Raw genomic sequence first — 51,451 nt, 5'->3', positions numbered from 1 at the left:
CGATAACGCAGTAGAAATGACCAACAAACGCTGCCCAAAGGGTTCGGCTAAAATCGTTTTATGCTTTGTTAAGGAGTATTTGCTTAGAATGACTAGGCGGCACACTCCTTGCCGCGCCTAAAACGATTTTATCTCGAACAAAATTTAACCGCGAAAGATCAACAGACCCTAGTAACAATAGGATGGCGCGGATGAACAAAGGTACATTAGCACTACTCATTTCAGGCTTAAGCACAATTCCAACGGCAGCGATGGCGATGACTCCCAACACCGATCTTAACCTAATGCCTTACCCACAAAATGTAGAGTTGGGGCAGGGTAAAATCACACTGGATAAATCCTTCAGCATTTACATCAAAGGCTACGATTCCCCGCGCGTGCAGTTCAATGCTAAGCGCACCATGGATCGTCTATATCGCCAAACCGGCTTACCAATGTTGAACTGGCATGCTGAGTCGGAAAAAGACGCGACTCTGGTGATTGATATTCGTAATGCGCCTAAGTCCGAGGTGCAAGACATTCACAGTGATGAATCGTACCAACTTGAATCACGTAATGGACAAATCATCATTCGTTCCGAACGCCCTTACGGTGCTTTCCATGGTTTAGAAACCTTCTTGCAGCTAGTGACTACGGATGCAACTGGGTACTTTGTGCCTGCTGTGTCGATTCAAGATGAGCCACGTTTTCCTTGGCGCGGTGTTTCTTACGATACATCCCGTCATTTTATCGAACTCGATGTGATTCTTCGTCAACTCGATGCGATGGCATCAGCAAAAATGAACGTCTTCCATTGGCATATTTGGGATGACCAAGCGATTCGTATCCAGCTCGATAACTACCAAAAGCTTTGGCAAGACACCGCAGATGGTGATTACTACACCAAAGATGAAATCCGCCATGTGGTGAATTACGCGCGCAACCTTGGCATTCGAGTTATCCCTGAAATTTCTTTGCCGGGACATGCTTCGGCAGTGGCGCACGCTTACCCTGAATTAATGTCTGGTATGGGTGAGCAATCTTATCCGCACCAACGTGGCTGGGGTGTGTTTGAGCCGTTAATGGACCCGACCAATCCTGAACTCTACAAGATGCTGGCGAGCGTGTTTGACGAAGTGGTTGAGCTCTTCCCAGATGAGTACTTCCATATCGGCGGGGATGAACCAAATTACCAACAGTGGAAAGACAACCCGAAGATTCAGAAATTCATCAAAGACAACAATCTGGATGGAGAGCGTGGTCTGCAATCGTATCTGAACACCAAGGTTGAACAGATGCTGGAAGCACGTGGCAAGAAGATGACAGGTTGGGATGAAATCTGGCACAAAGACCTTCCAACCTCGATTGTGATTCAAAGTTGGCAAGGGCACGACAGTATCGGTAGAGCAGCAAAAGAGGGCTACCAAGGTATTCTCTCAACAGGCTATTACCTAGACCAGCCACAACCAACCAGTTACCACTACCGCAATGATCCAATGCCGAAAGGAATCACGGTTGATGATCAACTTCATCAAGGTGAGAAATTCGCGACTTATGACTGGGTGAAACCACGCAACAAAGGTGGTCCACGTACAGGTAATCTAACCATTATAGAAGCGACAGACGGTAGCTACCGTGCGTTTACCGATTACAACGGTAAGTCTCGCGAAGAGGTGTTCATCATCGAGTACGTGCCGGGTGTGAAGTTTAAAGGGCACTTCGATAACTTTATGTCTTACACCGAATTCAACTATGACTTCGCGGATGGCAAGTTGAAAGACACCAGTTACCAATTGATTGGCAATGTTCGTTGGCCTGCGACTGGAGAATTGGTCGCGAGCAGCGACATGGCAGGGAGTGTCATTCCTAAGCCGAATGGCGGCTATCCGGCTGAACTGACCGAGAAAGAACAACAGTTAATTTTAGGTGGAGAAATCACCATTTGGGGTGAGAACCTCGATTCAATGACCATCGAGCAACGTTTATGGCCCAGAAGCTACGCGATTGCTGAGCGCCTATGGTCGAGCCAAGACCTGACCGATGAGCGCAGCATGTACAAGCGCATGAAGGTGATGGATACATGGTCTGAGATCTCGCTTGGTCTACGCCATCACGCCGATGCCAATATGATGCTAAAACGTCTTGCCAATGGTGCGGGCGAAACGCCGCTACAAACGTTAGCGAAGTACATCGAGCCGGCTCAATATTACGCTCGTCATTGGGAGAAATGGATCTCTACGCCAATTGAAGGTGATTTATACAATCAGTATGAGCGACTAAACCGCTTTGCGGATGCATTGCCAGTAGAAAGCCTAGCAGTGTACGAGATGAAAGATTTGGTCGCAGCTTATGCTCTAGGTGATAAAACCGCGTTGGATGCGTTAGCGATGCATTATCAAAGCGTTAAGTTAGCGGCGCAGCAAGCCAAACCTATTTTCGCGGCCAACGTGGCGTCGGTAGAAACGGTGCCAGTTGCAGAAGCCGCAATCAAAGTTGCCGATTTAGGTTTAACCTTGATTGAGCTCGCCAAGCAGGGCAGTGACATTAGCCAATCTGACGCTGAAGCGTATCAACGCATCATCAATGAAAATGCGATTATTTTTGATGAAACGATTGTCGCCATCGTAGTACCAACCGAGCAGTTGCTTCACACTTTAACCGATTGATAACTAAAAGGGATTGCCGTCTGGTAACGCAGGCGGCATCTTATCGGTTAAGCACTCTTTTATCTCCTAAAGGTTTCCCATGATAGTAAATGGTCACTTACATTTTTATGTAGGCACCTATACCGATTCACCAAGCCAAAGTCAGGGCATTGTGTGTGTTTCTCTCGATACTGCTACTGGCGCATTAACGCTCACCAATGAACATGTTCCAGAAGCGGTGAAAACGGTTCGTAACCCTTCTTACCTTGCGCTCAAAGGAGAGGGTTTATATACCTTTAATGAAGTCAATCGCTTGGAAGGTGCAGAGCTGATATTTGCTGAAAAAACAGACAGCTATGGATTGCCAATTGAAGGTGACTACCCTTGCCATATCGACATTAAAGAACAGCTACTCGCTGTTGCAAACTACGGTTCCGGCAATGTAAGTGTTTACCAACTTGATGAGCAAGGTAAACCTTTGAAATCTATTGCAGAATTGTATGTAGAAGGCAATGGACCGAATATTGACCGTCAAACTTCGCCTCACGCCCACCAAGTCACTTTTCTAAAACACTCCGCTCAATTGGCTGCGGTCGATTTAGGTACAGACTGTGTTCATCTCTATGACTACGACAATTATGGTGAGACAGTTAAGTTTTCACTTTCTCAAAGTATCGCTGTGCCTGCTGGTTCTGGGCCTCGTCATTTGGTCTTCACTCGTGATGAGTCTGTCGCGTACGTTGTTTGCGAATTGTCTGAAACGCTGGTGGTACTCCGTAAGCAAAGCGGGCAGTGGAATCTGACTCAGCAAGTTAAACTGCTAGCCGATGAAGAGAACAAAGAAGCGGCGTCTGCTATTCGTCTCTCTGCGGATGAGCGCTTTGTCTATGTCTCATGCCGTGCGCAAAATCTGATCAGTACATTTGATGTAACGAGTGATATTCCGGTTCAAATTGCCGCGTCCGATTGTGGCGGTGCGTTTCCAAGAGATTTCGTTTTATCCCGTGACGGGCAGTGGATGCTCGTTGCTAATCAACATTCACATAATGTCGCTAGCTTTCATAGGAATCAGGAAACTGGCGTTATCACTCCAACCGGATACTCATGCGACATCGGTGCGCCTGTGTGTTTGGTTGAGAAGTCGTAATTAAGAGAAATAACATGACAATTCATCGTATTAATCCATGCAAACGTTGGTCTGATGTAACGGTGTTCAACGGTATTGCCAACTTTGTTGAGGTGGCAGAAGCTGACACTACTGCGGATATGAAAGGGCAAGTACAACAGATTTTCGACCAAGCCGAGCAAATGCTAGCCAGTGTTGATAGCGACAAGTCGCGCATTCTATCTGTGACGATTTACGTGACGGATTTTGCTAACTTCGATGCCCTTAACGAAGTATGGGATGCGTGGTTCCCTGAAGGCTGTGCACCAAGCCGTGCTTGCGTCAAAGTTGAATTGGCGAACCCTGAACTGTTGGTAGAAATGGCGTTTGTTGCTGCTGCGGGTGAGAAGTTCCAGTAGTTCGACATCTCTCTACTTAAACCATCAAGCCCAGCGTTATATAGCTCAATAACGCCGGGCTTTGTTCTATTGGCTAATGCTAAAGACAAGCTAAAGGGCTATACAAAAATCTTACCTTTCATGTAAAGCACGCCGTCGCCAGATACTCTTACTTGTTTGCCAGTAACTTCACAGTGCAAAATGCCTCCACGCTGAGAAGCTTGATAAGCAACCAGTGATGTTTTGCCTAATTCTTCTGCCCAGAATGGTGCTAATCCAGCGTGAATCGAGCCGGTTACCGGGTCTTCGTCACCACCATTTGCAGGCCAAAAGTAACGTGATACAAAGTCTTGTTGATTGCCTTTCGCAGTAACGACCACATCGTGAGGAGCGAGTGTCTTGAGGTGCTCAGAAAGGTACTGAACCTCAATTACCTCCTGCTGGCTGTCGACCACCACGAAGTAAGCTTGGGGGCTAAGCAGTACGTGTTCCACATCGCAACTTAAGCCTTCAATTAATGCCGAGGGAATATCAGAAACGGCTTTTGGAGGACGAGCAGGGAACGTCATTTCAATCTTACCTTGCGCATTCTTCTCTACGGTGAGGGTTCCTACTTCCAGAGTATGAAACTCAATCGTGCCACTAATGCCAAGCTCATCAAACAGCACTAACGACGAGGCCAGTGTGGCGTGTCCACAAAAGTCGATTTCAGTAATCGGAGAGAACCAACGAATCTCATATTGGTTTGTGCCAATGGATTTTAGAAAGGCTGTTTCCGACAAGTTGTTTTCTGCCGCGATATTTTGCATCAACTCTGGAGCAAGCCATTCCTCTAACGGTACCACTGCTGCAGAGTTGCCTTTGAATTGCGTATCGGTGAAGGCGTCCACCACGTAGATATCCAGTTCCATTTACGCTTCCTTGTTTGCTTTTGGGCTAATCAGCATAAACCAAATAAGTCGCTGATAAGCGCAAATTTAAAAATATCACGAAAAGTATCACCGATTGGCTTAAAATGAACGCTTTTGATACTTAATGATGGGTTGCTGTTTCTTTTGGGGCATACACTTATCCCGAACTTAAGAAATAGGAGCATCATCATGAAAGCAATCACTACATCGGTTTTGGCGTTAAGCTTATTGGCAGTGGGTTCAGCTCAAGCATTTGAGTTAACCAGTAAAGACATCCAAGAAGGTCATCCTATGGCGAAGACCTTCGAATACAACAGCTGGGGCTGTAATGGTGGCAACCAATCTCCACAATTGATGTGGAAGGATGCGCCGGCAGGAACTAAGAGCTTTGCAATCACGGCTTATGACCCTGATGCACCTACTGGCAGTGGTTTCTGGCACTGGGTTGCGTTTAATATTCCAGCTTCAGTTAGCGAACTGCCACGCGCAGTGAACATTGAAAAATTGGGCGGTAAAGAGTCGCGTATTGACTACGGAACAGTTGGTTTTGGTGGCGTTTGCCCACCAGAAGCAGACGGCATGCACCGCTACCAATTTACGGTTTGGGCATTGCCAACAGAGAAACTAAATCTAGATGAAAACACGCCGGCTGCTGTGGTTGGTTTTACCCTTAACAGCATGGCACTAGACAAAGCAAAACTTACGGCGACGTACACACGTTAAGCCGTAATGGGTAGATGATAGAAAACGAGGGGAATAGATGAGCCATCAATATCGAGTCACGTTGTTTCGTGCCGAGCAGTTACAGAAACTGCGTAATGTGAAGATCCATTCCCCAAGTATCATTCAGATCATCACGGGCAGTAAGCGTCTTTTCTGGAAAGAATCGGCGCTGGATCTTTCCCATTCTGAGTTGCTGCTTTGTGAGGCTTCCGCATCGCTGAGTTTTGAGAACTTACCGCAAAAAGGTAAGTTTCTCTCTAGAATGTTCAGCTTTCATTGTTTGCCGTCAGAAGCAATGCTTGAACTGAGTGTAAGCATTGACGGTGGTGAAGAAAAGCCGACATTAGCAGCCGATAAAGCCTTGGAAGACACGCTCAATGCTTTGTTCTCGTTTGACCAACAAACCATGAGCAAAGAGACCCAAACCTTCTGGGTAATGGGGTTGTATCAACAACTTGCTGAGCGTGGTGTGTTGCATCACTTGTTTGCGAGTGCGAACACAACATTCAGCCAGAAGCTGAGCCGTTATTTGTCGCATTCTCCGGGAGAGGAACACCTATTAGAGTTGGTGGCTGAACGTTTTGCCATGAGCCGTGCGACCATGATTCGCAAGCTCAAGCAAGAAGGCACTCAGTATCGGGAAGTGCTGGCGGAAGTACGCTTAAATCATGCCTTGTATTTGATGCAGAATGGCCATTACAACGTCGCGCTGTTGGCTCAGTCTTGCGGCTATCAATCCGAGGGGCGTTTTAGCCAGCGTTTTAAAGGTAAATTCGGCCTAACACCGAGTGATTACATCAAAACGGTGGTCGTCAATTAATGTGTCCTGAATAAAACTAAGCGCGTTTTACTGAGCTTAATGTGCTCGAAGACTTAGAATCCGCAATCGCAAGATCGGACAAGAGTTGTTGCAGTAGTTCTGCTGCATGAACGTTCGCGCGCACTTTGTCGACATCGGTCAAAGTTGTGCTGTCTTCCTCTTCTAGACACTTAATCGTCTGTTGTGAAAGCTTGAGAACAGCATGCCACTTCAGTTTTTTATATTCTAAATTCATTACTCAAACTCCTATATGAATTTCTAATTTAAAACATTGTTCAAAACTTTGGGTTAGCAAATTGGATTTTGTTGATCTCATCATGCCTAGCATGGAAAACAAAAAGCGCCCGTCGCTTTAACGACGGGCGCTTTCAAGTCACTATAACCTTTGGTTATTTGTAGTATTTCTTTTTCATTTTGAGCGCGACGTTCACCAAAGCAATCAATACAGGCACTTCGATCAGTGGACCAATGACACCAGCAAAAGCTTGGTCTGAATTTAGGCCAAACACCGCGATAGAAACCGCAATTGCCAATTCAAAGTTGTTGCCTGTTGCCGTGAAAGCAATCGATGCGTTTTTGTCGTAGTCGATGCCCATTTTCTTACCAACGAAGAAGCTGACAAAGAACATCAACACAAAGTAGATAGCCAGTGGAATTGCTACACGGAATACATCCATTGGCAGTTCAAGAATCATCTCACCTTTCAAGCTGAACATCAGTACGATGGTCGCAAGCAGGGCGATAAGCGTAATTGGTGAAATGCGTGGGATGAACACGTCGTTGTACCATTGCTCACCTTTCGCAGCAACCAGCCATTTGCGGCTCAGGAAGCCCGCTAGGAATGGAATACCAAGGTAAATAAGAACGCTTTCCGCGATGTCCATCATCGAGATATCAACCACGAAACCTTCGTAACCAAAGACTGGTGGCAATACAGTGATGAACAACCATGCCATCACACTGTAAGTCACGATTTGGAAAGCGCTGTTTAGTGCAACTAGGGCTGCGCCGTATTCTTTGTTACCGCCACCGATATCGTTCCATACCAATACCATCGCAATACAACGAGCAAGACCGATCAGAATGATACCAACCATGTAACCCGGATGATCACCTAGGAAAGTCAATGCAAGGATGAACATCAAAATAGGGCCGACAATCCAGTTCATGACCAAAGACAGCGTGATCGCTTTTCTGTCTTTAGTGACGGTACCTAATAGGTTGTAATTTACTTTTGCCAGAGGCGGGTACATCATTAAAATCAAACCAATCGCTAGTGGGATGTTTGTGCTGCCCACTGACATTGATTCATTCCATTCAGCAACCTGCGGAAAAGCAGCGCCAATACCTACACCGATTGCCATTGCAACAAAAATCCACACCGTTAGGTAACGGTCCAAGAAGCTCATTTTGTCGCTGGCACTATTTAAAACTTGAGTAGTCATAGTGGTCTCTTTATTCGTTTATCGTCGAAAGGCGATAGTTAAAGGTATAGTTTATCTCTGCACGCCTGACCAGCGTGCAAAGGGAATTAATCAAATAACTTGGAAAATCCTAGATTGAACTGATCAAACGCGTCGCGTTGAATGCGGTAACACACCTTAGGTGGGTTTGGCTCGGCGCTGATAAAGCCAGCTTGCTTTAGAATACGCAAGTGCTCGGAAACAGTAGATTGCGCAAGACCCAGTTCAGAAACCAAATCACTGTTCAAACAACCGCCCATGGTATCGAGCGTGTGCAGGATATGCAGAATGCGCAAACGTGCTGGATGTGACAAAGCTTTTGCTTGTGCTGCTAGAGTTTGTTCTTTCTCGAGCTGTTGTTGTGTTGTCTGAAAAACAACTTCGCACGTGTCGTTGCACTTATCACTCATTCGCTGGCCTTAATAGTTAATCGTCGAATTGCGATAAATTTTACGCCTGAAGAGCTAAGGATGCAACTACAGAATCGAAACTAAGTAAAAACGCAAGGCAAGTATGAATAATTTGCGGGGTTTAATTGCAAAGCTAGGTCATTGGCTTGAGGAAAAAGAAAAGCAGAACTTAAAGATACAACGAAGTGGGGGTGTAGTATCAGGAGCTAAGTTCTGCTTAAGGTTCGTTTACCAGTTGAAGAAATCGTTCATTGTTACCAGAGCCATTACCTCAAGCTTGTTGTCTGAATGCGCAACGCGCTCTCGGAAATAGGTTGCCATTGTAGGCATGTCTTTTGCTGATCGAATTTGGAATCGCATAGTGTTTCCTCCTTGTTGCTGACAGGGTCAGTATGCGAAGAAAAGAGGAGCTGAAAAAGAGAGTAGATTTCTGTGGTTTATTCCTAGTTAGCCCCAGAAGGTGCGCTAACTCACCGATTTTTGCATTAGTGAGGGTAAAAAGGGGAACAAAGTGTTTGGAAGTTTTCTTATTTTCTCTCGAATAAGTTGAGTAAAATAAACCTATATCCACTTTTTGAGGGCGCGCGGTGTCTGATCTCAACTTGTTCCGCTACTACCAACGACTCACACCATTTGGCGTGGGAAGTGAAGCCAAAACCACATTGCAGGAAGTCGCTGACTTGCTGTTCACTTCTCCTCGCCATGCACGCAGCTTACTGTCGCAAATGCAGGAGCAAGCATGGTTGAGTTGGCTACCAAAGGCGGGACGAAATCAACGTTCAACGTTATTGCTGAACATCGAGTTGAGTGCATTAAAAGAAAGCCTCGCACTGGAGCGAATCAAGCTGGGTAAATACGAAAAAGCGTTGGCGATTCTCGATGAAGATGAAGCGGCATTTGGACGTTTGCTCAAAACGACTTCGGGGGCATCTGTTCAAGAAGGTCGACTCAACATTCAGCTTACCTACAAACGTGTGTTTGAGCGTATTGTTCCTCATCAACTGCATCGCAGCAGTGAGCGCTTCTTCTTGCGTCAAATCTACTGTTGTTTGGTATCGAGTGACTACAACGGAGTGGTGAAGCCAGAGCTTGCTCATCATTGGCGTTATGACGAGAAAAGCTACGAATGGACCTTTTACCTGCGCCCGGGCTTAACCTTTCACAATGGTGCACCGATTGATGCCGATACCGTTGTTAGCCTGTTTGCCAAACTCAGTTCTCTTGAGTTGTATGAGAAAGAGTTAGCTCATGTCGATAACATTACCGCGCCAAATCCACTCAAGGTTGTGTTTACCCTCAGCAAGCCAGATTTGGGTTTTGCTGGGCTTATTTCTGGCGTGAAGTACGGCATCCAACCCGTTAGCCAAGTGAACGTCGCCAATAACAATTTGGTCGTTGGCAGTGGTCCTTTCTCTGTGATTGAACACAGTGCTCATCGATTAAAACTGCAAGCTTTTGATGGCTATTACGCCTGTCGAGTACTGACCGACATGGTGACAATCTGGATCGTCAATGATGAGAAAATGGAGAACCCATCCCTAGCCGCAAATATACCGCCGAAACAGATCGAGAAAGCGGACGACGAGCTTGCCGACAGCATGTGCGGGCACTACATGTCGACACAAGATGCCGAGCCTGCCCCGGCGAGTCAGCACAGTCGCACCGAGGACGGCTGCTTGTTCGCCTTGTTTAATCAACATGCCAAGTATCCTCTGTCTCAAGCGCAGCGTCGTTATATCGCCGAGTTGATTCAACCGGAGCGACTTGCCGATGTGATGCGCAAAGAAAAGATCGTGTTTGGCAGCGTACCTGCTTACAACATGTTGCCAACGTGGAAGCCCGTACTAAGACCGTTTGGTGAAGAAAGCAAACTGCCTAAACATATCACCATCGCGGGGTACAACTACACGGCATTGAGACGATGTGCGCGTGCAATTGCTAACCTACTTGAAGGGACAGGAAGCAAAGTCGGCATTGTGATGTATTCCTACCGAGAGCTAAGCGAAAAAGCCAAAAACGGCACGCTAGATGAAACCTTGGTGGTGACGAACATCAACTTGGATGACAACCGCCATGCATCGGCGTTTACCAACTTTTTTAGCAATACCGTGTTGCACCACACCTTGGGTGAAGAGAATGCGACTTGGTTGGATGAGCAACTAGAGAAAGTGCGCGCGTATACCTCGCTAGAAGGTTACCTCAGAGCGCTTGAACCTATTGCTTCCACACTCGTCAGCGAATACTGGATTGCACCTATGTTCCACCATACGCAAACTTTGCGCTTCCAAGGTGTGTTAGAAGACGTGGCTTTAACCAACTGGGGTTGGCCAGATATTCGCTCGGTGTGGTCAGCGGATTAACTGCCTTAGTTATTTAGCAAAGTGCTGCTTCACGAATTCAATGAAGGCTTTGGTTTTCGCCGATTGATAGATGAGTTGCGGATACACCAAGTAAACCGCGTTGTGCTGGTGGTCAGTTTCTTCAGATAGAACCTGCACTAGTCGGCCATTTTCAACGTCTTGCTCGACAAAGTAACTTGCTAATCGAGCGATGCCATTGCCAGACAGAGCTGATTCTTTGAGTAAGCGGTTTTCATTGCTAGAAAGCCAACCTTGGGTTTGAACCGTTCCCGTTCTTAAAGGCCATTCTTTTTGATGCAATGTGGTTAAGCATTGATGCTGTTTTAAATCCGCTAACGTCTCCGGCGTGCCTTTTTCTCGCAGATACTCAGGAGAAGTAACCAGCCAGTGGTAGTAGTCCAAAAGGTGATGCGCAATCATATTCTCGGGCGGGGTTCTTGTCGCTCGAAACGCAAAGTCGACGCTGGTTTCCGTCAGATTAAACGCTTGATAGCTAGAAAGGATCTCGAACTCTACGTTTGGATGTAGAGCGCGAAACGCCACACATAAATCATGCAGTACCGCTTCAGCAAACATCTTGGGAGCGGTAAGCCGAATCAGGCCGTCTATTTGCTCAGATTGCTGACTTAGACTCTTTTCCATTTCCATTACGCGGCGTTTGAGATCTTCTGCTTGTGCAAAGATCGACTCACCCTCTGCCGTCAATCTCACGCTGCGTGTGGTTCGAACAATCAAAGGCGTGGCGAGTTCCGATTCCAATCGCTTGATTTGTTCTGACAGGTAACTTTTAGAAATGCCAAGTTGCTCCGCTGCCCTAGAAAAGTTGAGTGTTTGAGCCACTTCGGCAAACAGCATCAGTTTTTCAATTCTTTTGTAATCTGTCATCTCGATTGTTCGCTAACGAGGATAATGAATTCGATTTTACGGTATTAAACTAATTTTTACGAACGGTAAGATGGTTCGAGTTAATTTCAGAAATTGAAAATGCAGAAATCGGAAAAGTGAGAACAACGATGAACAATCCAACACTACCGCTCGCCAAAACCTTACCTAACGTTAGCCGCTTGGTCTTCGGCTGCATGGGGCTTGGAGGGGAGTGGAATCGCAACCCATTAACCGCCCAAGATGAAAACCAAGCTTATGCCGCTGTAGAGGCAGCATTAGAGGTAGGCATTAATCTCTTTGATCATGCGGATATCTACAAATTCGGTAAGGCAGAAGAAGTATTTGGGCGCATCTTAGCCAATGACTCAACGTTACGAGAACGAATTTATCTGCAATCCAAGTGCGGCATCCGTCTAGGAGATGAGCAAGGTGTTAAGCAGTATGACTTCTCTGCTAAATGGGTGACGGCTTCTGTTGAGGGCATTCTTGAGCGCCTTGGCGTGGAGAATCTTGATGTTTTGATGCTGCATCGTCCTGATCCTTTGGTTGAGTTTGAAGAACTTGGCACAGCGTTACAAGCCCTGAAACAAGCTGGCAAAGTTAACCACTTCGGTGTCTCTAATATGAACAGTGCTCAAATTGATCTTCTCCAACAAGCAACGGGCGAAGTTATTGTGGCAAACCAGTTAGAAATGAGTCTGGCTAAGTCTGACTTCATCAAGCAAGGCATGGGGCTTCCTTCGTCGGCATCTGATTACGTTGCAGGAACACTGGAACATGCCCGTAAGCACAATATCCAACTGCAAGCGTGGGGCAGTATGGCGCAGGGAAGATTCTCAGAGCGTGGCTTACATTCTGATGATCACAACACCAGACAGACGGCGGAGATGGTGATGGCGCTAGCAGCTGAATATGGCGTGTCGTCCGAGGCGATTGTTTTAGCCTTCTTGACGCGTCATCCAAATCAAATACAGCCTGTTATTGGTACCGCAAACCCACAGCGTATTCGCGCTTGTGCTCAAGTAGAGAACGTCACGCTATCACGCAGCCATTGGTATGGATTGTTCGAGAAAACCCTTGGCCATGAGATTCCTTAGGAGAGAAAAATGAAATACGTACAAGTTCAAACTCTGATTCAAACGGCATTGGAAATTGCTGCTGCTCGTAAGCAAAACATTGCGGTTGCCGTGGTTGATACGCATGGCGAATTGCTCGGTTTTGCCCGAATGGATGATGTGAGCGTGCAAGCAGGTTTGTTGGCACAAAACAAAGCCTACACCTCGGCTAGAGACCGTCAGCATAGTGGCAATTTGGGCGCTTGGGCTCGTGAAACAGGTAAGCAGTTGAGTTATTGGACTGACCCAAAGATCACGGGCTTTATGGGCGGAGTACCAGTAGAACAAGAAGGGAAAGTCGTCGGTGCAATTGGTATCAGTGGTTTAGCAGAGCAAGACGATGAAGCGCTTGCGATGGAAGTATTAAAAGCGCTGTAAACAAAAAATCCCACCAATGCTCTTCGCTAGACATTGGTGGGGATGGTCAAAATGATGGAGTTGACCACGAATATCAACGGTAAATGCCTGCTCGCCTTCGAAAAGCGTCATCGAAGTGGAGCGTGACAAGGTGGTTATTGCTGACCACTGACAAAATCAGCGCAAACCTAGGTTAGGAGCGTGCTTACTGGATAACAGAAAGCCGCTATCCAATAAGCTGTCAGTTCATTTTGCCAATCAGTTAAAGGCGCGAGCAAAGGTTCCGTGACCTTGGCAAACGTACTTTACTGAGTTGCTGCAGACGAATACCGATTCACCCGCTTTCAAAGTGATGTGATCGTCTTGGCTAGAAACCGAGATTTCCCCTTCGGTACAAAACAAAATCTCTGCGCTGCGCACGAATTGAGTGGTTGCTGTACCTTCAACGACCATCACTTCAAAACCGAAATCATCCACCGGAATAGGGTAACTAAGCTTGCCTTGTTTATGTACTGGCGCGAGCTTTATCTGCTCTGGGTCAATTGCATTGAAGATGGTGTTGTCGATAAGCTCAGGAACGTCGATGTACTTAGGTGTTAAGCCAGCGCGCAACACGTTGTCTGAGTTCGCCATGATCTCCAAACCTGTCCCTTGAACGTATGCGTGTGGCGTTTCAGCATGGAGGAACATCGCTTCGCCCGGAGCCAGTTCAATCGTGTTCAACATCAATGGCGAAAACAGACCAATATCGTCCGCGTAATGCTGACGGAAGTCTTGAATATAGCCATAAGCTTCTCGTGCCATAGTGGTTTTTGCAGGGCGCTCTAGGCTTGCGTAAAGCTCATTCAAAGCCTGCTGTTTGCGCTCGTCTTCTAACGACATAATTGCAGAGAAGAACACTTTAAGACCTTCACTGTTTGGTGTGGCTTTCAGTGCGTTGATTTCTGTCTCTAGAGTAGAGATGTTCGCTTGCTCAAACAGAGATAAGATCTGTTCAATTGGGCGGAAGCCGTTCATCGCTTTGTAAAATGTCAGCGCGTAAACCAGCTCCGGTTTATGGTTTGGATCTTTGTAGTTACGGTTTGCAGCATTAAGCGGGATACCTTGTTCGTTTTCACGAGCAAAGCCAATTTCCGCTTTGTGCTTACTAGGGTGTACTTGGATAGACAGCGGTGTTTCAGCGGCAAGTACTTTAAATAGGAACGGCAGCTCACCAAAACGTGCAGCAGTGTAATCACCCAGCGATTGCGTTTTGTTTTGGTTGATGACTTCTGACAGCAGTTGTTTGGTGTCAGCAAGTTTTGAACAGCCGTTTGGATGAGCTCCCATCCAGATTTCTGCTTGTGGTTCGTTCGCTGGATTGTCGATGCCGAATAAATCATGGATCGAGGTGTGGCTGCCCCAAGCGTAGTTTTGAATCACATTGTCCAGTTTGAATAGAGCGTGTTGCATGGCGATATTCTCTTGATTGGAACGAAAGAAGAGGAGAGGCTTGCTCCACAATTAGAGCAAGCCTGAGTCGGTTTGGACGGGTTATCTAGTTGATGACCTTATCCTGATAACCGGATTAGAACTTCACTTGGAAAGACTTAACCTGACACGGTTTCAGCGTGCCGAACGATGCTGCGTCTACCTCATTTGGTAGCACTTTCTCGTCTAGCTGTGTTTCTTTCCATGACGTTACTTCTGAAGCAAACGTCACTGTGTCGTTAATCACTTCGCTCTCTGATGGGTTGTAGACGCGCAGGATGAGTGCATCCTCGTCTTCCGCCTTCTTCAGTACGCTCAGTACCGCGCCTTCAAGCGATTTGTTTAGCAAGCTGTGCGTTAACGGTAGGTTTTGCTCGCCTACGTTCAGCTTCATCGCGTTGTAAGGGATCTTGTTGTAGCACTGGATTGGAGTCACGTTGTCACGCGCCGCTGCCATTACGTTTGCTTCGATGTGGTTGCCCGCGAAACCGAATAGTGCGAACTCACAAACGATCTTGCCGCGTACTTGTGAATCTGGCGTCGGGATCTTGATACCAGATGGACGACCCGGACGAAGCAACAACTCTTCTTTACCCAATACGCCGATACCACGCAGAAGGGTTAGGGCGAATGTGTCACGCTCTTCATTGCCTTGGCTTGAAATCACTTCAAACTCACGCAGACCGTTGCTCATTAGCGCCATACCACCTTGTGCGTTCTCAACCGCAGCAAAGTTCATTAGCTGGTAAACCGGCACTGGTGCTTCTTTCCAGCCGTCTGCTTCCCAGTTCGCCATTTCTGGATCGTTCGTTGGACGAGTGATCAAACCGAACTGGTTGTCTGCTACTACGGTTTCAGACACAAACGGCGTTGGTACTAATACGCGAACGCGGTGGTCGTCTGCTTGGTTGTCCAGCTCCATGCGAACTTCAATACGGCGTGTACCTTGCTTTAGAACCACTTGGCAGTTCACGTCTAGGTAACCGTTTTGACCTGTGCGCTCTTCACGTTGTTGTAGGTTCTCTGGCAAGTTCATGCGCAGCTTGATGGTTGCCACAGATTGGAAACCTTCGTACTTCACATTCACTTCTGCGTCGAATTCGTCTGAGTACAGCAGCCACTCTTTACGAGAAGGTGAGTAGTCGTATTCGTCGCCATCGTCAGAGCCATCTTCAATGCGCAGCGCTTGCTCGTAAAGGTGCTCTGTCTCTTTGTCGAAGATGTTCAGAGTGCCGTTTGCGTTGACGTTGATGCGGTAGAATTCGTTCTCTAGCAGGCTATTTTCATATGAGAAAGCTTTCTGCTCTGCCACTTTTTGTGTGCGTTTCTCATTCGCTTGAATGTGTAGGGTAGTGAAGCCCATCGCTGGCACAGTATGCTTGATTTGAATGTCGTATTCGATGAACGGGTCGTAGTTACCGTAGTGAACGATTTGACGGTCAATCTTACCTGGGTCGATCACGCGTTGATCTTGGATGAAGTACTCAACTGGCGTGCCGTTTTCATCAAACAGGTTGAACTGTTCTGCACGGATAGTGATGGTGGTGTTTACCACTTCTTCACGAGCATATGGCGATAGGTTGAATAGTGCTAGCTTGTCACAACCTTCGCGCGCTGGCATGTGGTCAACAATCTTACGTTTGTAGAAGTTGATCAGGTTGGTCGCCATATCGTCCGCAAGGATGTAACGGTTCAAGATCTCTGCGTGTACCTTGTCTGAACAGCAGCAGCCAATCGAGTCGTGAGCGTGGTTCTTCATGCTCTCTTTCCACATCTTCTCGATTAGACCGTGGTGGTATTCAAAGCCCAGTGTCCATGCGATAGACGCTAATGGCTCAAGAATGTTTACGATCTTGTTTTCTACTTCGGCGTGGATAAGTTTGATGTCCATACGCGTTGAAGAAATAGTACGGTGAACACGCATGTATTTACCGTCGTTGAACTCGCCTTTGATGGTATCAAGCTGAACGCGCTCGGCTTCAATACGCTCGAACACTTCTTCAAAGCGGCTCATTTTGAATTCTTTGTCTGGGTAGATTTCACGTAGCTTATCCATCACCTCGAAGATGTCTTTTTGGATAGGCATTTGGTCGTGACCGTTTGGTAGCAGGATGTCTTTGGTTACCGACGGTTTTTCTAGCACTGGGAAGTACTTATCTAGACGTGCGCGCAGACCTTCTTCGTCTTGCGGTAGGTATTTACCAATCGCGTAGCCCAGTGGCAGTACTTGCGCAGAGACTTCACTGCCATCGTTTGATTGCCACAAGAATTCGGTTTTATCTGTGCCGTGACGCTCTGAACAACCGCGCCAGAACATGGCGCGATTGATGCCAAAACCGTTGTAGATAGCTGGCAGCTGAGAGCTCATAGAGAATGAATCTGGTAGGTAACCAATCTTCATTGGCTCGCCTAGCGCTAGACAGTCGCGCAATCCGTAAAGCATGTTACGTACGATAGATTCGCCAGATACTTGCATCGTATCCGTTTGAGAGTACCAAGGACCAACAATCAGTTTGCCAGCTTGTACTAGCTCACGTACGCGCTCTTTATTTTCTGGCTTGATTGCGAAGTAATCTTCCAGAACTGCGGTTTGACCGTCTAGAACGTAGTATTTGTAGTCTGGATCGTTTTCCAGACGAGTCATGATTTCTTCCATGTTGTTCACTAGCAGAATGCGAGACTCTTCTGTAGTGAAGTACCATTCACGATCCCAGTGCATGTGAGGAGTAATATGAACGCGAGATGTAGTCATAACTTTTACCGTCTTAGGCAATAATTGCCGTTAATTTGTTTTAAATTTGATTGTTTTCTATTCGTTTTTGCGGCGTTTATGCTTGCCGACGAATATTTAGGGCGCAGAAATCCCACGCCCAAAGTTTGTGTTGAGCGAATCTATGAGTGATTCGGGTTATGGCTGAGCAGCAGCCTCAGTGACAAATTTGCCCTTTTTTACTGCGTGTGCTCGCCACATGATGAGAGTGATGGTCGAGATAGTTGCACCAATCAGCGCAGCGCCAAACCAGATTGCCGCAGCAGTGAATGCGCCCAGACCTGCATCGTGTAGTAGGAAGATTGAGAAGATACCAGCCCCCGGAGTCGATAGACCTACGCCAGCAGCACCCACCATTGCGCCTGTTACGACAGAGCCAAGTAGGAATGAGCCAATAACTCGGATTGGGTCTTCGATAGCCATTGGAATCGCACCTTCAGTGATGCCCGCTAGACCAAGTAACCAAGTCGATTTACCCGTCTCGATTTCAAAATCTTTAAACAGGCGAGGTGCAAGCATGGTTGAAGCCGTTACCGTGAAAGCTGAGACCATTTTCACCGAACCGAAGATAGCGTATGGACCGTATACACCGTTTGCCATTGCGCCCAGACAGAATGCGTAAGCGGCTTTGTTAACTGGACCACCAAGGTCGAACGATACGAATAAACCAATTACTGCACCTAGAAGTAGGGCATTGGTGCCAGACATGCCGTTTAGCCAGTCAGTCAAACCTTGGTTTAGCCAAGCAACAGGTTTACCGATAACGAACAGCATCAATGAGCCAGCAACCAAAGTACCGATAACCGGGTATAGGTAGAAGGTTAGGAAGCCGTTGAACGCAGGGTTTAAACGTACGTTTTCTTTTACCCAACGCATGACGTAACCAGCAATCAAACCACCGACAACACCACCAAGGAAGCCAGAGCCGATAAGGTTCGCTGCAATACCTGCGGCAAAGCCTGGACCAAGCGCTGGTTTATCTGCCAATGAGTAAGCGGTGTATGCCGCCAGTACAGGAACCATCAATGTACCCAGTAGACCACCACCTAGCTTGCGGTACATCCACAACCAAGAGCCTTCTTCTGCATACAAATCTTGTAGGTTGAACATTTGTGCCAATAGCACGGCAACAGCAAGTACGGTACCGCCAGCAACGATAAGAGGAACTGCGTAGGAGATACCTGATAGCAGTGCTTGTTTTAGTTCAGTTTTAAGTGGTAGCTTCTTCGGTTTGTCGTTGGTTGCAACTGCAGCGTCTGCGCTTCTACCTGCTTTGCCTGCTTCAACTGCTTCGTTAAGAATGCGCTCAGAGTGTTTGATCGGCTCAGCAACTGGCACTTCTACACGAGGAATACCGTCAAAACGCTCTAACTCTTTGATTGCCACTTCAGCTGCGAAAACGACCGCTGTTGCACTGTTGAGCTGTTCAGCAGTCAGGCGATCTTCAATACCGTTTGCGCCTTGCTTTTCAACATGCACGTTGTAACCCAGCTTCTTACCTGTCTTCTCTAGGTATTCTGCTGCCATGTAAGTGTGCGCAATACCCGCAGGGCAAGCCGTCACACAAACGATGGTTGGTGCATTTGTATCTAATTGGTCTTGTTTTTCTTCTTGCTCTGCTTGACCATCAAGCAAAGCGAAAATTTGTTCTACATTTGTAGCATTTAACACTGCTTCACGAACATCGTCATCCACTAGCGTTGTGGTCAGTTCGGTCAGCAGGTGCATGTGTGTTGAACCTGCTTCCGCATTTGGAATTGCGATTAGGAAGATCAGGTTTACGTCTTCGTCTTCATCCAGACCTTGCCACTTTAAGTCTTGTTTTAGTGTGGCTACGGCAAATGCCGCCTCTTTTACTGCATCTGTCTTACCGTGCGGTACTGCCAAGCCTTCGCCTAGCGCCGTCGGGCCTTGCTCTTCACGAGCAAACACTGCTTGTAGGTATTCTTCCTTGTTATGCAGTTTGCCTTGCTGGTCTAGCTGGTCGGCAAGTGCACGAATCGCTGCGTCACGACTTTCGAACGTCGTTTGTAGGTTTATCAGCGATGGGTTTGTAAGAGAGGTTAATTTCATAACTTTTGTCCCATTGTCACATTCGACATTGTTGTGCATTCAACAATGATGTGAATAATACCTTTTAAATACAAATGATCCGTGATCAGGATCGCAGTTGAATTAAAATATGTATTACTGTTGTATTGTTTTGGCTTGTTTTTGTATGCCGATATGCGAACAAGTGCTTGTCATGTTGACCTGAATTCGTATTATAGAGCCCATAAACCAAGTCTTTCTTGCAATGATAGTTCACTCCAGTGTGCTCGGTTCTTGAGTTGTCTCAAACAAGTTCACTTGAATGGTCATTTGTATTGTTTTTATAGAGGTAAACATGGCAAGACTGCCAATGTATCGCCAGATTGCGGATGCGATTCGCGAGAAGATCAGCGATGGCGAATACAAAGTAGGAACCGCTCTTCCTACCGAAGCTCAGTTACGCGAAGAATTTTCTTGTAGCCGAGTCACGGTTCGCCAAGCGTTAAAATTGCTGATTGAAAATGGTGAACTGGAGAGTGTGCAAGGTAGTGGTACCTATGTGAAAGAGAACAAGGTTAACTACGATATTTACCAGCAGACCAGCTTTGCAGAGAAGTGGGCGCACCTAAATGCAGTGACGCACAGTGATGTGGTCGCGTTCGAGATTACCAAAGCATCGCTCACGATGGCTGATGCGCTGAACATTAATGAAGATGACAAAGTCTTTTACGTGAAACGTGTTCGTTACCTTGATGACAACCCAATCACGGTAGAAGAAACTTGGCTGCCGACAGACATGTTCCCAGACCTCACCTACCAAGTGATGCAAGGTTCTAAGTACCACTTTATCGAGAAAGAGAAGGGCATGGTGATTGATCGCAGTGAGCAAGAAATCATCCCGGTATTGCCACCGCAAGACATTGCAGAGTTGCTAGATATTGATCCGGCCGAGCCGATCATTGAAAAGCGCACGCGTGGTTTCTTACAAGGAGATGTGGTGTTTGAATATAGCCGCAACTACTTTAAATCGACTGACTACAAGTTTACGCTGGTGGCAAAACGTCATAAGTCGTAAGCGCGATACTACGCATTTCATTTTAAACCCGCCACTCGGCGGGTTTTTTGTGTCTTTACTCTTCCGGCCTTCTGTTCGCTCTATGCTGAAACTAAGCAACGTTTCGATTTCTTTTAACAAACAAGTGTGATGATTATCCCTGTTTGAAACTCACTAGCGCCGAATTAGTGGAAAATGAAGTTTGAATTTAATCACGATAAATGGCGAGTCAAGAGTCGTAATGTGATCAAGATATATTATTGCGAATTTCTAGAAATGTTTGGATAGGTGCGGAGGTTCAAATTATGCCTATTGACATGTTGCTGAAAGAAAATTTGTTGCTAACTTTCTTCATCTATTTTTGAGCTACGTTCATTAAAACAAATTGACAGCCATTTAATTGTGATTTGTTGCACAAAAGAGGCGTGCTTGCGCGGTTCTACGACTCTTATTGATAATTAACCCATCGATACCGAACTGTTGATAGGGTTTAAAAATGCTGTATGAATTAATCGACCACGAACTAGTAGATGTTATTAATGACCGCGCTTACCAATGGCAAGACGCAGTTAAAAAGACAACGCAATACCTAGAAGACAAAGGTTACGTTTCTCAGCAATACGCGGATGCCATCATCCAATCGACCGAAGAAAATGGTCCTTACTATGTGTTGTGTCCTGGACTGGCGATGCCACATGCTCGCCCAGAAACCGGTGTCCTAAAAACGGGCTTGGGCATTCATATTTTCCCTTCACCAGTTGATTTTGGTTCGGACCTTGGTCCTGCCAACATTCTTATTACCCTAGCTGCAAAAGACTCTGATACCCACATTGAGGTGATTCAAGCGCTGAGCGAGATGTTTGTGGACGAAGAGAACATTGCAAAACTGGCACAAGCTTCATCTAAGGAACAAGTGCTAGACATAATAAAAGCATACTAAAAGGAACATAACGTGAAAGCAAACATGCGAGCCAATGTGCAAGCCTTCGGGGGTCATTTGACCGCTATGGTGCTGCCAAATATCGGAGCCTTCATCGCTTGGGGCTTTATTACTGCACTCTTTATCCCAACAGGTTGGATGCCAAACGAAGCGTTTGGGGAACTTGTTGGTCCAATGATCACTTACTTATTACCACTGTTGATCGGTTATACCGGCGGTCAGATTGTTGGTGATAAACGCGGCGCGGTAGCCGGTGCCATCGGTACCATGGGTGTTATCGTTGGTGCGGACATCCCAATGTTTGTTGGCGCGATGATCATGGGCCCACTCAGTGCTTGGGTTGTGGTGCAAATGGATAAGCGAATCCAACACCGCATTCCTTCTGGTTTTGAGATGGTGGTGAACAACTTCTCACTAGGTATTGTGGGCATGATCCTGTGCCTGTTCGCCTACGAGATTGTTGGCCCAGCAGTAACAGCGGCAAACTTGTTTGTGAAATCAGGCATCGAAGCCTTGGTGGCGACGGGATTCCTTCCTTTGCTTGCGATCATCAACGAGCCAGCGAAAGTGCTGTTCCTAAACAACGCTATCGACCAAGGTATTTATTACCCACTAGGTCTGCAAGCGGCCGCTGAAACAGGTAAATCAATCTTCTTTATGGTGGCATCTAACCCAGGTCCGGGTCTTGGTATGCTGCTGGCTTACGCGAAGTTTGGTCAGGGTCTGTCCAAACGTTCTGCGCCAAGTGCCATCATCATTCACTTCTTCGGTGGTATTCATGAGCTGTACTTCCCGTACGTGTTAATGAAGCCAATCATGATCTTGGCAATGATTGCGGGTGCAGCGACAGGTATCGCAACCTTTAACTTACTTGATGCAGGTTTGGTTGCAGGTCCAAGTCCAGGTTCAATCTTCTCTTACCTAGCACTGACTCCGAAAGGCAGCTTCCTAGCGACCATCGCAGGCGTCACAACTGCAACGATTGTTTCGTTCCTTGTCGCAAGTGCGATTCTGAAGATGAGCAAAGCAGAAGACAAAGAAGACGAGTTTGAACAGTCTGTCTCTGATATGAAAGACATGAAAGCGGAAGGCACAATCAAACCAGTTGCTGCTGCAACACAAGAAGTAAACAAACCAATTGCATTTGTCGCATTCGCTTGTGATGCGGGTATGGGCTCAAGTGCGATGGGTGCTTCAACCTTCAAACGCAAGTTAGTTCAAGCCGGGATTGATATTGAAGTGAAGAACTTCGCCATCGAAAAAGTCCCAAGTGAAGCCGACATTGTCGTGACACACGAAAGCTTAGAAAGTCGAGCCATTAAAGCAACAGGCTTGCCGGTGGTAACGATTAAGAACTTCCTCAATGACCCAGCGCTCAATGAGCTGATGGATACGATTAAGCAACAAGCGGTCGCGACTGAGCAACCAGCCTAACAATGCAGTATGGGGTGGCACCTACCGCCCCATTTAGGAGAGAAATCATGGTACAAACAACGGCAGCGGTTATCTGTGGCGAGAAAGACGTTCAACTAAGAACCTTTGATTTGCCAAGCATTTCAGCCGATGAACTTCTGGTTAAAAACATTTCAAACAGCATTTGCCTGTCCACTTACAAAGCGGCATTGTTAGGTAGTAAACACAAACGCGTACCTGAGAACATCGATGAAGTGCCAGTGATGACGGGTCATGAATACGCAGGTGTGATTGTTGAAGTCGGTGAGAACCTAAAAGACCAATACAAAGCAGGCGATTACTTTGTTCTACAACCAGCAATGGGTTTGCCTACTGGTTACTCGGCGGGTTACAGCTACGAAACCTTTGGCGGCAACGCAACGTATTCCATCATTCCTAAAATTGCTATCGACTTAGGCTGTGTACTGCCTTACCACGGTGACTACTTTGCAGATGCGTCTTTGGCTGAGCCAATGTCATGCATCATCGGTGCTTACCATGCGAGTTACCACACTACGCAATACGTGTACGAGCACGATATGGGCATCAAAGAGGGCGGAGCATTAGCGCTACTTGCGTGTGCTGGCCCAATGGGCATTGGCGCGATTGACTACGCGATTAACGGACCTGTGAAGCCAAAACTGATTGTGGTGACAGACATCGACGCTGCGCGCTTAGACCGAGCAGAGTGCTTAATCCCGGTTGAAAAAGCAAAAGAACAAGGCGTCGAACTGCATTACGTCAATACAGCTCAAGTCGATGATCCTGTGACTTATCTGAAAGCGCTGAACGATGGCAAAGGCTACGACGACGTGATGGTGTATGCAGCGGTATCGCAGGTGCTAGAACAAGCCGATGAGCTGTTGGGCAACGATGGCTGCTTGAACTTCTTCGCAGGCCCTACCGATAAAAAATTCAAAGTACCGTTTAACTTCTACAACGTGCATTACGAATCAACGCACATTGTTGGCACATCTGGTGGCTCGACCGGTGATATGGTGGAATCTATCGACTTGTCTTCACAAGGTAAGATCAATCCATCGTTCATGATCACCCATGTTGGTGGTCTGCAAGCTGCGCCACATACGATTCTGAATCAGCTCGATATCCCGGGTGGTAAGAAGTTGATTTACCCACACATTGACCTGCCGTTGACCGCGATTGATGATTTCTTATCGTTGGCAGACCAAGACCCGTTCTTCGCCGAATTAGACGCAATTTTGAACGCGAATAACTATGTGTGGAACGCACATGCAGAAAAAGCGTTACTTGAGTTTTATGACGTGAGCTTAACGGTTTAGTTGCAACGAATTTGTGTGGTAGCCTTTGCGCTGCCACATAATGGAGAGGTCATAATACGTTGTCACGTGAAGACGAATTACTGGAGAAACTGGACGAGTGCGAAAATGCGACTGCGTTTCTTCAGGTTTCTAACAAAATAATTAACCTCAAGTTAAAAGCATTACTTCCGAGTGTGTTCGTCCAAGACGACCTTGTGAAGGAGTATGCTGTGGAACCTTTATTGAAAGAAGATGGTCCGTTGGTGACGACCGATGTGGTATCGAAGCTGATGTTTGCGATGGGCAAAATCTCTTTGGAAACTTACGCCGATATCGGATTGTACGATCAGGTCTTGGAGTACGTGGTTAGCCAACCGGAGAAAGTCGAATTCGCGGATGACGTGATTTACGACTTCATCAAAAACCAAGCGGTACTCTCTTCTCAGCAAGACAGCTTTTATCTTGAGTCGATCAATCAGCTTAAGTTCTCTTCGTTTGAGTCCTTTTCGCAAATGAGATACGAATCTCTCATCAAAACAGTGTTGAAGCTGTCGTGTGAAATGTTGATAGAAAGAATCGAAGGGGAGATCAATCAATAAGGGTTCACCATGAAAGTGAATTTAAACGTCAGCGGTTTTGAAACCGAAGCTACCTTTCCCGATGCCGACGTAAAGCGAATCCATCAACCTCTTATCGAAAAGTTTACCCGTCTATATCATGAGAAACAGGAACGCATTGTCGTGTTCTTGTGTGCCCCTCCAGGCAGCGGTAAGTCGACCCTTGCTGCGTTCTGGGAACACCTCTCTGAGCAAGATGAAAGCCAAGAGCCACTTCAGGTTCTACCTTTTGATGGTTTTCACTACCCGAATGAAATCCTCGACAGCAACACCATTGAACGTAATGGCGACATTGTTCCTCTGCGCAGCATTAAAGGCTCTTACGAGACGTTCAATCTCACCGAGCTTATCGATAAGCTGAAACAGCTTAAAGTGAAAGACAGCAAATGGCCTTACTACGACCGCAACCTGCATGATCCGGTTGATGATGCCATTCAGGTTAACCGCAATATTGTTGTCGTCGAGGGCAACTGGCTGCTGCTTGATGAACCAGTATGGAAAGAACTACATCGCTTGGCTGATTTTACGGTGTTTATTGATACTCAAGCGGAGTTTCTACAAGAGCGTTTAGTCAATCGTAAGATTCGTGGCGGCACAGACCCAGAAGCCGCCTTGGAGTTCTACTTGCGTTCAGATGCGGTCAACGTTGATAAAGTGTTGAATCATTCGATTCCTGCTGACTTATCGCTGTTTCTCAATCAAAACGGTTCGTTCGAAATTCGATAGTTCGTCCACAATCCCAGGAGGTCACCATGGATATCGTGATTGATAGCCACACCCATACTATTGCCAGTGGACATGCTTACAGCACCATTTTAGAGAACGCATTGTCTGCTAAGAATAAGGGGCTAAAACTTCTTTGTACCACCGATCATGCTCCCGAGATGCCAGGAGCCCCTCACTACTGGTATTTCAACAATCAAAGAATTTTGCCCCGCTTTTTACACGATGTAGGTATTCTCCGTGGCGTAGAAGCCAACACGCTGAATGTGAAAGGGGAGATAGACTTACCACCGTCCTCTGACCAACATCTTGATTGGGTGATTGCGAGTTTTCATGAACCCGTATTCAAGCCCGCAACCGAAGCTGAGCATACCACCGCTCTGATAAATGCGATTAAAAGCGGCAGAGTGGATGTTCTTGGTCACCTAGGTAACCCAAATTACCCATTCGATATGGAGCAGGTGCTGCGCTGTGCTAAAGAGTACAATGTTGCAATTGAAGTTAACAATACATCTCTGACAGGCAAAAGCCGCAAGGGCAGTGATTCCCGTTGTGATCGCATTGTCGAGCTGGGTAAAGAAATTGGCGTTTACTTCAGTACAGGGTCGGATGCTCACTTCTGTGAAGAGATCTCCAAGTTAGACTTAGCAATTGCTTTGCTGGAAAAACATGGTGTGGAAGAAGAGAAGATACTCACTACATCGACGAGCCGATTCTTGAACTTCTTATTGCTGAGAGGTAAGGCGAGGATTCCAGAGTTCGAAGCGCTCTATTGAAAAGCGAGCGACTCAAACTGCTATCTACAAAGAAACATAAACCCGCGGTGTGCGGGTTTAATTCGCTTAGGGGTACACATAAAGCACTACAACGGTGATTCTACGACAACAAACTTACGTTCGGCTCTGAGTGGCGCAAACCAAGTATTTTTGTATTTGAAATAGCTCTGTCCGTCGACGACGACCGTTTCTTTCGTGTGAGGCAGTGAATCTACGATCTCTCCGAGTTTGTATGGGCTAGGCTCAGGTTTTGTCGCCGGAACAACGTGCGTGACTCGCGGCGTATTCGAACTTGGCGAAGAAGACACAATTTGCCCTGACGATGACGCATAGTTTGACGACGTTGAAGAAGACGTCGTGATGGTGTTTCCATTCACAATCGTGTAGTTGCCACTTGGCGGGTAACGGACGTAATCATAGCGGTCTCCATTCCTGCGGTAATACGAGTCTTGAACGATTGCATAGGTGATGCCGGCAAAGATGGCGAAGGTCGCTATGCCAACGAGATCGCTATGATAATAGTAATAACGTCCGCGATAGGGTGGATACCAATACCCCGGTCTCACATAGATAAACGACGAATGATAGCGCGGTGGCTTAACGACGTAAGGTGGTCGGTGGTAATAGGGTGGCCTGTAGTAGGGCGGACGGTAATAAGGTGGCCGATTATAGTGGGGTGGCTTGATGGGCCTATGAGGGCGATTAACTGGTCGCAAATCGTGTTTATTGCCCGGCTGCGTGATCGGCTTTACCGCGGGTTTCACTTGCGGTTGTGCAGACAGACTTGTTGCTCCCAGCAAGCAGAGAATGGCGGTGATCATGACCCAGATGCTTCTCATAATGCTTTCCCCCATGGTTGGAGTACCGAAGCTCTAATCTTTAAGTTTAGTTCACCTTAGCTTTGTTAAGGGCCTGAGTCTAGAGCACTACTTTTTGTTATCGTTTTTCTGTTGCTCTAGCACTAAAAAAATTAGCTTGGTCAGTAAAGATTGTGCTTCTGGAGACAGTAACCTTGCTGCAGAGGCAACATCTTCTGATGAGATATTACTGACACCTCTTGCATCCAGAGCGATATCCAGATCCGTTAAGTTGAGAGTTCGTAAAATCGAACGGTATTGGGATAGTTTCAAATCCGACTCGCCTCTCTCTATTCTCTGATAGGTTTTTTCGCTCATCCCCGCAACTTTTGCCATTTGTTCACGCGACATCCCTTTCTCTTTTCGTCGAGTAATCAGCACTTCAATCAGTGGGTCTACATGCATAAGAGCTCCTTAAAGGACAGTTTTGTCCTGAAGCACGCAATAAACGGACCAGTTTAACCACCCCGTATTTACCCAAATTGATATAGCGATAAGAATGACGTTCCACAAAAAATTTACGTAATTTCAGTTAGTTTCAGAAAATGGAAAAACATCAGATTTATAAATCAATTTCTGGCAAGGTAGGTATTCGCAAAATGCAATGCGTTTTAGAACAACTGCTTGCTGAGATTCGTAATCGCAGCTGCGATATTCGATTGGACGTAACCTGGCTCACACGTGAATCGCAGAAACGACTAATGAAGTACAAAGAGCTCTTCTTGCATCGAGGTTATATTGAGCAAGCAGAATTGGAGCAAACCTATGAGAACCTGAGTCCGATGGAGCGTTCAGTGGCGGATATGGGCATTGCAGCCATGACATACATTATTGATGCGTTGGATAACGAACTCTGATTCTTAGGCGACATAGTAGGTAAGCGGATATGTGCGCAAAATCATCAATTGTGCTTAGGGGACATAAAGGAATCTAATAGAAAGGATATAAATGCTGGGGAACCACTCCCAGCATTCAGAACACTCATTTACCAAAAGCTTCGAACCGTAAATCAGTGTTTAGAGGTATGTGAACCGAATCGTGTCGGTACGTAGCGAATAATAACGATATTGCTGAATCTAGGCTATGTTCTGCGATTCTAATGCCTTCCAACAAAGTGTACATTTTCATGTACACCTCAAAAATGAGCTTGAACGCTCAAGTTCCATTCGCCAAGACAACAAAAGGCTAAATAACAAGCTACTTTGCAACATATCCGTTGCAATTACCGATAGTTGTTAAAATATATGGCTATAAGATGGAGCTTTTGCTTTTCAATCGTCCTATTTATGCCTTACAATCCTCTCGAACCAAATCCATTTAGCAGAGAATGGGATTGACGAAAAAGGATGTGCTGATTTTGCTTCGAACCCAAAATAAGACGTTCCGTGAATCAAAACTCTGCTCGGAAATGATTCCCCTTACACACAAATGCGCTTGCAGAGTCGAACCTGCGTGTGTTGTTTTTTGTGATCTGAATTTCAGTGACGTAAGGCGGGGACATTTCTGTTGATCGCGTTTCTAACCAAAACCGCGATAAGTGATAACTAAAACGGATTAAATTTAGAGGTATTAACCGTGAACCTAAAACTTGTCGGCAGCTCCCTGATCGTTGCAGGTACTGCTCTTGGCGCTGGTATGCTTGCTATACCAATGGTGCTTGCTCAATTCGGCCTCCTTTGGGGCACTCTTCTTATGCTGTTCATCTGGGCGGGTACAACTTACGCTGCACTTCTTCTGTTGGAAGCAAGCTGTAAAGTAGGTGGTGGCGTTAGCATGAACGCGATTGCTCGTGAAACCCTTGGTAAAGGCGGTCAGTTTGTAACGAATGGTCTTCTTTACGCCTTACTTGTGTGTTTGTTAATGGCTTACATCATTGGTGCTGGCGATCTTGTACAGAAAGTCACTGCATCAATGGGCATTCCTGTTTCTACTATTTCGAGCCAAGTTGGCTTTACTGTTCTTGTCGGTCTTATTGTATCAGCAGGTACAGGTGTCGTTGATAAACTCAACCGTGGCTTGTTTATCGGTATGATTGTCGCTCTGATTCTGACGCTTTTCTCCCTTGCTCCAAACGTATCGTTTGAAGGTCTAAGTGAAGTAGTGAACGCCGACAAAATGGCACTGATCAAGCAAAGCTCAGTTCTTTTCACAAGCTTTGGCTTCATGGTCGTGATTCCTTCTTTGGTGACTTACAACAAAGAAGCGAGTAAAAACCAACTGCGCAACATGATCATTGTGGGCTCGACGATCCCTCTTGTGTGTTACCTACTGTGGTTGTTTGCAGTCGTGGGTAACTTGCCACCACACGAACTTATCCAGTTCTCAAACGTGTCTGAGTTGATCTCTGTTCTTGGTCAGCAGTACACAGGTCTTGAGTTCATTCTTTCTATGTTTACTGGTTTGGCACTGCTGACGTCTTTCTTGGGTGTGGCAATGGCGCTTTACGACCAAAATGCAGACCTTCTAAAAGCAAGTAAGCCAGTGGTATTCGTGACTACGTTTATTCTGCCGTTGCTTGGCGCGGTATTTGCTCCAGAGCACTTCTTAGCGATCCTCAGCTACGCAGGCATCATCCTTGTATTCCTAGCGGTGTTTGTTCCGCTATCGATGACCATGAAAGTGCGTCGTGTACCTGTAGAAGACAACAGTGTGTACGAAGCTGGTGGCGGTGCGATGGGTATGAGCATGATCTTCCTATTCGGTTGTTTCTTGCTGTTCGCTCAAGCGGTATAAATCGACTCTACGAACAAACAGCAATTGAATTTAGAAAGCCGCTTGTCCATCACTGGGCAAGCGGCTTTTTTGTGCGGAATTGTTAGTGCTGCATCAGCTGCGTGTATGGCCTGACCGTTGCCTGATAAATCGTGATGATATTTGACCTTGAGGTGAAACTGTCTCGCCACAGGCTGACATGGCTTGCAACCACGCTCTTTATGATGACTAACAAGTTATAAAGTAAAGGGGAACCGAGTGTCGAAGCGATTTTCTTTCACAGTCGTTGGAATGATGCTTTCTTTGGGGATGTTCAGTGCTGAAGCAATCGCACACCCTAAACATCACCACAAACACGGACATCATCACGGGCATCACCACCATCATCATAAGCACAAACATAAGCATAAACACAAAAAGGTTGTGGTGGTGAAGCACAAGCGACCGAAGCATCACTACTACCATTACAAACACATTCCACCACGTAGCACCTATATTCAGATTGGCAATTTTACCTACCTAAAAGTGGATGACTTTTTTTACAAGCGCTCGAAAGATCGCTATATACATGTGGTCTTGTAAGCAAGCAAAAAAACAGCGAGCACTTTGGCTCGCTGTTTTGCTATTGCTTGGTGAAGATTGTGGTTCGTTAAGAGGAGAGGCTATACCGTGAATCGGTTTAAAATCTCATCTTGCTTACGAACGTCGTCATGCTGTGCTTGCATGGCTTCATTAGTGCGGTTTGCTGAGTCAGCAACTTGAGTCGATAAATCTTTTATGTTGACTGTGTTGTTGTTGATTTCTTCGGCAACCAAGCTTTGTTCTTCGGCAGCGGAGGCGATTTGCAGGTTCATGTCTGAGATGCGTTGGATTGCATCACGAATACGTTGTAATGCGCCATTCGCAAATTCAGCTTTCTCGACGGCCTCTACGGCACTAGATTTGCTTTGATGCATTGCGCTTGCAACAGAAGATGCACCCGATTGAAGCTGTTCAATCATGCTGCGAATTTCTGTAGTAGATTCTTGCGTGCGCTGTGCCAGTGTTCGAACTTCATCCGCAACAACGGCAAAGCCACGACCAGACTCTCCCGCACGTGCAGCTTCAATCGCTGCGTTTAGTGCCAGTAGGTTAGTTTGGTCTGCGATGTCGTTAATCACTTTAAGAATCGTCTCGATGTTTGCTGTCGCCGACTCAAGACCTTGCACCTCTTCGACCGCTTGGTCGATGCTGTCTGAAAGCAGGTTGATCGTTTCAGTCGATTCATTTACAACGGAAGATCCTTGCACGGTCGCATCGTCCGCTTCTTTAGCCGCACTTGCTGCACCCTGCGCATTGTTAGCGACTTCTGTCGCCGTCACTGACATCTCGTGCATTGCTGTTGCGAGTTGCTCAAGTTCTTGCAGCTGAGTCTGAATCGCTACGGCGGAATCTTTCGCTCCTTCTGCGGTGATTTGCGTACCACTTAAGATCTGATCAGAAATGCTTTTCGATTCGATGATTTGATGCTGCAAGTTCTCCATAAAGGTATTGAAGCCTTTTGCGAGCTCAGAGAATTCTTGGTCAGTATTGGTGTCCAAACGTTGAGTCAAATCGCCTTTGCCTGAGGCAACCGCTTGGATGGCACTGTTCAGCTCATCAAGAGGGCGCATTAAGGTGCGGATAAGAAGAGTAAGCGCGATAATTGATGCAATTACGGCAATCAAAGAGTAAATAATGGCGCTGTTACGTAGAGTATCGATTGCTGAGTAAGCAATGCTTTCATCAACAACCGCGCCCACATACCAGTTCTCACTCGGAATGTGAGTTAGGCTGAGCATATACTTGTCGCCGTTCATCTCGATATGTTGAGCACCTGACGTTAGCTCGACTTGTGGGAGGTAGCTAGATAGCTTTTCACCGTTGTACTTTGCTTCTGGGTGGGCAATTGTTGTGCCGTCAGCGGTCACAAGGAATAAGTAACCCGCATCGAATAGGTTTACTTGGTTGACTAAGTCAGAAAGGGTTGTTAGCTCCAAATCATAGAACATGGCTGCTAAAAACTGGCCAGCTTCGCGAACTGGGGTACCGATAGAGATGATCACTTTCTTAGAAGAAACATCCACGTAGGGATCGGTGACGACAAGCTTACCTTGTGCTTTTGCTGAGACAAACCAAGGACGAACTCGAGGATCGTAATCAGGTGTCGCTTCCCAGTTGTCATCGTTCTCAATCACGAAACCGTTATTGTCGTACGCGTAACCGATTGCCAAGAAGCTTGATTTTGGCATTGGCTTTTCAAGCACTTCTTTCACGTAGTCGTGATCAGTTGGATTAATTTCTAGAATCTCGGTCATGGATTGAGCGAGTTCTTTCTTTGCACTTATTTCAGATTCTACCGTGTTCCCCACACTAGATAGGATCTCACTCACGCTCGTGTCGATGTTTTCTTCGATCTGCGAACGAATGGTCATAACTTGTTGTGTCGACAGCAATGCCACAGTCACAAGCAATAAAATTGAGGAGGCGGTGACAACTTTATGTCTGAATTTCATACTTTCCCTCTCGAGTCTCCCGGCTGGTTTACTCTGCTTGTACCTCTTATTTATTGGGTACATTCGGCAGAAGTGAACACATTATTGTGTTTGTAATTTTGTTATCGACAGATATGTCAGAAACCTGAAGGCGATTTGTTTAATTTCTTAACAATTGCCAGATCGTGTTCAAAAGTTGTGAGATTGATCTTCTTTGTAAGACTTCGTCATTAAACTGTTAAAAACATAAGAATAGTATCATTGAGCCTTATATAAACAAGTCTGACGAGATTGTTTTTCTCATTTAAATTAATGAATTTAAAGTGATATTTATAACTTTGTGTTGAAAGTTAGATATCTTTATATTGATTCTTGTCAGGAAGGGGGAGCGAAGTTGGAACGGAAATAACAAAGGTGAACGACAAATACAAAAAAGGCCCCGACAATGCGGAGCCTTTGTTAAAAAATGCGATTTTAGAAAATCAGATGAGCAACACCGGCAATAACAGGAAGCGTAATCAACGTACGTAGAATGAAGATAACGAACAGCTCCACGATGTTTACCGGAATCTTACTGCCTAGAAGCAGTGCACCTACTTCTGACATGTAGATAAGCTGAGTTACTGACATCGCTGCAATCACGAAGCGCGTCATTTCATTATCAATTGAAGCCGCTAGGATCGCTGGAATAAACATGTCTGCAAAACCCACTACAATCGTTTGAGACGCAGCCGCTGCTTCCGGAATGTGCAGTAGTTCTAGGTAAGGGATAAATGGCTGGCCTAGGATTTCGAATACCGATGTGTATTCAGCAATAATCAATGCCATTGTACCTAGACCCATAACGACAGGAAGTACGCCAAAGACCATGTCGATTGCGTTATGTACGCCTTCTTTAAATACCGACTGTACAGAAGTCACTTGGCCAGCGCGTTTTAGCGCAAGGTCCATACCCCAAGAGAAAGTTGTGTGACCTGCAGGTACTGCGTCTGCGTCTTTCTTAGGCTCGCTGCCATCCATGTAGCGGTCTTTCTTTAGACTCAATGGCGGTAGGCGAGGAATGATGATAGCCGCGATAACACCTGCTAAACAGATTGCGCCGTAGAAAGGCAGGAATAGATGTTCTAATTGAACCTGAGCAAGAACAACCAAACTGAACGTGATAGATACTGCAGAGAAAGTTGTACCTACAACTGCGGCTTCACGCTGGGTGTAGAAGTTGTTTTCGTACTGTTTGCTTGTCAGTAGGATACCCACACTGCCGTCGCCTAACCAAGAAGCCATACAGTCGATTGCACTGCGACCTGGAAGGTTAAATACCGGACGCATCACTTTACTTAGTAGCGCACCGAATAGCTCAAGCAGACCAAAGTTGAGCAGTAGAGGAAGCAGTAGACCTGCAAAAATGAATACTGCAAACAGTGTTGGTAGAAGACCAGTCAGAACTAAACCGCCAGTATTCTCTTCCCAGATCGCTTCAGGACCCACTTGGAAGAACGTCATCAGAACCGCTGCACCACCAAATAGTCGAACGATTAACCAAAGTGGGGAAGGGTTAAATAGACCGTTTAAGAAACCATTACGTAGGATTGCTGCTGGCTTAAAAATTTTGCAAAGAACAGAAGCTAGAGCCATGAAAGCGACAATTGCCGTTACGATAGCAATTAAGGTATCGCCAAGAACTGCAGGAATGACTTTTGCCATTACCGCGACAGGAATTGTCAGGCCACCATCGTAAGAAATTGGTGCCATGAAAAGTAGAAGACCGATTAGGGATGGGATGAAGAACATCCAAAAGTTGCCCTTAGGTGCTTCAGCAGCATTGGTGTTGTTATGCATGTTTTGTCTCGTGTTACTACTAGTCAATACTCGCCATATTCCATGACATAAATATTCACTAAACATCCGTATTTAATCACAGTGTGCGGAGGTTACCCGCAAACTGCATCCATTGCAATACTATTCATTAAATACATCTAGTTATTCAGCCGTTTTTATGGTCAAACTGTACTTAACTAGAATCTTGTATATGAATTTGTTGCCTGTGTTAGAAAATTGTAGCACGTGAGCCGCTGTTAACAGACTATGATGAAGCACAGTGTGACTCGAGCAATAAAAAGCCTAGCAAATGTGATTAGGATCTCAAGGCGATCACGATGTTTTCTGTTAGTAGTACTACTCAATTTATGGATTTGAAGGATAAAACACTGGTTACGATCAGCCAGTGGCGTCTTTCAAGTAAAAGATAAATATGAAGAAAAGAATAAGAGGAGACGGTTTAAGGCAAATGCTTAAACCGCCACAATCGCATTAAGCAGTTTGTTTACGACTAATAAGGAAAAGATAACTCCAGTAAGCGATAGCAATGATGAAAGCTAAAATCGCTGGGAACGCTAATGCATAAAGCTCAAACGAATTAAACAGCATTGCTCCGGCAGTGCCACCTAACAAAAAGCCGAAGAAGATAAAGATAAACAGCTTGGCTTTACGACGGTCAAATTGGCGACCACGCAAGCTTTCACCAATCATAATGCCGAGATCGGTAATAATTCCGGTCATGTGTGTTGTTCGAACCACTGCTCCACTGAAGGTGGTGATCATAGCGTTCTGCAAGCCGCACGCAGCAGAAGCAAGATACTGACCATAAACATTGCCTTGAACTAGGAAGCCTAAGCTGAGAAGTAACAGGCTGCCTTCAATACAGAGTGCAACGCCGTAGCGACGACCGAGTTTAAGTGCACTGCTTTCGATAAAGAACCCACTAAACGCTGAACCAATCAAAAAGCTAAATACGATGAAGAGCAGGTGAATAGTGCTGTCCGCATCGGTTAATAAGCTGTTCCCTAGCTGAGTTACGGTTCCGGAAAGATGTGTTATCGCTTGATGTTGAAAGCCTAGGAGACCCACGGCATTGACGCAGCCTGCGAGAAGAGCAAGCAAAAACGCGCCATATTCCACCCAACGAGGAAGTCTGGAAATCACAATAAAACCTCACCAAATGTTATGGGCAGATTATAGCGCTCATAGCGCGGAACGAAAGTACTTCTGCGAAAACTCGGTTGATCATTCTCAATAAAATCTCAACTTTTGTTGAATGCTTTTCTTGAATTTAGATTGTTTAGTGCCATGTTTGTTGAAAGAGATGCTTAGCTAATGTGTTCCATAGTGCAATCAAAGCTCACCCAGCCGTGCTTTCGTTGCTCATAAATAGAGACAGTAGGCTCTGGAAACTCCTTATCGTTAAATAACCCCATAGGAATCACGGCGTACTCGGGAGCATCTGATAGCTTCAAACGCATTGTCGTGCCGCATGCTGGACAGAATTCGTATTGAACTTGATGACCTGAGTCAGCAACACGAGTATAGCTAGTGACATCACCATCGAGGATGACTTGGTCTCTGTTGAAGCGGGCTTGAACGCCGAATACACTTCCCGTGCGTTTTTGGCACTCAAAGCAATGACAGACGGAAGTACGAATAGGTTCTGCGGTGCAGCGCAGTTGAACTAGACCACAGGCGCATTCACAAGAGTGGGTGATTTTTGTCATCGTTGTCCCCAATTGGTTGCTCATCAAACAGTTTAGTTTAATTTTGAAACACTTGAGTCAAATCGAACGAGTAGGCGTTGAGGTCTTCATGGGTGAATTGGTATATACTTCGAGCATAATTAAGAGAACAAAAACACAAGGAAGTCTTCATGGCTCGTAAAAGAATCTTACCCATTCCTCTCATTCTTCTTATCCCGATTGTTTTGCTTGCTGTTGTGATCATCGCTGGTATATATCGCTTCAGTCTCTCAGATGATGAGATCATGGCGAAATTCCCCCAAGTGCAGACTCAATCCAACCCAATCGTTGAAGAGGTATTGGGCATTCAGTCACGAAACCCATGGACTGTCCAAGTCCCAGAGCAAGGGGCGGTCACTTTCTTGCAAGAGTGGGACAAAGAGCATAGCTACTTAAAAGGGGATTATGATGCTGGTGCGACGAAAGGGTCTGTGCTTGTACCGACTGATTTTATTGCTAAGCGAGAGATTGGTAAGACTACATGGGTTGCCGCACCAGTGATTGTGACGACACAAGGTTCAGGGGCATTTTATTACCTGGGCTTGTTTAAGTTCGACCCCGTACCAAGTCGTGTTGTACTGATCAATAGTGTGTTTGTTGGTGATCGAATTCAAATGTCGAAACTCGAATGGAAAGACGACAAACACATATCATTGTCTTACTTAGAACACGGTGAAGATCAAGCGATGGCAGAACAACCAGAACAATTGATATCGAAGACACTCAAGCGTGTAGGTAATGACCTACATATGCAACAGTAATGATTTTTTTTGTCTTCTGTAAAAAATAAGTGTTTTCTGCGCTAGATCTCGTAATTACCTAGTGATTTCTTATGCGGGAATGCATAAGCTATGAGCCTTGTTATAAAGGAGATAGTAATTCCCGTGTCTACAAATGAAATTACAACAAGACGGTTGCCGAATCTGACAAGTCGTAAAGCGCTACTGTTGTACTCCTTGCCAGTATTAGTTGCGATTGGTGTTTCCAACTCTCTCAAAGAGTCTTCCCTTACCAAAACCATCGCTTTAAACCTGCCAGAGTCGCAGGTTGTTGAAAAAATTCTTGATGCGAAGACAGCTGTTGTTGTCACGCCACCCAATTTTGAATATCAAATCCAAGCAGGTGATAACCTGAGTACCATCTTCAGTCAATTAGGCCTCGGCTACAGTTCGCTGATGAAAGTGATGGAAACGGATTTAAACTTCCTTGCCCTTGATACGTTAAAACCTGGTAACACACTGCGTTTTTGGCGTGATGAATCGACGGGTGAACTCGATAAAATGGAGCTGCAATTCTCTATTGCAGACAAAGTGGTTTATCAACGCAATAGCGATGGTAGCTACGACTTCTCTGATATTTCCATTCCAGGTGTATGGCACCAAGAGCCTCTTGTTGGTGTTATTCAAGGTAGCTTCTCTTCTTCTGCAAATCGTTTGGGTTTAAGCTCAGCTGAAATCAGCCAAGTGGTTAACCTGCTAAAAGAGCAAGTGAACTTCGGTAAAGATTTGCGTGCTGGCGATCGTTTTGAAGTTGTGCGTCGCTCTCAAAGTATTGATGGCGTATCGACGGGTAAAAACGAAATTGAAGCGATTAAGATCTACAACCGTGGCCGTGAAGTGACGGCTTACCTTCATACTGATGGACAGTTCTACAATGCGAAAGGTGAAAGCCTACAGCGTGCCTTCCAACGATACCCTGTTAGCCGCAGCTGGCGTATTAGTTCTGGCTTTAACCCGAACCGCCTACACCCAGTAACCGGCCGCGTTGCTCCTCACAATGGTACCGACTGGGCTGTGCCTATTGGTACTCCTGTAGAAGCGACAGGTGATGGTACGGTGATCATGACACGTAAACACCCTTATGCGGGTAACTATGTGGTGATTGAGCATGGCAGTAAATATAAAACGCGCTATCTGCACTTGAGCAAAATTCTGGTTAAGAAAGGCCAGAAAGTCTCACGTGGACAGCGTATCGGTCTATCCGGTAAAACGGGTCGTGTGACTGGTCCGCACCTTCATTACGAATTGATTGAATATGGTCGTCCGGTGAACGCAATGCGCGCTAATATCCCGATGGCAAGTTCGGTTCCGAAGAAAGAGATGGCAACGTTTGTAGCGAATCGGAATGAAATGGATAAGCTACTTAAAGACAAAGAGAAAGCCGTTCTCTAATTGAATAAAAAAGACCAAACATTGTTTGGTCTTTTTTATGCGCTTTTTACTTGTTTGTCATTGATGATCGAAACCAGTTCTTCGACGCTGTGTGGTCGGGAATAGAAGTATCCTTGAATATGATGACAGCCCATCTCAATCAGCTTCTGCAATGCTCGATCGTCTTCGACCCCTTCTGCAATCAAGTCGACGTCGAGTAATTGTGCCAATTGTGCAATCAGTAAAACCACTTGCTCTGATGTGGTATTAGCGAGCATGTTGCGAACAAACGTTGCATCGATTTTAATGCTATCAATCGGGTAGTTATGGATGTAGTTTAAACTCGAATAACCCGTGCCAAAATCGTCGAGTGCGACTTTGAATCCAAGGTATCTAAGTGAGTTTAAAACCATCTGTTCTCTGCCACTTTGTGATAACAGAACCGTCTCCGTGAGCTCTATAACAAAGTCTGAAGCTTGATGATTGTATTTCTCCAATACTCTAGTTAAGTAGTTTATATAGCGATTGGAATCGACCAGCTCATAAGCAGAACAATTAACCGACAGCTTTACGGTGTAACCCAACTCTCTTTCGAGCTTTTGTTTTGCTCGGCAGGCTAGCTCAACGATGCGTTCGCCTAGTTCAATGATCAAACCGGATTGTTCAGCAGCCTCGATAAATTCGACTGGGGAGACGCTGCCATAAGTACTGCTTTTCCAACGCGCCAATATTTCAAAGTAGTCCCAACGGTCACTGGTGATATCGACAATAGGTTGAACCACAACATAGAGTTCTTCGTTTTCATCGATGCTCAAGCGTAATTGGTCTCGCAATGCTTCTATCAATTGTGTTTGACGGTGGTACAACGCGCTTAAATGCGTGTCATAGTGCTGAATTCGCGTATCACGATGCTTTTTACAGTCTTTTAGCGCCAAACTCGCGTTAAGTATCAAGTCATCGCTATTGAGCATGTGGACAGGGGCACGAGCTATACCAATGCTAACTGTGAAAGATATGCGATTGGATTTGTCGACATAGCCTGATTCTATCTTGTCCAAAATTTCCTGACATACCGCAACGGGATCTTCATCGTAAGTAATGAAGGCAAACTCATCACCTGCAACACGAAAAGCATTATTCGGAGAGGTGAGACTTTGTTGTATGGCATTGGCTGTAAACTTGATGATCTGGTCACCGATGTAATTGCCGTTAATGTCATTGATGGATTTAAAGTTATCGATGTCTAGGTAGGCAAGACTAAAAGGACGGCTAGCGAGTTGCGTTAAGGTTTCAAGTGTATCCGCTAGGCAACTTCGGTTGAGTAGGCCGGTTAAGTTGTCGTGTGAAACCTCATAACTCAGCTGGTTTAGAAGTTTGTCTGACCGTTCACTTATCCATTTTTCACGTAGGCTATGGATAATGACGTTAGAAAAAAAGCGGTGATGCTCAATGATGTTTTTTGCTTCTGATTCTCCAACCGCTCGGGTAAAGGTTGAGAGCAAAATCCCTAGCACCTCTCCAGCATGGGTTTTTAAGGGCAGTCCAATATAAGCTTGGATACCAGCATCTTGAAACATTTGGTCTTCAGGAAAGAGGCGGTAGACCTCTTCTTGATAGAAGATGATTTCACCAATGTCTTGTGCCACTTTTTCACAAGGTGTACCGGCGAGCCCGTAACTGATGTTATCAGTAATGGTTCCGTCACTCGAATGAGAAAGCGTAACCGCGCAATGCTGGAGATGCGCTATCTCAACCACACATGTACAGTGGCTTTGAAATTGCTGATGAAGATCCAGCGTTACTCTATTGAGCAGAGCGCTGCCGTTCAAATTCAGAATTTCATCAATTACTTGGATACTAATTTGTTCATGATCCATTGAAGGCTTCACCCGACGTTGTCATTAACCGTATCGTGTTTCTTTTGGTTTTGTTACACGATCATTTCTCATTTAATCGATATGCATCACGTTAACTATTGTTTACTTCGTGTGATTTTTCAAATTCTGATGGCTCAAGAAAGGTATTTTTCAACTATTGGGTTAGGAGGAATTGAATCAAGCTCTCACAAAAGTGGTAGTCTTTTTGGTTGCGATTGCGTTTCTGCATTATATGACGAGTCTGAATGCAGAGTGATTTTTGAAGGAACACTCATTTTTGAAGGAACACTCATCTCGAATGAATACAGAGATTCAATATCGAGATTAGCCTGCAGAGTTAGATCGAGTGCGTTTGTCTACAGGCATTTTGATTTTTCAGTAGATTAGCTCAATAAACTGAGCTATTCGCAGACGACCGCTACCTTCTCACTTGCGGCAGTGTTGGCTGGAACCGGGTGGTCGATCAGTCGAATCGGGGACTCATACAGTGCAGACAGTGCTTGTTCATCGAGTAACTTATCGGCGCTGCCTTCAAATGCTATCTGACCTTTCTTCAGAGCAACGATGTGTGTCGCGTAACGTAGAGCAAGGTTTAAGTCGTGCAGAATCACGACCACGCCAACGTTTTCTTTTTTATTCAGCTCTGACAGTAAACCCATCAGTTGGAATTGGTGATGAACATCCAGTGCTGATGTTGGCTCATCGAGGATCAATACGGGAGACTGCTGCGCAAGCAACATCGATACCCAAGCACGCTGGCGTTCACCGCCGGATAAATCGTCTGCTAATGCCTGTGAAAACTCGGCGACGCCCGTTCTCTCCATTGCTTGTTGGATGATGGATTGGTCTTCAGAGTTCCAACGACCTAACGCTCCCCGCCAAGGAAAGCGCCCTAAACGAACCAGCTCCGCTACCGTTAAGCCCGCAGAAGCAGGGAGCTTTTGCGGCAAATAAGCAATCTTCTTGGCTAGGTCTTTGCTTTTGAAGGCAGAAAGAGAGGTATCGTCTAACTTCACTGTGCCGTGGTCTGGGGCCATTTGCCCTGAGATCAAGTTAACCAGCGTAGATTTACCAGAACCATTGTGACCAAGAACTACGGTGAGCTCATTCGTCGGAATAGAAAGTTCGTCGATTGCGAGAATGGTTCGCTCATCACGAACGATTTTGATATTTGAAAGCTGAAACATGTCAGTCCTGTCTCCGACCAATAAAGCCGCTGATAAAAGCAAATGCTCTCTGCTGCTCTTTAATAATAGATGGTGATATTAAGCGATTTTTTTGTTTTCTGGGAGCCTTGGGCAATCGTCGCAATACTTTCCAGAGTCGCATTTGTAAACTAGACAACAGCTGACTCTTATCAGCCTAAGCATCCCTGAATTAGCATCGACCTTGAGGCTGTCTAAATGACTGTCCGGTAATTGGCATGCTTCTAACCAAAGCTTGGCTTGCTCGGTGATGTAATCATTGGTTAAGCTTGGCTCATGCTGCTGCAATTTGATCAAACTGCTTAGCAGTAGATCCGCTAACAAATGGTTGGTGAACCCTGGTCGGATACGTGTCCATTCATTTATCTGACTGCGGTAAAACTCGGTGAGTGCAAGTATGGCTGCACCAGCCTGAGGTATCAGTTCCTCGGGTGAACCGTGTTGATGGTCACCGTTAAAGAAGCGATAACCTGTGACGAACTCTTTGTACCTAAATTGACCAATATTCTTGATATCAGGTAGAGAGTGGAGGCCGTAAATAGAAACGAAAGTGACATAGATGGGCTGCCAACACACTAGATCCCAAGTTCGAGTTAACCAATAAGCTTTACCAGCTTCAGAGTGATTTTCCGCTAGACCATCGTAAACGCGTTTGATTTCGATATGACTCTTATCATTGGTCATCGCGATACTTCTGCTGCTCAGAGAACCATAGCTTCCACTTAGATAAGGTGTGACCTGCTTAGAGTAAGCGAAGATTTTCTGGTGTAGAGAAGGGGCTCTCCGACGAGTAATAATATTGTGCAACTGGGAAAGCATCTTAAACCAATGAATGAGAATTAGTTGCGTTATCATAGCTAACCTTATCGAGGATAACCATACAATATGGAGCATCTCCTCGGAGTTCTTGCACGCTAAGGGAGCTATCAATTGATTATGCATTACTCATTTTTAAGTGATAAAAGGCTCTTTAAATGATAAAAAGTATTTCTGTATCTACTATATTGTTGCCACTACCGAGATTATTAACGCGTGACTATGAACACACCTGCATTTGATCGTATCAGCCGTGTCTTGGCTTATATTCATGCGAACCTAAGCTCGGCACTATCGCTAGAAGATATTGCGAAACAGAGCTGTTGGTCTCGCTGGCAGCTGCAAAGAGTGTTTCAAGCCGAGACTGGGCTTACCGTCGCAAACTACGTCAGAGAGCTTAAGTTAAGCCAAGCGGCAGAAGAACTGTTGGATAGCAAGAAGCGAGTCATTGATATCGCTCTTGCTCTCGGGTTTAATTAAGAAATTAGCTTTAGCCGCTCGTTCAAGCAGATGTTTGGCTTAAGTCCTAGTCAATATAGAAAAGCGGGCAAAAGAACTGGGCTTCGTAAACCAATACAAGTATCGGATATGATGAGCGCAGCTGATAATGGCCCACTCAGTTTTGTCGAGGTACGCATTGATGAAAGAGAGTCATTCCTTGTTAAAGGCATCACTTCTGAAATCAGTGGTTTGTTTTCGTTGACCCAAGATTTCGCACAGAAAGTTCCTCAATTGTGGTCACGTTTAGAAGGGGAAGTAACGCTTCCAGACGCGGGTGCCTTTCAATTTATTGGCGTTGTCGATCTCACCCAGTCTTGCTTTGATGGTACCAACATTTACTACTGGGCTGGCATTGAGCTCCACGACGAGATTTCGATTCCGCAATTGCCGAGCATTATCTCTGATAAATTAGAGGTATTAACTATTCCAAAGCAAACCTACGCTGTAGTGAAACATTGCGGTCCTATTGAGAATCTTCGACATACTCTAAGCTGGTTTGTTCTTAACTGGTTGCCAAGTTCTGGTTATCGAGCCATCGATGGCTATGAGCTTGAAGTGTATCCCTTGGGTTATCGAGCTCATTCGACTGATGCGGTAATGGAATACTGGGTTCCTATTATTAAATCGTAGTCATATCCCACCTAACGCACTCTCTACAGAGCCTCTCGTTTAATAGGGCTAATTGTGCTTTTAATGAGCAACTGTTTTAGTTTTACTCAAAATAGGCCAAGTTCTTTTTGAACTTGCACCAAATTGTTAATTATCCCTTTTATAGATACATACAATGCAAATGAGATTTATTACTATTTAAGTTAAGCATTGGTACCGAGGGAATCATGACCACTCACGTTCGTTTTAAGTATTCATCATTGGCAGTCGCTTTGTTGACTGCATTTTCAGCGCAAGCTTTGGCGGAAGAAGCCGTTTCAGCGACAGATTCGAATATCGAAACTATCACTGTTTTAGGAAAAGCTTACCGTAATACCGCAACTAAGTCGGCTCTTGAGCCAGAGGAAACGCCTCAAGGTATTACCGTTATTGATGAAGAACAGTTAGAGCAACGAGGTGTTCAATCTTTGAATCAAGCCCTTCGTTATGCACCGGGTGTTGTAACCGAACAGAAGGGCGCATCAGTAACCATGTACGATACGTTCTCTATTCGTGGTTTTAGTAACAACCAAAGCTATTATGATGGTTTGGTGCTTCCATTCCTAACCGGTTGGAATCTACAACCTCAGATAGATCCTATTGCGATTCAGCAAGTTGAAGTATTTAAGGGGCCTACATCTGTGTTGTATGGAGCGATGCCACCAGGTGGTATGGTCAACATGATTGCGAAGACACCGCAAGAAGATGGGTCGACGAAAGTTGGTGTATCTACAGGTTCAAGGAACCTTATGGAAGCGTCAATTGATACTACAGGTCAATTAGGTGACAGTGACTTTTCTTATCGCTTGTTAGCACTTGCCCGTAAACAAGACAGCCAAGTAGATCACGCAGAAGAAGAGCGCTATGTGATTGCTCCTTCACTAGATTGGCAGTTGTCTGATAGAACACTTATCAACTTCAACCTTTACTATCAGAACGATCCATCGATGGGTACTAACTCTGCTATGCCATTAGAAGTGCTGAAGGCGAGTGATCCATCTGTGTCCATGGGTGACAAGAATTGGAGTACCTTTGAACGTGAAGTCTTGATGCTAGGCTATAAGATCAATCACCAAATTAACGATGATTGGACTTTCCTTCAGAATGCTCGCTATACCGATGCGTCTCTGTACCAAGAGAATACTTACCACACCGCTACTAACTTCAATCCTGCGACGGGCAGTTTAATCCGAAATGTTTACAGTACAGATGAGGATTCACAGAGCTTTGTTATCGATAACCAAGTTTCAGGTCGTGTCGAAATTGGTGGTTTAGAACACAATTTATTATTCGGTGTCGACTACCTAAAGCTAACAGGTGATTCTCTGTACAAAGAATTTACTGCGAATGCGAGTTTCTATGGGTTTGATGCTTATAATCCGAACAATGACCTTTTGGATAGAAGTCAGCTTCAAGAAAACTACCGTGAATCTCATGATATTACGACCGAACAGTTAGGTTTGTACTTCCAAGATCAAGTTCGTTATGACGCGTTGGTTTTATTAGCTGGTGGACGTTATGACATGTTTAAGGCAAGCGATGACAAAATTAGTTCTTACCCAACTTATGATGGAAAAGATGAAGCTGATCACAACCAGTTCTCGTACCGTGTAGGTGCTTTGTATGAGCTAGATAATGGTATTTCTCCTTTTGTAAGTTACGCGACGAGCTTTGAGCCAGCTGCTGGTACTGATATTAACGGCAACTCTTTAAAACCTCAGCTAGGTGAACAGATCGAGTTGGGTATTAAATACTTGTCTCCAGATATGTCACAGCAGGTTACTGCTTCTTACTTCCATATCACTAAGAAAGACTCAATTGCTGCTGATCCATCAGATCCTACATACCGTTCTAAGATTCAGCTAGGTGAGGTGCGCTCGCAAGGTATGGAGCTTGAAGGCAGATGGTTTGTTACTGAAGATTGGGATGTTAATGCGAGCTACACGTATATCGACATGGAAGTTACGGAAGATGCGAATCCAGATCTAGAAGGCACTACACCAATCTATGTACCGACACATGCCGCTAACCTATGGAGCAATTACTATGTCTATGGTGGTGCTTTATCAGGAACCCGCTTCAGTGTAGGTGCTCGTTACATGGGTGAAATGGAGATGGATGCAACGAATACTCAAGGCAAAGTGCCTTCTTACACGGTCGTCGATCTTTCAGTAGGCTATGACTTAGGTGAGGCAAGCGACACACTATCTGGTGCAACAGCTAACTTGCTAGTGAACAACTTATTCAATGAAGAGTACTACACCTGTTATGACCAATCGAACTGCTGGTTTGGTGCCGAGCAGTCAGTTGAGTTAAGCGTAAACTATGAATTCTAACTAAGTTAGCGTTCCCAATTTTAAAGCAGCCTTTTCTGGGCTGCTTTTGTCGTTTGTAGAAATCTCGAATTTAGATGAAGTAGGCAAATATATGAGCTTAAAATCAATCGCTTCCCATTTTTCTAAAGTAAAAAATTTGAATACAAAACTCGTTCTAACGATGTTAGCGAGTGCTTTATCGTTTAATGCGATGGCGGATTTCAAAGTAGAAGACAGTGAGGGGATTAAAACACTTGAAGCTCAACCTGTCAGAGTAGCAGCGCTTAACTGGGATGTCGCTGAGCAAGTGATTGAACTCGGTGTAACACCAGTAGCAGTACCTGATATTGCAGGGTATAGCGATTGGGTTGTTCAACCTGCGATTCCAGAAGGCGTGGCGGACATTGGCACTAGAACTGAGCCTAACTTTTCTGCTTTGAAGAAGCTAAACCCAGATGTAATTCTTATCGCTTCACCTCAGAAAGATCTTCAGGAGCGACTTTCAGAAATCGCGCCAGTACTTTACTACCAAACGTACAGTGAAGAGCACAGTAATGCGGCGGCGGCTATCGATAACTTCAAGAAGATAGGCCAATTGCTTGGTAAAGAAGAGCAAGCGAACAAGAAACTGGCTGCGATGGAGCAGCGTCTTGAGGTTCTTAAGGCTGAATTAGATAAAGCTTACCCGGGAGACAAGCCAAAAGTCACTTCTTTCCGTTTTGCGAGCACCACGTCAGTTTACATTTACGGTGATAACTCGATTCCGCAATACGCGCTTGAGCAGCTAGGTTTTGAAAATGCGTTGGATCTTCCGGCTAGTCAGTGGGGGATCAGTCAAAAGCGTATGACTGAACTTAAGAAGGTGAAGAACGGCATTGCACTTTACTTTGAACCTTTCCCGTATCAAGACAAGTTAGAGCGTTCTCCGGTTTGGAAGAGCATGCCTTTCGTTCGCAATGGTCAATTTAGCCCAGTAGCAGCGAGTTGGAGCTACGGCGGTGCTATGTCTATTTTGTATAACGCTGAAGCCATGGCGCAATCGTTGTTGATGCTAGCGGAGCAGTAATGAGATCCAGTGGTTTCATGATGGGGGCGGTGCTATTGCTCACCGCTCTTGTTCATTTATGGTTAGGCCAGTCAGAATTTGGTCCTGTTGGAGAGTTGTTCCAACAAGTCTCACAGATCAGTGACATCGCTACATTCAATAAAATGGTCGATGATTCATTTGAGTTGATGGCGTTAGTCTATGTTAACTTGCCTCGTTTGGTGATGGCGATTTTGGTTGGTGGAACACTCGGTACCATAGGTAGCTTGTTTCAACAATTAACGCAAAATCACATGATGTCTCCGCTTACCTTAGGTACATCGTCAGGTGCATGGCTTGGTCTGGTCATTCTAAATGTGGCCGCGCCGATGTTGGTGGCTCAGTATTCAGTTTGGTTTGCGCTGATAGGCGCGCTGCTTGCAATGGGTCTGATTGTTTCCATAGTTGGCATCAAAAACATGAGCGGCTTGCCAATTGTTTTGGCAGGTATGGCGGTAAACTTACTGCTAGGCGCATTTGCAACTGCAATTATTTTGCTCAACGACCAATATGCTCAGAACTTGTTCGTATGGGGAGCGGGTGATCTCGGGCAAAATGGTTGGGAGCAAGTGCTTTGGTTGATGCCTAAGTTACTGCCAATCTTTGCTATTTTCCTGTTGGCTCCGAGGGTTTTGACTCTTCTTTCGATTGGTACAGAAGGGGCTGCTGCGCGTGGTCTCAACATCGGTACGACTTTCTTTGTCCTAATGGTGATTGGCGTTTGGCTGGTTTCCGTGTCGATTACCTCGGTGGGTGTAATCAGCTTTATTGGTTTGATTGCTCCAAACATCGCGAGACATTTGGGCTTTTTAAAGGCGAAATCTGAGCTCATCGCTAGCTGCGTATTAGGTGCGCTATTGCTTTGTATGACCGACAGCTTGGCGATTTTCTTAGCGCAATGGTCTTTGGATATGATTCCTACAGGAACAGCAACCGCGGTGATTGGCGCTCCAGCTTTGATCATTATTGCTCGCAAGCAGATGTCGGCCCAAGATCAGCTATTTTTCTCAATGCCTAAAGGGCCAAAGTTTATTTCACCTTTGGCTTATTTCTTGTTGGGTGCAATGATTTCCGGTTTACTGGCGTTAAGTACATTGTCACAACCTTCTTCAGATATGAGTTATTTCATTATCCCAGATGCGTTTGAGTGGTCTATTCGCTGGCCTAGAATGTTAACCGCAATATTTGCTGGTGGCGGTTTGGCAGTGGCAGGTGTGATTTTACAAAGGCTCGTTTACAACCCACTTGCGAGCCCAGACATTCTTGGCGTATCGGCAGGTGCGGTGTTAGCGCTGATTTTCAGTAGCCTGTTTATGGGATACTCGATTCACTCGCTAAGCCCTTGGGTTGCGTTTTTGGGCAGTGCGATTGCACTTTGTTTGTTGCTGTTCCTTGGTAAGAAGCATCAGTTCGCTCCGTCTATCCTAATTCTGACCGGTATCTCGCTGACCGCGGTGTTAGAGGCTCTAGTGCAATTCTCTTTAACACGAGTGGGTGAGGGGAAATACACCTTATTGGCTTGGTTGGCAGGCTCTACGTATCGTGTTGAACCTGATGCAGCAATGATCATGGCTATCGTGATCACCGTTTGTATTGGCGTAGCTTTACTGTTGAGTCGTTGGGTGACATTAATTGCTACTGGTCGTCAGTTTGCAAGTGCAAGAGGGCTGAACATCAACATCGCCTATGTGGCTCTATTGTGTATCGTCGCGATTTTATGTTCGATGGTCACAACCACCATGGGGCCGGTCGCTTTTGTTGGCCTACTGGCTCCACATATTGCAGCTATGGTTGGTGCTCGCTTGGTTCGAGAGCAGATCTTATTGTCTTTCTTAATCGGTGCAGCCCTAATGTTGTTTGCTGATTGGCTAGGGCAAGTCGTGGTGTTCCCCGCTCAACTTGCTGCAGGTACGTTAGTTTCGATTATCGGAGGCAGCTACTTTATCTTTCTTTTGTTGAAATCTCGGAGTGCTTAGGATTGTATATTAGCAGATGGTTTTTGCATGATTAGACGTTGTGATTTGTTTTTAATAAGCAACGTTATAACGTCTTATCATATCACTCAAAACATTCACGACAGACCAACGCGCCCCTTGTGACTCTCCAATATCTTTGTTCTCAAAGAGTGAGTAGATTAGGCGCGCTTTTCTTCATCTAAGCGTGATTTAAGGTAGTCGAGAAACAGCTGAGTTCGGGTGTGTTGATAATCCAGTTTTGGATAGTAAGCGTAGACCGTCGCCTCATCAGCAGTGACATCGGGAAGTATCGGTATTAATGCTCCGGACTTAAGCTCTTCTTTGATCATCACATTATTGGACAGTAAAATTCCCATTCCGCGTTTAGCGCCATGGAAAAGAGCTTCAGGGTTCGTGGTCGCGAAATTTCCTGAAAGGCTAATACGCTTTCCACGGTTGGTTTTGAGCTCTCTTGTTGGCTTTTCACCCCAAATCAACATGTTATGTTGTGATAGTTCTTCAACCGTTTGTGGGGTTCCGTGTTTTTCAAGGTAACTAGGCGCTGCATAAAACTGGGCTTTGTGTTCGAACAATGGCGTTGCTTTAAAACTTAAAGAATTGAGATGTTCCAACTCCCTGCTGATGAATAAATCTAAGCTCAGTTCGGGGATTTGACCTGGTAGCGTTGTGATAAGTTGAAGTTTAATGTAGGGGTATTTTTCAAGAAAATCGTCCAGATAATGAACAAGGAACTTAGAGCCAACGGCCAGCGTTGCTCCAATCTTAAGTAAGCCTGCTGGAGATTGATTCACTGAGCGTGTTTCGTCTAGCACAGATTGCCAAGAGTCTAGCTGTACTTTGGCTCGTTCGTAGAATAGGGCGCCAGCTTCTGTTTGGCTGATGGAGCGTGTTGTTCGCTTGAGCAGTTGTACACCAATCTTATCTTCTAGCCACTGGATACGCTTACTAATGGCTGAGCTGGTGGTATTGAGCTTTCTGGCTGCCGCATTGAAGCTTCCTTCTTCTACTACACGAATATAGCTATTGACACTTTGAATCCAATCCATTTTATTCTATCCCCATAGGAAATAATTCTTTTCCATTTTGGTTTATTATCATCTTAGAGTAACAAATATACACTGTCTGTCGTGAAACTGTCATGATGTAAGGAGGGTATATTGCGTAAAACACCATTATTATTGGCGATGATGATCATCGCGACCGGTCAAGTTGGCGTCAGCATTTATCTTCCATCTTTGCCAATGATCGGACATGACCTTGAGCTTCCGCAGCATGCGATTCAAAACCTTGTCACGTTATTCCTTGTTGGCTTTGGTGTCTCTCAGCTTTTTTATGGCCCGCTATCCGACTCAATAGGGCGTAGGCCAGTATTCATTCTTGGTCAAAGCGTTTATCTCGTAGGTACGGTCATATGTATTGCGTTTGCAGACCATATTGTCGCTTTGGAAGCTGGAAGGCTATTACAAGGTTTAGGTGCGGGAAGCGCCTCTGTTCTTGGGCGCTCAGTATTACGAGACAGTTACGATGGCTCACAATTGACCAAGGCCCTTTCCTATATTTCGGTCACAGCATCAGTGATGCCGATAGTTGCGCCTTTGTTTGGTGGTTGGATCGCTTATCATTTAAGTTGGCATGCGGTGTTTGTCTTCGTATTGTTTTACTTAATCGCGATTTTTACGCTGGGCTTAATCGTTCTTCCAGAAACATTGCCTTATCCCAAGCGCCGTTTTGAACCTAAACGAGTCATATTGAATTACTTAACGCTGTTGACTAATAAACAAGTGATTGGCAGTGCGAGCTACAACTGGCTCAGTTATCTTTCTGCTCTGGTGACGTTGTCCTTATATCCATTTTTGATGCAGCAAGAGCTTGGATTAACTGCTGCAGACTATGGCTCGTTGATGATTGTCCCTTCAGCAGGGTTGTTAATGGGTAGTTTGGTGCTTAACTTAGTCAATTCGCGCTACAAAGAGCAGCAGATCCTATTGATGAGTTTTGTTGTCGTTGCTGCATCAGGAGTGATGCTACTGATTTTACCATTTACGGTTACGTCACTATTAGTTGCCTTCACTTGCTTGAGTTTTGCGCAAGGAATGTCGTTCCCGGTTTCAATCAGTTTGTTGTTATCCCCACACAAACAACAAGCAGGCGCGGTTTCTGCATTATCTGGGTCTATACAAATGTGTCTCGCAGGTTTGTTTGGCGGATATTTGGTGGAGTATTGGGTAACGAGCCAATATCAATTAGGTGTCTTCTATGTGTTGATTGCAGGGTTAAGCTGTGTTGTTTTGGCACTGAGTCAAATTCAGACGCCTACCAGTGGTTTGGCTCAACCAGAAAGCTCGCGTTGAATCTGCTTGCAAGCTTACGTGCTCCTTTCTAAAATGCGCAGCAAATTAGGCTCGCAGATGCTGACTCAAAAGCGTTGTGCGAGGAAAACGCCCGTTAATCGTTAGGTGAACCCATGCAACAAAACGAATTTGAAGCGCTATTAAAAGAAATTGGCGAAAAAGAGAACTTGCCTCAGGCTCTTGAACTACTAAAAGCATCTGAAGAAGAAGAGGTCGCTCAAGCAGCGGAATCACTAAGTGGTCAATTTGGCCTTGCGGAGGTCGATGGTGAAAAACGTATTTACCATATTACCTTCCAAGCTGACGAGTCTGGTGAAGAGAAAGAATTTGTTGAGCATGTCATGAATGAAGGCGATCACCTGATCAAATTTGCGGCTTGGTTCTTTGAAACTTTCTTTGAAATTAAACAAAAAGATACTTACAAAGCAGCAGGCAAAACGTACCAACAGCCCAAGCGTTAATCACTTTTTTGATTCGCTAGGATTAAATTTCTTGTAATTAAATTACAATTATTTTGTGATCTTTATCTTGTTTTTGGTGTTTTGTGGTGTAAAATTACAACATAAACCAGTCAATTACTTCTTAGGAGAAGGTCA

The 51,451-nt window shown here is 45.5% G+C and carries 45 protein-coding genes and 1 pseudogene (1 of these 46 running past the window's edge); 27 read left to right on the top strand and 19 right to left on the bottom strand.

Going from position 1 to position 51,451, the window contains the following annotated elements; translation table 11 throughout:
• Positions 1–191: 191 nt before the first annotated feature.
• The 3 genes from VJL_RS02695 to VJL_RS02685 all read left to right on the top strand — a co-directional run bounded on the left by VJL_RS02695 (position 192) and on the right by VJL_RS02685 (position 4,148).
• On the top strand, positions 192–2,645 hold the full coding sequence (locus tag VJL_RS02695) for a beta-N-acetylhexosaminidase (RefSeq protein WP_038875505.1): 2,454 nt from the start codon (positions 192–194) through the stop codon (positions 2,643–2,645).
• 79 nt (positions 2,646–2,724) lie between these two features.
• Positions 2,725–3,771: a lactonase family protein gene (locus VJL_RS02690; RefSeq protein ID WP_038875503.1), complete on the top strand. Its 1,047-nt coding sequence runs from the start codon at positions 2,725–2,727 to the stop codon at positions 3,769–3,771.
• 14 nt (positions 3,772–3,785) lie between these two features.
• Positions 3,786–4,148 carry a RidA family protein gene (locus VJL_RS02685; RefSeq protein ID WP_005534602.1) on the top strand — a complete coding sequence of 121 codons (363 nt, stop codon included), beginning with the start codon at positions 3,786–3,788 and terminating at the stop codon, positions 4,146–4,148.
• 98 nt (positions 4,149–4,246) lie between these two features.
• Here the strand turns inward: VJL_RS02685 and VJL_RS02680 are convergent, their stop codons facing one another.
• Positions 4,247–5,038, bottom strand: coding sequence for a PhzF family phenazine biosynthesis protein (locus VJL_RS02680; protein WP_038875500.1), 792 nt, complete (start codon positions 5,036–5,038; stop codon positions 4,247–4,249).
• Between the two features lie 189 nt (positions 5,039–5,227).
• Between VJL_RS02680 and VJL_RS02675 the strand changes: the two genes are divergently transcribed.
• Positions 5,228–5,761 carry a YbhB/YbcL family Raf kinase inhibitor-like protein gene (locus VJL_RS02675; protein ID WP_005435484.1) on the top strand — a complete coding sequence of 178 codons (534 nt, stop codon included), beginning with the start codon at positions 5,228–5,230 and terminating at the stop codon, positions 5,759–5,761.
• A gap of 37 nt (positions 5,762–5,798) precedes the next feature.
• A complete protein-coding gene (locus VJL_RS02670) occupies positions 5,799–6,581 on the top strand; it encodes a helix-turn-helix transcriptional regulator (protein WP_038875498.1) in 783 nt (260 codons plus the stop codon).
• Between the two features lie 16 nt (positions 6,582–6,597).
• On the opposite strand, the gene VJL_RS02665 is transcribed toward VJL_RS02670, so the two are convergent.
• From VJL_RS02665 to VJL_RS30185, 4 genes are all read right to left on the bottom strand, one after another.
• Positions 6,598–6,816, bottom strand: a complete 219-nt coding sequence (locus VJL_RS02665) for a hypothetical protein (RefSeq protein ID WP_038875496.1) — start codon at positions 6,814–6,816, stop codon at positions 6,598–6,600.
• A gap of 154 nt (positions 6,817–6,970) precedes the next feature.
• Positions 6,971–8,026: an ACR3 family arsenite efflux transporter gene (gene arsB, locus VJL_RS02660; RefSeq protein WP_038875493.1), complete on the bottom strand. Its 1,056-nt coding sequence runs from the start codon at positions 8,024–8,026 to the stop codon at positions 6,971–6,973.
• A gap of 86 nt (positions 8,027–8,112) precedes the next feature.
• Complete coding sequence (locus VJL_RS02655) at positions 8,113–8,454, bottom strand: ArsR/SmtB family transcription factor (protein ID WP_009706198.1); 342 nt, start codon at positions 8,452–8,454, stop codon at positions 8,113–8,115.
• Between the two features lie 228 nt (positions 8,455–8,682).
• The gene (locus tag VJL_RS30185; RefSeq protein WP_009706196.1) at positions 8,683–8,814 is read right to left on the bottom strand and encodes a hypothetical protein; all 132 of its coding nucleotides are present in this window, start codon (positions 8,812–8,814) and stop codon (positions 8,683–8,685) included.
• A 227-nt stretch (positions 8,815–9,041) separates the two neighbouring features.
• On the opposite strand from VJL_RS30185, the gene VJL_RS02650 reads away from it, so the two are divergent.
• Complete coding sequence (locus VJL_RS02650; protein ID WP_038875490.1) at positions 9,042–10,814, top strand: SgrR family transcriptional regulator; 1,773 nt, start codon at positions 9,042–9,044, stop codon at positions 10,812–10,814.
• Between the two features lie 9 nt (positions 10,815–10,823).
• On the opposite strand, the gene VJL_RS02645 is transcribed toward VJL_RS02650, so the two are convergent.
• Positions 10,824–11,699: a LysR family transcriptional regulator gene (locus tag VJL_RS02645; RefSeq protein ID WP_038875487.1), complete on the bottom strand. Its 876-nt coding sequence runs from the start codon at positions 11,697–11,699 to the stop codon at positions 10,824–10,826.
• 128 nt (positions 11,700–11,827) lie between these two features.
• Here VJL_RS02645 and VJL_RS02640 point away from each other — a divergent pair, with 128 nt between their 5' ends.
• Positions 11,828–12,796 carry an aldo/keto reductase gene (locus VJL_RS02640; RefSeq protein WP_038875484.1) on the top strand — a complete coding sequence of 323 codons (969 nt, stop codon included), beginning with the start codon at positions 11,828–11,830 and terminating at the stop codon, positions 12,794–12,796.
• A gap of 9 nt (positions 12,797–12,805) precedes the next feature.
• A complete protein-coding gene (locus VJL_RS02635) occupies positions 12,806–13,192 on the top strand; it encodes a GlcG/HbpS family heme-binding protein (protein ID WP_038875481.1) in 387 nt (128 codons plus the stop codon).
• Between the two features lie 237 nt (positions 13,193–13,429).
• Here VJL_RS02635 and manA read toward each other — a convergent pair whose 3' ends face one another.
• The 3 genes from manA to mngA all read right to left on the bottom strand — a co-directional run bounded on the left by manA (position 13,430) and on the right by mngA (position 19,484).
• Positions 13,430–14,623: a mannose-6-phosphate isomerase, class I gene (manA, locus tag VJL_RS02630; protein WP_038875478.1), complete on the bottom strand. Its 1,194-nt coding sequence runs from the start codon at positions 14,621–14,623 to the stop codon at positions 13,430–13,432.
• 115 nt (positions 14,624–14,738) lie between these two features.
• Complete coding sequence (mngB, locus tag VJL_RS02625; RefSeq protein ID WP_038875475.1) at positions 14,739–17,393, bottom strand: mannosylglycerate hydrolase; 2,655 nt, start codon at positions 17,391–17,393, stop codon at positions 14,739–14,741.
• A 156-nt stretch (positions 17,394–17,549) separates the two neighbouring features.
• Positions 17,550–19,484, bottom strand: coding sequence for a PTS 2-O-a-mannosyl-D-glycerate transporter subunit IIABC (mngA, locus tag VJL_RS02620; protein WP_038875518.1), 1,935 nt, complete (start codon positions 19,482–19,484; stop codon positions 17,550–17,552).
• A 313-nt stretch (positions 19,485–19,797) separates the two neighbouring features.
• Between mngA and VJL_RS02615 the strand changes: the two genes are divergently transcribed.
• The 7 genes from VJL_RS02615 to VJL_RS02585 all read left to right on the top strand — a co-directional run bounded on the left by VJL_RS02615 (position 19,798) and on the right by VJL_RS02585 (position 26,284).
• Entirely contained in the window at positions 19,798–20,517 is a 720-nt protein-coding gene (locus VJL_RS02615; RefSeq protein ID WP_020194774.1) for a GntR family transcriptional regulator, read from the top strand.
• A gap of 475 nt (positions 20,518–20,992) precedes the next feature.
• Complete coding sequence (locus VJL_RS02610; protein ID WP_005425097.1) at positions 20,993–21,436, top strand: PTS sugar transporter subunit IIA; 444 nt, start codon at positions 20,993–20,995, stop codon at positions 21,434–21,436.
• A gap of 12 nt (positions 21,437–21,448) precedes the next feature.
• Positions 21,449–22,870, top strand: coding sequence for a PTS mannitol transporter subunit IIBC (locus VJL_RS02605; RefSeq protein WP_102848030.1), 1,422 nt, complete (start codon positions 21,449–21,451; stop codon positions 22,868–22,870).
• 47 nt (positions 22,871–22,917) lie between these two features.
• The gene (locus VJL_RS02600; protein WP_038875473.1) at positions 22,918–24,189 is read left to right on the top strand and encodes a zinc-binding dehydrogenase; all 1,272 of its coding nucleotides are present in this window, start codon (positions 22,918–22,920) and stop codon (positions 24,187–24,189) included.
• Between the two features lie 59 nt (positions 24,190–24,248).
• Positions 24,249–24,767, top strand: a complete 519-nt coding sequence (locus tag VJL_RS02595) for an MltR family transcriptional regulator (RefSeq protein WP_038875471.1) — start codon at positions 24,249–24,251, stop codon at positions 24,765–24,767.
• A gap of 9 nt (positions 24,768–24,776) precedes the next feature.
• On the top strand, positions 24,777–25,511 hold the full coding sequence (locus VJL_RS02590) for a nucleoside/nucleotide kinase family protein (RefSeq protein WP_038875469.1): 735 nt from the start codon (positions 24,777–24,779) through the stop codon (positions 25,509–25,511).
• Between the two features lie 26 nt (positions 25,512–25,537).
• Positions 25,538–26,284, top strand: coding sequence for a phosphatase (locus VJL_RS02585; protein WP_038875467.1), 747 nt, complete (start codon positions 25,538–25,540; stop codon positions 26,282–26,284).
• Between the two features lie 86 nt (positions 26,285–26,370).
• Here VJL_RS02585 and VJL_RS27665 read toward each other — a convergent pair whose 3' ends face one another.
• Complete coding sequence (locus tag VJL_RS27665; RefSeq protein WP_081634900.1) at positions 26,371–27,123, bottom strand: hypothetical protein; 753 nt, start codon at positions 27,121–27,123, stop codon at positions 26,371–26,373.
• 87 nt (positions 27,124–27,210) lie between these two features.
• Positions 27,211–27,546 (bottom strand): helix-turn-helix transcriptional regulator, encoded by a 336-nt coding sequence (locus VJL_RS02575; RefSeq protein ID WP_038875463.1) that lies wholly within the window; start codon positions 27,544–27,546, stop codon positions 27,211–27,213.
• A 140-nt stretch (positions 27,547–27,686) separates the two neighbouring features.
• Between VJL_RS02575 and VJL_RS02570 the strand changes: the two genes are divergently transcribed.
• From VJL_RS02570 to VJL_RS02560, 3 genes are all read left to right on the top strand, one after another.
• Positions 27,687–27,998 (top strand): hypothetical protein, encoded by a 312-nt coding sequence (locus VJL_RS02570; protein WP_038875460.1) that lies wholly within the window; start codon positions 27,687–27,689, stop codon positions 27,996–27,998.
• 718 nt (positions 27,999–28,716) lie between these two features.
• A complete protein-coding gene (locus VJL_RS02565) occupies positions 28,717–29,874 on the top strand; it encodes an amino acid permease (RefSeq protein WP_038875458.1) in 1,158 nt (385 codons plus the stop codon).
• Positions 29,875–30,111: 237 nt separating this feature from the next.
• On the top strand, positions 30,112–30,435 hold the full coding sequence (locus VJL_RS02560; protein WP_038875455.1) for a VPA0510 family protein: 324 nt from the start codon (positions 30,112–30,114) through the stop codon (positions 30,433–30,435).
• 80 nt (positions 30,436–30,515) lie between these two features.
• On the opposite strand, the gene VJL_RS02555 is transcribed toward VJL_RS02560, so the two are convergent.
• From VJL_RS02555 to VJL_RS02540, 4 genes are all read right to left on the bottom strand, one after another.
• Positions 30,516–32,387 (bottom strand): methyl-accepting chemotaxis protein, encoded by a 1,872-nt coding sequence (locus VJL_RS02555; protein WP_038875452.1) that lies wholly within the window; start codon positions 32,385–32,387, stop codon positions 30,516–30,518.
• Positions 32,388–32,840: 453 nt separating this feature from the next.
• Positions 32,841–34,205: a YjiH family protein gene (locus tag VJL_RS02550; protein ID WP_038865286.1), complete on the bottom strand. Its 1,365-nt coding sequence runs from the start codon at positions 34,203–34,205 to the stop codon at positions 32,841–32,843.
• Positions 34,206–34,676: 471 nt separating this feature from the next.
• On the bottom strand, positions 34,677–35,348 hold the full coding sequence (locus VJL_RS02545; protein WP_038865287.1) for a YoaK family protein: 672 nt from the start codon (positions 35,346–35,348) through the stop codon (positions 34,677–34,679).
• Between the two features lie 164 nt (positions 35,349–35,512).
• A complete protein-coding gene (locus tag VJL_RS02540; protein ID WP_038875449.1) occupies positions 35,513–35,914 on the bottom strand; it encodes a GFA family protein in 402 nt (133 codons plus the stop codon).
• A gap of 149 nt (positions 35,915–36,063) precedes the next feature.
• Between VJL_RS02540 and VJL_RS02535 the strand changes: the two genes are divergently transcribed.
• Together VJL_RS02535 and shyA are read left to right on the top strand one after the other, a co-directional pair.
• Positions 36,064–36,693, top strand: a complete 630-nt coding sequence (locus VJL_RS02535; protein ID WP_038875447.1) for a hypothetical protein — start codon at positions 36,064–36,066, stop codon at positions 36,691–36,693.
• A gap of 153 nt (positions 36,694–36,846) precedes the next feature.
• Positions 36,847–38,103 (top strand): peptidoglycan DD-endopeptidase ShyA, encoded by a 1,257-nt coding sequence (shyA, locus tag VJL_RS02530; protein WP_218918681.1) that lies wholly within the window; start codon positions 36,847–36,849, stop codon positions 38,101–38,103.
• Positions 38,104–38,138: 35 nt separating this feature from the next.
• On the opposite strand, the gene VJL_RS02525 is transcribed toward shyA, so the two are convergent.
• The 3 genes from VJL_RS02525 to VJL_RS02515 all read right to left on the bottom strand — a co-directional run bounded on the left by VJL_RS02525 (position 38,139) and on the right by VJL_RS02515 (position 41,983).
• Complete coding sequence (locus VJL_RS02525; RefSeq protein WP_038875444.1) at positions 38,139–39,959, bottom strand: putative bifunctional diguanylate cyclase/phosphodiesterase; 1,821 nt, start codon at positions 39,957–39,959, stop codon at positions 38,139–38,141.
• A gap of 401 nt (positions 39,960–40,360) precedes the next feature.
• Positions 40,361–41,146 carry an ABC transporter ATP-binding protein gene (locus VJL_RS02520; protein ID WP_038875442.1) on the bottom strand — a complete coding sequence of 262 codons (786 nt, stop codon included), beginning with the start codon at positions 41,144–41,146 and terminating at the stop codon, positions 40,361–40,363.
• A gap of 78 nt (positions 41,147–41,224) precedes the next feature.
• The gene (locus tag VJL_RS02515) at positions 41,225–41,983 is read right to left on the bottom strand and encodes a siderophore ferric iron reductase (protein ID WP_038875514.1); all 759 of its coding nucleotides are present in this window, start codon (positions 41,981–41,983) and stop codon (positions 41,225–41,227) included.
• Positions 41,984–42,202: 219 nt separating this feature from the next.
• On the opposite strand from VJL_RS02515, the pseudogene VJL_RS02510 reads away from it, so the two are divergent.
• The 4 genes and pseudogenes from VJL_RS02510 to fhuB all read left to right on the top strand — a co-directional run bounded on the left by VJL_RS02510 (position 42,203) and on the right by fhuB (position 48,504).
• A pseudogene (locus tag VJL_RS02510) lies at positions 42,203–43,111 on the top strand (AraC family transcriptional regulator).
• Positions 43,112–43,317: 206 nt separating this feature from the next.
• Positions 43,318–45,465 carry a TonB-dependent siderophore receptor gene (locus VJL_RS02505; RefSeq protein WP_038875440.1) on the top strand — a complete coding sequence of 716 codons (2,148 nt, stop codon included), beginning with the start codon at positions 43,318–43,320 and terminating at the stop codon, positions 45,463–45,465.
• Between the two features lie 91 nt (positions 45,466–45,556).
• The gene (locus tag VJL_RS02500; protein WP_038875438.1) at positions 45,557–46,510 is read left to right on the top strand and encodes an iron-siderophore ABC transporter substrate-binding protein; all 954 of its coding nucleotides are present in this window, start codon (positions 45,557–45,559) and stop codon (positions 46,508–46,510) included.
• Positions 46,510–48,504 carry a Fe(3+)-hydroxamate ABC transporter permease FhuB gene (fhuB, locus tag VJL_RS02495; protein ID WP_038875436.1) on the top strand — a complete coding sequence of 665 codons (1,995 nt, stop codon included), beginning with the start codon at positions 46,510–46,512 and terminating at the stop codon, positions 48,502–48,504. Before VJL_RS02500 ends, fhuB begins: the two co-directional genes overlap by 1 nt.
• Positions 48,505–48,662: 158 nt before the next feature.
• On the opposite strand, the gene VJL_RS02490 is transcribed toward fhuB, so the two are convergent.
• Complete coding sequence (locus tag VJL_RS02490) at positions 48,663–49,550, bottom strand: LysR family transcriptional regulator (protein ID WP_038875433.1); 888 nt, start codon at positions 49,548–49,550, stop codon at positions 48,663–48,665.
• Between the two features lie 111 nt (positions 49,551–49,661).
• Here VJL_RS02490 and VJL_RS02485 point away from each other — a divergent pair, with 111 nt between their 5' ends.
• The 3 genes from VJL_RS02485 to VJL_RS30180 form a co-directional block, all read left to right on the top strand.
• Entirely contained in the window at positions 49,662–50,855 is a 1,194-nt protein-coding gene (locus tag VJL_RS02485) for a multidrug effflux MFS transporter (protein WP_038875432.1), read from the top strand.
• A 113-nt stretch (positions 50,856–50,968) separates the two neighbouring features.
• Positions 50,969–51,316: a hypothetical protein gene (locus VJL_RS02480; protein WP_038865307.1), complete on the top strand. Its 348-nt coding sequence runs from the start codon at positions 50,969–50,971 to the stop codon at positions 51,314–51,316.
• Between the two features lie 134 nt (positions 51,317–51,450).
• Position 51,451 carries a 1-nt sliver of a hypothetical protein gene (locus VJL_RS30180; RefSeq protein WP_095760458.1) on the top strand. Its footprint extends 134 nt past the window's final position, so just 1 of its 135 coding nucleotides falls inside the window; the start codon is cut by the window's right edge — 1 of its three bases falls inside, at position 51,451; the stop codon falls past the right edge of the window.

It is taken from the genome of Vibrio jasicida CAIM 1864 = LMG 25398 (genome assembly GCF_000400365.1).
In the GTDB taxonomy this organism is placed as follows: Bacteria; Pseudomonadota; Gammaproteobacteria; order Enterobacterales; family Vibrionaceae; genus Vibrio; species Vibrio jasicida.
Note: the sequence above shows the minus strand (reverse complement) of the source record. Positions and strands in the feature narration are given on the sequence as shown.

Coding starts and splice junctions, on each gene's coding strand:
- VJL_RS02695 (WP_038875505.1), top strand. CDS start 192: ATGAACAAAGGTACATTAGCACTACTCATTTCAGGCTTAAGCACAATT.
- VJL_RS02690 (WP_038875503.1), top strand. CDS start 2,725: ATGATAGTAAATGGTCACTTACATTTTTATGTAGGCACCTATACCGAT.
- VJL_RS02685 (WP_005534602.1), top strand. CDS start 3,786: ATGACAATTCATCGTATTAATCCATGCAAACGTTGGTCTGATGTAACG.
- VJL_RS02680 (WP_038875500.1), bottom strand. CDS start 5,038: ATGGAACTGGATATCTACGTGGTGGACGCCTTCACCGATACGCAATTC.
- VJL_RS02675 (WP_005435484.1), top strand. CDS start 5,228: ATGAAAGCAATCACTACATCGGTTTTGGCGTTAAGCTTATTGGCAGTG.
- VJL_RS02670 (WP_038875498.1), top strand. CDS start 5,799: ATGAGCCATCAATATCGAGTCACGTTGTTTCGTGCCGAGCAGTTACAG.
- VJL_RS02665 (WP_038875496.1), bottom strand. CDS start 6,816: ATGAATTTAGAATATAAAAAACTGAAGTGGCATGCTGTTCTCAAGCTT.
- arsB (WP_038875493.1), bottom strand. CDS start 8,026: ATGACTACTCAAGTTTTAAATAGTGCCAGCGACAAAATGAGCTTCTTG.
- VJL_RS02655 (WP_009706198.1), bottom strand. CDS start 8,454: ATGAGTGATAAGTGCAACGACACGTGCGAAGTTGTTTTTCAGACAACA.
- VJL_RS30185 (WP_009706196.1), bottom strand. CDS start 8,814: ATGCGATTCCAAATTCGATCAGCAAAAGACATGCCTACAATGGCAACC.
- VJL_RS02645 (WP_038875487.1), bottom strand. CDS start 11,699: ATGACAGATTACAAAAGAATTGAAAAACTGATGCTGTTTGCCGAAGTG.
- VJL_RS02640 (WP_038875484.1), top strand. CDS start 11,828: ATGAACAATCCAACACTACCGCTCGCCAAAACCTTACCTAACGTTAGC.
- VJL_RS02635 (WP_038875481.1), top strand. CDS start 12,806: ATGAAATACGTACAAGTTCAAACTCTGATTCAAACGGCATTGGAAATT.
- manA (WP_038875478.1), bottom strand. CDS start 14,623: ATGCAACACGCTCTATTCAAACTGGACAATGTGATTCAAAACTACGCT.
- mngB (WP_038875475.1), bottom strand. CDS start 17,393: ATGACTACATCTCGCGTTCATATTACTCCTCACATGCACTGGGATCGT.
- mngA (WP_038875518.1), bottom strand. CDS start 19,484: ATGAAATTAACCTCTCTTACAAACCCATCGCTGATAAACCTACAAACG.
- VJL_RS02615 (WP_020194774.1), top strand. CDS start 19,798: ATGGCAAGACTGCCAATGTATCGCCAGATTGCGGATGCGATTCGCGAG.
- VJL_RS02610 (WP_005425097.1), top strand. CDS start 20,993: ATGCTGTATGAATTAATCGACCACGAACTAGTAGATGTTATTAATGAC.
- VJL_RS02600 (WP_038875473.1), top strand. CDS start 22,918: ATGGTACAAACAACGGCAGCGGTTATCTGTGGCGAGAAAGACGTTCAA.
- VJL_RS02590 (WP_038875469.1), top strand. CDS start 24,777: ATGAAAGTGAATTTAAACGTCAGCGGTTTTGAAACCGAAGCTACCTTT.
- VJL_RS02585 (WP_038875467.1), top strand. CDS start 25,538: ATGGATATCGTGATTGATAGCCACACCCATACTATTGCCAGTGGACAT.
- VJL_RS27665 (WP_081634900.1), bottom strand. CDS start 27,123: ATGAGAAGCATCTGGGTCATGATCACCGCCATTCTCTGCTTGCTGGGA.
- VJL_RS02575 (WP_038875463.1), bottom strand. CDS start 27,546: ATGCATGTAGACCCACTGATTGAAGTGCTGATTACTCGACGAAAAGAG.
- VJL_RS02570 (WP_038875460.1), top strand. CDS start 27,687: ATGGAAAAACATCAGATTTATAAATCAATTTCTGGCAAGGTAGGTATT.
- VJL_RS02555 (WP_038875452.1), bottom strand. CDS start 32,387: ATGAAATTCAGACATAAAGTTGTCACCGCCTCCTCAATTTTATTGCTT.
- VJL_RS02550 (WP_038865286.1), bottom strand. CDS start 34,205: ATGCATAACAACACCAATGCTGCTGAAGCACCTAAGGGCAACTTTTGG.
- VJL_RS02540 (WP_038875449.1), bottom strand. CDS start 35,914: ATGACAAAAATCACCCACTCTTGTGAATGCGCCTGTGGTCTAGTTCAA.
- VJL_RS02535 (WP_038875447.1), top strand. CDS start 36,064: ATGGCTCGTAAAAGAATCTTACCCATTCCTCTCATTCTTCTTATCCCG.
- VJL_RS02525 (WP_038875444.1), bottom strand. CDS start 39,959: ATGGATCATGAACAAATTAGTATCCAAGTAATTGATGAAATTCTGAAT.
- VJL_RS02520 (WP_038875442.1), bottom strand. CDS start 41,146: ATGTTTCAGCTTTCAAATATCAAAATCGTTCGTGATGAGCGAACCATT.
- VJL_RS02515 (WP_038875514.1), bottom strand. CDS start 41,983: ATGCTTTCCCAGTTGCACAATATTATTACTCGTCGGAGAGCCCCTTCT.
- VJL_RS02505 (WP_038875440.1), top strand. CDS start 43,318: ATGACCACTCACGTTCGTTTTAAGTATTCATCATTGGCAGTCGCTTTG.
- VJL_RS02500 (WP_038875438.1), top strand. CDS start 45,557: ATGAGCTTAAAATCAATCGCTTCCCATTTTTCTAAAGTAAAAAATTTG.
- fhuB (WP_038875436.1), top strand. CDS start 46,510: ATGAGATCCAGTGGTTTCATGATGGGGGCGGTGCTATTGCTCACCGCT.
- VJL_RS02490 (WP_038875433.1), bottom strand. CDS start 49,550: ATGGATTGGATTCAAAGTGTCAATAGCTATATTCGTGTAGTAGAAGAA.
- VJL_RS02480 (WP_038865307.1), top strand. CDS start 50,969: ATGCAACAAAACGAATTTGAAGCGCTATTAAAAGAAATTGGCGAAAAA.